Consider the following 57671-nt stretch of genomic DNA (forward strand, 5'->3'; position numbering starts at 1 on the left):
GAGTACCCCATTCGACCTTTTTATCTACCAGTTCTTTTACCTTATCTGATTTAGTTGATTCTAATAACTGAGTTTCCAAAGAAATACTTTCTTCCACACCAGATTCGAATTCTGTTCGATATTTTTCATCCTTCGACAACAAATACCCGTGTAAAAGGCTTGTTCTCTCGGCCATATTACCTGCGATTTTTTCATCTAAAATGAGTAAATTTAACTGCTCATCTACCGTATATTCTACTTTGTCATTTATACTTCCAAACGCTAAGTAACTGTAACCAGTTGATAAAATAACCATTACTACTACTAAAGAAAAGCCAATAGTTAGTTTAGTAGTCAAGCTCCATCCATTTGATAAAGATCTTAGAGATTTCATGTTGTTTTCCCCTTTTATACAATTTTTAAAAAAAATTTAATCATACTCTTAGTAATAAGAAAGTGTATGACACTTTCAGTCTCCAAAATAACAATTAACGTTCATTCTCAGTCTCATATAATAAGCTACTTCTGCTTTGATCATCCTTTAGTAAGGGTTAGATTCTTATTAACGGAAAGTGGCAATCTATCTAGTGCCATCATCATCTATCAGATGGTTGATTTATTAAAAGGTTAATTTTATAAATGGAAGGATCATAATTATGTTCTTTAACCTTCTTTCAAAACCATATAAAAGAGATCCACCTTGGCAAGTGACCACCTTTCTAATTTCTATTAGTCGTTTATCTATACCATTCACGAGTGCATAGGATTATTTATCTTACATAGCTTGCTAAGTACATCAATCAACAAAACTATATAGGCTTAATTAGATAATTCGCTCTACCTTTTCTTTTTTATTATGAAAAACATCCTATAAACCAAGAAAGCAATAGCTTTTCTTGAAATGATAATAAAAATAGAAATGAATCTAATAGAGTTTGTTCACTTGCCACTCGTAAGGTTAAAAATTTAATTGGTGAACGAAGTATTCATAAACTATATCGACAGAAATATTTTTGTTTATAGAGACTTTTGACACATTTATATAAATCCAAAAAGTTGTCTAGTATAAAACTGACCACCATTTCATCTAAAAATACACAAAAAGGTTGAAGTACGTTGGAAAACTAAGAGGCACTTATTCCTCTTAAATCCTTGGTACTTCAACCTTTTTCTTTATATTACATCCAGGAGAGATTCGAACTCAAAATCCTTAGAATGCCCGTTTCTCCTTCCAGCCTGTGGAGCTACCTTTTATTCTAGCAATGAAGGAAAATATATGTATATAATACTAGTATGTGAACGATTTTAAAGCTGCTTATTTATGTAATCGTTTTCAAAATATGAGGAGGTTTTTTATAGTGCAAAGATTATTAAATAAAGTAGCCATCATTACTGGAGGTACAGGAGGAATAGGGAAAGTAACTGCTAAACGCTTTCTGGAAGAAGGAGCAAAAGTTGTTTTAGTAGATTTACTCCAAGAAACTTTAGAAAACACAAAAAGAGAATTAGAAGCTTATGGTGAAGTGCTAGTCATTCAAGCTGACGTAACAAAAGAAGAAGATGTAAAAAACTATGTGAATAAAACGGTTGAACACCTTGGACGAATTGATGTTTTCTTTAATAATGCAGGTATTGAAGGTAAAGTAGCCCCAATAACTGAACAAAAGGTAGAAGACTTGGATAAAGTACTGGCTGTTAATGTTCGTGGCGTTTTCTTAGGACTAAAACACGTACTAGCTGTTATGAAAGAGCAAGGTTCTGGAAGTGTTATAAACATGTCTTCAGTTGCCGGATTACATGGAAGTCCAAATGTAACACCTTATATTACATCTAAACATGCAGTAGTTGGATTAACAAAAGCATGTGCAATAGAGGTAGCTCCTTATCAAATTCGTGTGAATTCTGTTCATCCATCTCCTGTGAATACCAGAATGATGCGTTCTCTAGAAGAAGGATTTGCACCCGGCCAAGCTGAAGCAACCAAAGCACAATTAGAAAAGTCTATTCCATTAGGAAGATATGGAGAATCAGAAGATATTTCAAATATTGTACTCTTCCTTGCTTCCGATGAAAGTGCATTTATCACTGGCGTTCAATATCGTGTAGACGGCGGTATGGGGGCTTTATAAGCTACATAGAAATTATAATAAAGCCAGTCCCTTTGTTCTGCTAACGAGGCTGGCTTTATTAGTTTTTATGTAATAACTCTCGCTTATTTTAAAGCTAAGATCGCTTACTCCCACAGCAGATACTTACTAGCTACAGGTTCATTCGTAATTAATGCAACAGTTATTTTGATCTCAACTTCTCTGGGTAATAATGATTCAATATCACTCCTCCCTCCCCACATTAAAATACCTCGCATCCGGATGCGAAAATACCATTGCCGAAACAGATGCTTCAGGATTCATCATGAACCCTTCCGTCAACTGAATTCCGATATCCTCTGGTTTCAGCAACCTGAATAGCTTACCCTGATCTTCAAGATTCGGGCAGGCTGGATAGCCAAATGAGTAGCGCTGGCCGGTATACTTGGCACTTAGTCGTTCTTTCATAGTCATGTCGATGGGATCATGGATTCCCCAAGCATCCCTCATAAGCTGGTGGACTCGTTCGGCTAGGCCTTCTGCACATTCAAGTGCGAGTGCTTGGATGATATGGCTCTTTAAATACTGTCCTTCTTTTTTCCACCTTTCTGCTATTTCTTTTATACCTTTACCAGCTGTGACAATCATTAATCCTACATGATCCTGTACACCTGACTCTTGGTCCTTTACATAATCAGATAAACATAAATACGGATTTTTGGATTGTCGCGGGAAATCAAATGTTTCCAGCACTTCATCTGGATCGGCTGGAGAACAGATTTTCAGGATATCTCCATCACTTTTCGCAGGGAAAAATTGATACATGGCTAACAATTTAATCTGATTGTTTTCGAGAATCTCATCAACTATGGCCGCAAGTTCCAATAATTTTGGATTCTCTTCCTCAAACAATCGATCCACTTTCCCCTTCATTCCGAGGTGATGGCCATATAACATTTGTTTATTTACATATGGGTACACCAGAGACAGTGGGTAATCCTGTAGAATATGCCGGTTTAAGTCCTCGGGGACTGGTATATTCTCTTGATCCTTCACTGTTTTTACACGTTTTTCTGCCCCTTGAATATCCCTATTTGTTTCAATCGAAATCACTTCTGCTTGCTTATTCGCTTCTGCCTCTAGTTGAGCGAGAAATGATGGCCTTTTCTCTTCATCATGGAGCTGATTGATTAAATCGAGTCCGTTCATGGCATCCTTTGCATAAAAGACCGGTCCATTATATTCAGGAGCGATTCGTCCCCTTGTAAATTTCCTCGTAAGGGCAGCACCTCCCACCACTATCGGTACATGTATTTCTGCTTCTCTTAAATCCTGAGCGGTAATGACCATCTGCTGGGCCGATTTTACCAACAAGCCAGACAAGCCAATAATAGTTGGGTTCTCCTTCCGGACGGATTCAATCAAGGTTTGCGGAGCTACCTTAATCCCTAGGTCAACGACTTCATACCCATTATTACTCATGATGATATCAACGAGATTCTTCCCGATATCATGCACGTCCCCTTTCACGGTTGCCAGCACCATTTTTCCTTTTGTTGACGTTGTGCCCGATATAGTCATCAATGGTTCAAGCTGAGAAACAGCTGCTTTCATAGCTTCTGCACTTTGCAATACTTCAGCTACGATTAACTGGTTATCATTAAATAGTTCCCCAACCTTCGACATACCGGCCATCAATGGTCCGTTAATGATATTAAGTGGCTCCATCCCTTGTGCAAGAGCTTCATCAATATCCTCCTTCAACCCGTCCTTTGTCCCTTCGATAATATATTCAGGCAGGCGCTCCAATAATGGCAGTTTATCTTTTGTTTCCTTTTGAACAGGCTTTTTCGTCCTATAAAAAGCAACAAATTCAGCTAGAGATTCTTCAGAGTTATGAAATAAAAGATTCTCTGATAAGCGAATTTCCTCTTCAGGGATTAAAGCAAACCGCGTTAATTTCTCGGTATTAACAATCGCGTAGTCTAAGCCAGCCTTTGTACAGTAGTATAAATAAACCGCATTCAGGACCTCTCTTCCCTCATTAGGCAGTCCAAACGATACATTACTGATGCCTAAAATCGTTAATGTTCTTGGAAGCTCTTTTTTAATCGCTTCCAGTCCCTTTACCGTTTCCGCAGCGCCTTCCCGGTATTGTTCATCACCAGTACCAACCGGAAAAACGAGCGGGTCAAAAATAATATCCTCCGGTACGATTCCGTATTTTTCTGTCAAAAGTTGATAGGATCTGCGTGCGACCTCGAGTTTTCGTTCTTCCGTTACGGCCATTCCTTTTTCATCAATTGTTCCCACAACTAAGGCAGCTCCATACCGTTTAGCCAATGGCACAATTTTCTCTAAACGTTCTTCCCCATCCTCTAAATTAATCGAATTAATGATAGCTTTCCCCTGAGAATGACGAAGTGCCTTTTCAATGACGAGTTCATCGGTTGAATCAATGACAAAAGGTACTTTAATTTTCTTAGCCGCCTCCTTCATGAAATCTTCCATATTGGAAACTTCATCGCTATCCGGGTCAGCAAGGCAAACATCTATTACATGAGCTCCCTTTTTAACTTGCTGTCTGGCAATCTCGGATGCTTCTTCGAACTTTTTGTCCTTAATCAGATTCTTAAATTTTCTGGACCCAATCACATTGGTCCGTTCCCCTACAAATAAAGGTCTCATGGAGTCGTCATATATCAAAGGTTCAATACCAGAGATCGCATGAATACCCTGTTTACCTATAATTCTCCTCGCCTCCATTCCATTAACCGCTTCTTTTATCGCTCGGATATGGTCGGGAGTCGTTCCGCAACAGCCGCCGACCAGATTGATCCAGCCTTTTTCAGCAAATTGCTTAATCTTCTTGCTTAGTGAGGATGGCGTTTCGTTATACTGGCCAGTTTCATCCGGTAATCCGGCATTTGGATAACAACTCACTGCGACAGTGCTTAATTCAGATAAACCTCTGATATGTTCAGCCATGAACTCTGGTCCGGTTGCACAATTAAGCCCGATCGCAAGAGGATTCATATGTTCGCACGATATATAAAACGCTTCAATCGTTTGACCGGAGAGAGTCGTACCCATTGGTTCAATCGTTCCTGAGATAATTAATGGCACTTCCCTGTCTAAAGACGAGAACGCTCTTTGCATTCCGATATAAGCTGCTTTCACATTTAATAAATCCTGCGACGTTTCCAAAAGAAGCAAATCAACTCCGCCATCAAGAAGCCCTTTCGTTTGTTCTTCATAGGAATCTGCCAATTGTTCAAACGTCGCTCCGCCTGTCACGGATAAGGTCTTGGTGGTGGGTCCCATCGAACCGGCAACAAAGCGAGGACTTTCAGGAGTTTCAAATTGACCAGCTGCTTTTCTCGCTAATTGGGCTGATTCTTTATTCAGCTGATAAGCCAGATGCCCAAGATGATATTCATCCAAGACAATTGGAGTCGCGCCAAACGTGTTTGTTTCAATAATATCAGCACCAGCTGCCAAATACTCTGCATGAATGGATTGGATGACATCTGGACGGGTAATCGATAAATATTCATTACACCCATCATACTGTTCCCCGCCAAAATCATCCTCTGTTAAGTGGTGTGCCTGAATCATGGTGCCCATTGCTCCATCTAGAATTACTATTCTTTCAGCCATTAAGTCTTTTAATTGTACTGCTCTCATGATAAATGCACTTCCCTGTTTACTACTGATTTTTGTTCTTTGATGTATCGCACCAATCGCCCGCTTAATTCATATTTCATAAAAGGTGTAATGATGTAGATTCCATTAAATAACTCACTTGCCGCGTCTACTAATTCTTTTGAAATGGCAAAGCTTTCGCGAGCACAGGCTTCCTTATCCGCTCCGGCTCTTTCCATCGCCGTTCTGATATCCTCAGGTAAGGAAATACCCGGTACTTCATTGTGTAAAAACTCTGCATTCCTGTGACTCGTTAAAGGCATGATGCCAATAAAAATCGGTTTCGTAATATGCCTTGTTGCTGCGTATATTTCTTCTAATTTTTCAATACTGAACACTGGCTGAGTCAGAAAATAATCCGCACCTGCCAGAATCTTCTTCTCCATTCTCTGAACAGCTTTATCTATGTACTTTACATGCGGGTTAAAGGCAGCAGCCACCTCAAAATTCGCCCGGCTTCCTAATGATTTCCCTGAATAAGACCGTCCCACATTCAATTGCTTAATTAATGAAATCAGATCGATGGAAGAAAGATCATATACGGAAGTAGCTCCCGGAAAGTCACCAATTTTTGAAGGATCACCGGTCACGACTAACACCTCTGACAATCCGAGAGAATGCATACCCATTAAATGAGATTGCAAGCCAATCAGATTATGATCCCGGCAAGTTAAATGGACAAGAGGCATGGTATTTAACTTTGATTGTAAAATAGAGGCTACCGCAAGATTTGATATTCTCGGAGATGCCAATGAATTATCCGCAAGTGTGATAGCATCCGCACCAGAGTCCAATAAGTAACGACTTCCTATCAAAAATTCCTCCAGGCCCAGCGTCTTTGGCGGGTCAAGTTCCACGATGACCGTCGTTCGTTTTTTTACCTTACCTGAAATCGTATCTGGCCCATTTCGTTTGTACTGAATGATCTCATGTGAAATAGACTGATGCTTCGGCTGTGCAACAAAATCTTTTTCCTTAACAGGAAAAAGGTCTTCGACTCCTTTACGTATGGCCTGAATATGTGCAGGCGTCGTACCGCAGCATCCACCTATCAGCCGTACCCCCTGCTTCACCAGTTGCCTGGAACTGTTGATGAAATAGTCCGCCTCTGTAGAGTAGACATATCTTCCATCAGATAAATCAGGTAAGCTTGCATTCGGGTATGCCGCATAATAAGTATCTTCTATAAGCGGTACTTCTTCATAAGACCGAATCATATGGTAAGGACCCATCCTACAATTAATCCCGACGACATCGGCTCCCTCTTTTTTCAATAGTGAAAATGCTTCACTGACATGCATCCCATTTTGCAATAGACCCGTTTCATGCAGGGATATATTCGCAATCAGAGGAAGACCACTGGTTCTTCTTGCTACTTCTAACACCATTAACAATTCCTCTAAATCATAATAGGTTTCTAGTAAAATCCCATCTGGTTCTTCCTTCAATAAGGCGAGCAGCTGCTCTTCAAAATATGCCTTAATTTCATTTAATGTTAATTCTGATTTTCTGAAGCTTCGTAAACCTCCGATTGTCCCAACAACAAAGGTATGCGGATCGGCAGCTCTTTTTGCCAGCTTTATTCCGGTCCGATTGATCCTGGATACTTCCCTTTCAAGACCATACCGCTTTAATTTATGGTAGTTTGCACCGAATGTATTGGATTGAATAATATCAGCACCTGCTGCAATATAACTCCTGTGCATCTTTTCAATTTGATTGGGATCAGTCAGATTTAGTTCTTCAAAACAGCTATCGATCCCAAATGAATATAAAAGTGTACCACTAGCCCCATCAGCAACCAGAATTTTTTCATTTAACGTCTCTAATAGATTCACTGTCTTTCCCCCTAATTTGTTAAATTGAAAAGTTGATGAGAAAAATAGACGATAAGAAAAGAGCTTTCGCCATGAAAGCCCTCCCTTCCGGTCTCTCATCTTTCAAGCTGCGCTTGCTGGATTTAGCACCTTGAATTACCATCCAGGTTGCTGAGATTTCAACGGGCCAGTCCCTCCATCTCTCTAGATAAGGATATAAAATTATATATTTACTAAATTTACTATAAATTATCAGTTTTTTCAATCTATTTTGATAATTAATACAGAGGAGTTAATGATTTATTATTTCGGGTATGTATCGTGTAGGAGTGATGTTAAATGAAAGAGATATTTACAAATCAATTTAAAAATCCAACAGGTGTACTTGGAAAACTCGCAGGTAAAATCATGGCCTATGAAAATGAAGAATTGTATGATTGGACATTTAATCAATTGTCTATTACACCGAATGATACGCTGCTTGAAGTAGGGTTTGGCCCTGGCGAAGGAATGCATATGCTTTTTGATAAGTACCCAACCATCCAGATTGATGGCGTCGATCCATCTGAAGAAATGGTGAAAAATGCGAGCAAGCGCAATCAGGAACAACTTGATCAGAATCAGCTGCGTTTATTTAATGGAACTGTTCTCGAGATACCTAATCCAATGGTGTACGATAATATTTTCAGTGTAAACAGTTATCCACTATGGGACAACCAGGAAGATTGTATTCAGAAAATACATTCCTTACTAAAAGAGAATGGGCAAGTGACCATAACGGTACAGCCAAGGCAGGAAGAAGCAACCGAAGAACAGGCTCATGAATATGCCGAAGAAATTAAAGAGGTTCTTACTAAGACAGGATTTAAATCAGTTAAAGTTCAAACGAAACCAATGAAACCGTGCTTATCCATCAATGTAACAGCCACCAAATAGCCCTTTTTTAGGGTATTATACACATATATTAAAAAACCAGAGAGCTGGTAACTCCCTGGTGCTACTACTAGCAAGTGGTAAGCAAATCGTTTAATTCTTAGATGAACCACCCTTATGCTTTGGTCGGCGCGGGGTGGTTTTTCGTTTGCCTCTTGAGCTTTATAGATTGGCGAAATTGCGTAGCGCTGCCGGCAGCAAGGGGCGTGAAAAAGATCATTGCTTCATCTTTTGCCAGAGCTTTAAGAAAATTCATAGTCTATCACCTCCCTTCTCTATATAAGGAAAAGAAGGTGCATACCACCCGAACCAAGTAGTTGTATGAAAACCATTCCATATCTGTTGTTTATGACTTAATTACCCTGGCTCTCTTTTTAAAGTATTTGCATTTCATCATAGATTGCTACTTTAATCTCCAGTATTTATAGGAAGTAGCAAAACCATAAAAAGAAAATGCTCAGTTAGTTAGTTATTCACAGAGGTTTACATAAAAAACAGGCGTCTATAAGCCGGCATAGCTTACAGACAGCCTAGTTATGATTTCAACCCTTTTGTTCTCCTATATTCCCCAAACTTAAACACAATCGCAATGATTGCCAGCCATGCACATCCCACAATATACCCTGCAATCACATCGCTAGGATAATGCACCCCCAGGTAAATACGGCTGTAGCCAATCGTTAAAATCATAAATATACAAATCGCATAAACAGCCCATCGAATCGGCCAATTCTTGGTGATTCTGGTTGTAATGATCATCAGTGCACCATAGAGGATGAAGGAGGACATTGAGTGGCCGCTCGGAAAGCTAAAGCCATTTTCTTGAACCAATGGATTTAAAGTTGGTCTCTCCCGCTGGAAAATCCATTTTAAATATTGGTTTACATAACCACCTGACCATGTCGTGATGATTAAAAAAAGCACACTGAGAAAACGTTTTTTAAACAGTAACAACGAAGAAAAAACGATAACCAGTAGGATATTGCCTTTTACTGATCCTAAATTCGTTATAAAAGTAAGCACTTTTGTACTCATTTCATTAATACTGCCCTGGATTGCCTGAATGATCGTCATATCAAACCGATATAGCTCATGTTCGTCTAGGTCATCAGCAATATCTACGAACAAGAGCGTACACACAATAAAGAGAGCAATCAGCACGAAAAAGGAAATAATATGAACATTTAAAAAGGTGTTTTCAGGCTTCTTCAATTTACGCCCTCCCCTATTGCGAACATATTGTTTAAAACGTCTTAAGTTCATCCTATTTTAGAGTCTAGATAGGTTTTGACATGTTGTTGGAATGATGAATAAGCCTCGGCCTCTTCTTTATAGACTTTCCTTTCCCCAAAGCTAACATGTAGTGTTTCTAAATTTAACTGAATAACCGTTTCGTATTCATACGTTGCATTCCCAATTAAATCAATCCAGGTTTTATCCTGCAAATCATGAACCTGGCATAGTACCATTCCACCTGGATTATAGACATGCAGTACGGCTTCATCATCGAGTTCGTCAACCCATTTCGTTACGAGACTGGAAGCTGACATTGCTGTTCCGCAGGCATTTGTAAAGCCTACGCCTCTCTCAAACGTGCGGACAAAAATAGCCCCCTCCTCCAGGCGGGAAACGAAGCTGACATTCACACCATCGGTAAACCAATCATTCTTACCATTCAGCATAGTGGCTATTTTTTCTTGCCTATCCGAGTGGATCAACTCTTTATCAACCAGACTGATCAGATGTGGATTTGGTACAGATAGGGTTGTGAATGTAAGGTCCTCATCAATAAAAGGCAGGCTTTTGTTGATGATTTCATCCATCTCCGTGTTCATAGGCAATGCACTGGTTGCTTTGATAACTGGAGATATTTCGACTCGGTATGTAGGGATATCCTTATACATGTCAGGTTCTTTCGTTACCTGCAGATTTGCTTTCATCGTTTCAATCATCAGATTATTTTTCTTCAGTTTTTCCTGAACATACCGCCCAACACAACGGAGCCCATTCCCACACATGGAGGCTTCCGAACCATCCGTATTAAAGACTCTCATTCTGGCATCTGCCTTCTCACTGTTCATCACAAAGAGAATCCCGTCTGCCCCCTCGGTACCGGTGCGCTCACACATACTTATGGCTAATTGGCTTCGTTCTTGATCTGATAATGGTAGCTTGGTATCCATTTCATCAATTAAATAAAAATCGTTATTGGAACCATGTACTTTAATTATATTAATATCCATTCTCCTGCTCCCTTCAAACAAACATGAATCTACCTATTTCACTATTATAAAACAAAACAGGACTGGATGAGTGGTTAATGATTTTGCTGCTGAAGGTAATCAATACAAAAACAATATCCTATTCTTTTTTCATCTTCTGTGGCGCCTTCCGTAAATATGAGGAAAGGCGTATTGGGATCAAGGAAATGCTGACTATAATAGGAGGGCATCCATCCACTTGAATAGTGAACAATACTTCGCTGATTATAGGTTTGTTTGACAATAAATTCTGAACCATGTCGGATTTCCCCACCATATTGCCGAATGCCGTAAGAATTGGTTATATGGCTTGTACTACTTTTTCCCAACTGTTTTGATTGCTTATATGTCCCTATTTTTTCTTGTTCACCCGTCAGAATATCAATGGTACCATTTAATCCAAAACGGCTTCGATATTCACATAAAACAGTACCATGACTGTCTGATAAAACATATCTTCTTGGTAAATAAATGAGTAGAAAGGATGGTACAATCCACATCCATATATTTTCTCGTTTATCTTTCAAAACGCCAACCATATTCCCTTCCGTTGAGAAAATGGGCATATGGAGAGTCGGCGCAGGTAAAAAACCAAGAAAATATTGGCCGTTTTTAAGTGGTGAGTCTCCTTCTCCTACCTCTTTTTCTTCCGGAAGTTTCTTCATCCTGTATTTCAAGCCGACAATTCGATTGAGAGAGAAAAAAAACAGCATATGGAATGGTAGCGTTATGATTGCGGCAAGAATCACATCAAATCCAATCAGCCAGGTAAGCAAAAAACAGAGGAGACCGACTACAAAGTATGCGACTAATTCTGCTGTATATATACGATAGATTTTTTGGTAATAATGCTTAGTAGTCAAAGAATATTCACCGCCAATTTTATAAGCCTTTACTCCATCTGTACATTCTATGACCGGCATGTCCAAAATAGTAACTGGATACAAAAAAGACCTCGGCAAAAAAGCCGAAGTCTTCTTAAGAATTTTATTTGATGATTCGAATAGTTAACGGGATCTGATAATAATGACCATAATAAGCCTTTACTGCCGCAACAATGGTAAATACCAGTACATAAATACCAATCAGCCATGCAAGGATAAAACCAATTCCGATAAACATCAATATAAATGCTATAAAGGTGTAAATCGTGTAACTGATTAAAAAGTTAAAATACTCCTTCCCGTGATAATCAATAAAATCAGAATCGTTCTTTTTAATTAACCATATAACCAGTGGGCCAATCAGAACAAAGAAAAAACTGCTGAGGTAAATTGTCATTGCCCATAATTTATCATTAGTATCTTGCACTTGTTTAAACCTCCTGTTGACTCTATATCATTTTATACGTTGTGATTTCATCTTAGGTTTCAAAACTTTCATGAATTCTTTCATTACCTCATACACTCTATACATATACATAGACAAGTCCATAATTGGAAATTGGAACCTGCAAGAGGGAGGCTGGTAAATTTGTTTGAAGAATGGAAAGCAATTGTACTTGGGATCATCCAGGGTTTGACTGAATTTCTCCCCATCTCCAGTACTGGTCATTTATATTTGGGAAGGCATTTATTCGGCTTAGACGAGGCTGGATTATTGTTGGATACATTGCTGCATACAGGTACACTTCTTGCTTTACTCGTCTTTTATTGGCATGAAATTGTCAAACTTATTAAAAAGCCATTTTCTAAACTGATGTTCCTTTTGCTGCTTGGAACAATCCCTGCAGTTTTGGCAGGTGTGCTCTTTAATGATTATTTTGAAAGCATTTCGAAATCTGGAATTACGGTGGGCTGGGAATTCCTTATAACAGGATTGGTTTTATGGTATGCAGATATTATGCCCAAACAAGATAAAAATTTAGAGAGTATGACATATAAACAAGCTTTATTTATTGGAAGTTTCCAAGCAGCCGCTATATTTCCTGCCATCTCCCGCTCCGGTTTTACCATAGCTGCTGGATTGTTTAGCGGACTGAATCGAGAAACTGCGGCTTACTTCTCCTTCCTCTTATCCATTCCCGTCATATTTGGAGGAATATTATTTAAAGGAAAGGATTTACTGACAGGACCTATTGAAGCCATATCGTTTCCAGGGTTATTACTTGGCACTATATTTTCTGCTTTTTTTGGGTATCTTGCTGTTGCCTGGATGATTAAATACATTAAAAATCACTCATTAAAACCATTTGCCATCTATGTTATTACCTTGGGTATTGTCATAATATTACTTCAGAAAATGAATATATTCTAATCATTTTACCAGTAACATGTTGAGGGAAAATTCCGAATAAAAATTATTCAAAAAATGACGAAAAAAAACTGTATCATTTTACTAAAAAATCTTGTATGATACTTTCAGAAATACTTATTTTTACTAATCGTATAAGCAAAAATTAGGGAAGGCAAATGGTGCGCCACCAGAAATGGTCCTAGTGGGTTCGATTCCCACCCCGAAATTTTTTGATATTACATTAAAAAATTTCGAGGGGAAATCGCAGTTAGCGGCTGCCCTCATACGGAGGGATCTGTATGTTGAAAAAACGTGATTTATCTGATTGTCCTGTATTGTTTGATTTAATGATTCACCCCGATGTCTTCCCTTATGTGCGCCATAAAACGCATCAATATGAAGAATATCTCTTTCTTACTAAACAAATGATCGAAGCTGAAGAGCGAGGCGAACTGATTTCACGCACCATTATCGATGAGTGGGGAAATCCGATTGGCACCATTACACTTTACGATGTATCCGATCAGGCTGGATTTTTAGGTACATGGTTAGGGAAACCTTATCATGGCAAGGGATATAATCAATTAGCCAAACAGCACTTCTTTGAAGAACTGTTTTTTGAGCTCGATATTGAAACTGTATTTCTCAGAATCAGAAAAGAAAACATCCGATCTCTGAAAGCAGCCCAAAAGATGCCTTATACAATGCTTGCAAATGAAAATCGAAAGGCTTTGTATGAAGAAATTAACGCTGGAGGGCACTTGTTTGATTTATTTGAGATAACAAAGGACCACTTTACTTTATCTCAAATGCGGCAACCAACAGAGGTTTCTGTATTTGATCTAAAAGAAGCTTAAAAAAGGTGTTATGCCCGTTTTTTATAGACTGGGCATACACCTTTTTTTCCTGCTTCAATTTATTTTTTTGACTGCACTTGTTGAACGTATAATTTCCTAAGGATATACGTTTTATATAATTCCAGCTTCTTCCTTTCTATTGGATGCGTTCGTATTCCCAGTTCTTTCAACTTGGCAACATACCAGCTCTTCGAACCTGTGTATGCCATTCTGTCCCTCCACTTCACTAATTTCTTAACCAAATATATGAGTGAATTTACTAATTATGACATAGCATAGGAACATTATAATACCTGTCTTATTTAGAATCACTTGTGGTATAATTTTTCTCATTGTCATACATACGAAGTGCGGAGGCATTCAAATGGATTTATCTATTTTTACAAAGAATAATTTTTCTAGAATTATCACGGTCTTCTTCCCGATTTTAATTACACAGCTGGGTCTGTTTGCTATCAGCTTTTTTGACACGTTTATGTCCGGGAAAGCCAGTCCTGAAGATTTAGCAGGAGTAGCGATAGGCACCTCTATATGGAGTCCATTCTATAATGGATTTGCCGGGATTTTATTAGGCGTTACACCAATCGTGGCCCATCTGATTGGTGCTAAAGAAAAAACCGATAAAATTCGCTACTCCGTTACGCAGGCTATTTATGTAGCTGCCGTGATGTCCTTTATTCTGATTGGTGCAGGTGCCTTGGTACTAAAACCGTTATTAACAAGTATGAACCTTGAGCCGGATGTATATAGAATTGCACATGGGTATTTAGTCGCTCTGGCATTTGGAATCTTACCAGTTATGATTTATAATGTCCTGCGGTCTTTTATAGACGCACTTGGCAAGACCCATGTTTCGATGTTAATTACCCTTATAGCCATCCCTGTCAATATCGTTCTTAACTATATGTTTATTTATGGAAAATTAGGTGTCCCGGCATTTGGCGGTATTGGTGCTGGGATTGCTGCTTCTATTACTTATTGGGTCATAGCCCTGGTTGCAGCAGTGATGATTATGAGGATACAGCCTTTTTCCGGTTTTGGTATTTTAAAATCTTGGCCAATCCCCGCTTTCATGGAATGGCTTGGTTTAATGAAAATCGGTTTTCCAATCGGTATGTCCATCTTTTTTGAAACCAGCATATTTGCAGCGGTTACGTTGGCTATGAGCTCCTATGATACCATCACCATAGCATCCCATCAGGCTGCCATGAACTTCTCATCCTTCTTGTATATGGTACCATTAAGCTTTGCGATGGCATTGACCATCATTGTCGGCCATGAGGCAGGTGCGAAAAACTATAAAGCAGCAAGAGAATATACGTTGCTCGGAGTTTTATGTGCGGTTGGTTTTGCGGGAATCAATGCGATATTCTTATTTATTTTCAGAGATTATATAGCCCTTCTTTACACGAACGACCCTGCGGTAGCATCATTAATAGCACATTTCTTGATTTATGCAATCTTTTTCCAGCTATCAGACGCTCTGCAAGCACCAATCCAGGGTGCTTTGAGAGGCTATAAAGATGTGAATATCACGTTCTTTATGTCTCTTATATCTTATTGGATTATTGGATTGCCGCTTGGGATTTTCCTGGCAAATAACACGAATTTAGACGCATTCGGTTACTGGATTGGATTAATTGCAGGCTTAGCAGTGGGCGCAACCGGTTTAACAATCCGGTTATTATATGTTCAAAAAAGAAAATTCGTACAAACCTTGAATTAGACTGTTAATCTAATATAACTAGAAAAAAGTTCGCTTTGGAAAATCCAAGCGAACTTTTTCTACTAGCTATTGCATTGATATTCATAGTCAGCAAAGGAACACAAAAAATAACACATCAGAAATATGTCATTCAATCTGTCTCTTATCTGCTTTTGGATAATACGTCCTGCCCACCCGTCACGGGAATAACCGTCCCTGTAATAAAGTCGGATTCTTCGGCACAAAGAAAGGAAATGACACGTGCTATGTCGCCACCAGTTCCCGGTCTACCAACCGGAACCTTATCAGAAACCACCCCATCCTCCACACGAAAGCTCTCCTTAAAGGGATCTACAATATCTCCCGGACAAACCATATTAGCCGTAATTCCATACTCCGCTTCTTCCAATGCCAAGGTCTTTGTTAATGAGGTCAATCCCGTTTTGGCTGCAGCAAAAGCCGAACGATATTTCCATCCTGGAGAATGATCTGATTGATCAAATCCCATTGTGATAATTCTGCCCCATTTATTTGCACGCATATATGGAATAGCCGCACTGGCTAAGTAAAACATACTCGATAGATTCCCGTTAATGAGATATTCCCATTCTTCATCCGTATACTCCAGCATTGGTTTTCGTTCCTGCATATATGGACCGGCATTATGTATAAGGATATCAATTCCATCACATAACTCATAACATTTATGGATGAGATCCCGATGGTTTTCACGAACCGTTACATCATATGGTAAAGCATATGCTTTCACTTTGTAGGTTTGAGCCAAATCCTTCATATCTTGAATGGCTTTGACTTGATTCTCTCGATAGGTCGTTATCACATTTATCCCATCTTTAGCTAATTGCTTTGCTGTAGCTTTGCCTAATCCTCTTGCTGAACCAGTAATTAAAGCTGTCTTTCGAGTCAACTTCTTCCCCCCTACAGGCAGTATTTCTTATATGTATTATACATGGAATACTTACAAGTTCGTTAATTAAAAGCTACAATGCATTAACGATTATCACCCTTATCGCATATAGTACCTTAACCTAATATGTCTGTAAAAGTTGAGGTGATTAATTGTTACCGTGGAATCTATTTTCTAAAAACCAGAATCAAATGCCGGATTGGATGAAGTTTATTAATCAGTCAGGTATGGAAAAGCAGATGGAACAATTATTCTCTATGCTTTCACCTGAACAATTAGGAGGATTTATCAACCACCAATTTAAGAATAATCAAGAGCCAGACGAACATTCAGTATCCAGTTCACAAAGACCACTTTCCGTTGCTATTTTGGAAACTCATGATTATCTTTTTATTAGAATCTCAATTAAAGAAGAACAATTACCAAACCTTAAGGTATACCATACGTCTACAAAATTACTACTATCCGGCCTGCCTCCGGATCCAAATGAGAAACAATCCTTTCAATTGCCGGCGCCAGTTAAGAAAAAGGGGTCTAAATCATCATATCGCGATGAAATACTGGAAGTCATTCTCTTCAAACTGAATGAATCACATTTGTCTGAAATTTCCATACCCGAATGGTAAAAAAACCGGCCTTTTATTAGCTGGCCAGTTTTTTTACTGTTATTCATTTTTCCCCCTGTAAAAATATGAGTGCTTTGTCCCCCGCTTTACCGGTGAGTTCAACCTTCATGTATTTCAGCCTGTTATGACAGTCCAATATTTCCAATTTCTCTGGATTAACTACTTGCTTTTCAATTAAGGAAGCATACATCACATTATCAGGGCTTACCAATAAGGATACATAAAGTGCTTTATCATTTGGGTTTGCCGCTGCTACCGTAAAATACCGAAGTTTATGCACATCAAAAATGATATATGCATCCCCGCTTGATTTAAAAAACAACTCTTTCTTAATATTTACAAATTCATAATCTGCCCTGCTTTGGAAAGAGCGACTGGTAAACTCTCCAACATCCAATCCAGTAATTTCTTTTAATTTAAATTCTGTTTGATTATTTGTTTCAACTGTATATTGCTTTTCTTCCTTATGTAACCTGTATACCTGTGATGGGTCGAGTATCTTTTTATCATTCTCCTGAATTGTCAAGATTGACCATTCCTTTCTATCGGTGCATAACTTAGTTAACTATATATGTATGCACCCATCGTCCGAAAAAGAAGATAGATAAAGCACTAATAAAGTGTTTTTATAAAAACTAGTTGTTTTCTTTACATTCTATTTAATGAATACATACTTCTTATATAAAAAAACTGACTAAGTGTCAGTTCTGATTTTTACAGTTACCTATGAACCTATTGAACCATTTGATTTAATTCCTAAATCCTCAATTGCAGACAATACTTCTAAACTTTTGTCTCTCTTTCCTAAAACCTCTTGAGTAAAGGATAAGATGATTTTACGGATTCTATTATCTCCAAACAGGTGGATTTAAACGAACTATTATTCGTTTAATCAGAAATTTTAAACTCTTTCTTTGGCATAGCATGCATTCCTCTTGCTGTTACATGCGGAATTAGGTAATAATCTCCAGGTTGACTGAATGCCTTTTCGAGACTATATATGCCGTTCTCTTGATGATTAACAGCAATTTTTTCTTTATCTGCCCCATCCTTCTTCCCAAATTCGAATTCCACAGATGAGGCGTCTGTAACTTTATGATCCCCCTGTGTTATGGTGACTTCGAAAAGCATATTTTCTTTAACCTTAGCATTTTCAGGGGAAATTTTTACATGCACATCAATCATGGCAGGAACTTCTTCATCGGCTTTCTTCGATTGGCATCCAAACAGCGTGCTTATCACAGTTATACATATTAAAATAAACCATACATTCTTCTTATACACTTCAATTCCATCCCCTTATTGATTCACCATTTCATTTCTAATCATACTCCATAACTGGAATTGTAAACCAGTATAATTGATGAAAAATGATGAATTATCATACATAATTGTTGTACCAATTAGATTTAACTAAAACGTCCTGATTATTTCTTCTTCCTCTATCTGTATATTTCAAGTATAGGTAACAAAACCTATAGTAAAAGGAGGTTAGGTATGTGAGTCATCCATATTGTTGTCCAAATTGTAAAACGAACCGATCTCGATTTAATGTAATTGAACAAACTCCCATTTATGTAAAACTTGATCCCCAATCAGGCACCATTATCCAAATGTACGCAGATGATGAATTAGATGCTTTCCATTTGCCTTATAATGGGCCTGTCAGAAGAATTCAATGTGCAGCCTGCGGATTAATAGAAGACGAAAAGACATTTATCGCATTTGGTGAACGCTCATTTAATTAATATCGTCTATATCATGGCAAGTTAGCCTTCCATCGTGTTTTAAAGCCGTTAATATACCCACCCACATAGATATGAACAAATGAAGAAAAATGGAATCCAGCCATACTGAGTCGGAATCCAGCCCAAAAAAAATCGCCTCTCCAATGTGGAGAGAGCGATTTTTTATTTTATTTCTTCAGCCACTTTTTTCTTAGCTGCTTCAATTTGTGGGTCTTCTTTTGTGATTTTATTCCTTAATTCAGTCATTAATTTATTTGTGGTATCTCCCTGAATCATACCTGTTTCTTTTAAATCATGTTCCTTCTGGAATTTTTTAACCGCTGCAGCTGTGTCTTCATCAAAATATCCATCTGCTTTACCTGGATCGTATCCGATTGCCTCAAGCATTTTCTCCGCACTCTCCACTCCTGGTGACATCGTGGAGATTGTAAGTTTTTCTTCTGGATTAATGAACGACAAATTAGCATAATCAGGCATTTTGACATTGATGTCAGGCTTGATTCCTTTTTTATGAATCCAATTACCATCCGGAGTCAGCCATTTCGCATACGTAAATTTCAAATTAGATTTATCCGTGAAGTCTATGGCAGATTGAGCAGTTCCCTTACCATATGATTTAACGCCTACCAACGGAATATCAGCAGATTCATTTAACGCAGCTGCCACTATTTCGGAGGCACTTGCACTTCCTTCATCAATTAAAACAACAGTCGATAAATCAAACTTATAACCTGTGTCTGTTGCTTTTGATACTTGTCTGTTACCACTTCTATCCTCAACCTGGAAGAGGGTTTTACCAGCAGGAACAAACATATTCGCTATGATTTCAGCCTGATCTAATAAACCACCCGGATTTTGCCTTAAGTCAAGGACAATCCCCTTCATTCCTTGCTCTTCTACCTCACGAAGCGCTTTTTCAAGCTCTTCGGCGGTATTTTCAGAAAAACTTGTTAGTTGAATGCTGGCTATTTCGTCAGTCAGGTTTTCTTTATAGACTGTATTAACCGGAATGGTATCTCTTACAAGATTAACTTCCATTGTTTTACTTGCTCCGGGACGTTGAATCAATAAATTAACCTTTGTTCCTTTTTTTCCGCGGATTTGCAGCACAGCATCACTCGATGACATTCCCTGCAGGCTTTTATCATTTACTTTTAAAATAATGTCGCCTGCTTTTAATCCAGCTTTTTCAGCAGGTGCTCCCTTAATCGGTGAAACAATTACAATTTGATCATTTTCCGACATTATTTCTGCCCCTATACCTTCAAAGGAAGATGAAATGCTTTCATGAAAGCTCGCTGCTTCTTCTTGTGTCATAAAATCTGAATAGGGATCATCAAGTGATTCCACCATTCCGTTTATAGCACCATCAATTAATTTATCTCGGTCTACTTCTTCAAAATAATTATTTTCAAGTGTTTCCAGGGCACTCTTGATTTTATCCATATCGCTTTCAGATCCACTGAAAGTAGTCTTAATTCCTGATGTCGATTGTTGTGAACTATTTACTATGTATCGTGTTGCAATAACACTAAGAATAATTAATAAAGCCGCTCCTAAAATAAGATAGACCCATCTTATCTTTAGATAACCCTTAGGCTCATTTGCTTGTCCTTGCTCTGAATCCAACTGGTTCACCACTTTCACTGAACTATACTGCCATAAGATTTATCTATATTATAACAGAACCACAAATTATATCCTACTCAGTTGCCAACTGGATATACTCTTCGAAGGTCAAGTCCCTGTTCTTCATATCTGTAGCATATTCTTTTCTCACATATCTAATATGCCAAGGTTCGTGCATATAGCCCGTTATTTTTTCTCCATTTTCTGGATAACGAATAATAAAGCCATATTCTGCCGAATTTTCCGCAAGCCATTGACCTGCTGCCGTTGAACCAAAGGCTTTATTCAATTGGTAATTATTTTCCGCACTTGAAACATCCATCGTCAGGCCCGTCTGATGCTCACTCTTTCCAGGCTCCGCAACCGATTGCTGAGCATGTTCGATACCGGATACTGCAATTTCTGCATTGTATAGTTGAACCTGTCTATCATAGGAACGGAAACCGGAGACCGCAGCGATTTCAACTCCATCTTCACTTGCTGCAGCAAACATTTTTTCAAGAGCCTCAGCAGCTTCTTTCCTCATAAACTGTTTTTCATGTTCTCCTGAGAAGGAAAACGTCACATCTGGTTTTACTAAATCACCTGCTCGATAACCAACTGGTAGGCTATATTCTTTGTTAACCAACACAAGTATATTATCTGGATTTTGGATGTAGTTAACACCATCCTCTACCTTAATATCGTTCAATAGATCAGCACCTAACTCAACACTGTTATCCTGTTCCTCCTGACCATTCGTTTCCTGTGCTTCGTTCTCATTCTCTTGATTAGATGAATTAACCGAATCAGTAGGTAATCCATCACATGCTGTGAGTAATAAAGCTGTTGCCATCATCATCTTTAGAAGTATTGTTCTCATTTCTCTTCCCTCACAATTTCTTTGCTCTAACTGCCACCAAGCTATTTCGTCTAGAATTATTCGTAGCTATTATTCTATTGGACCATTCAACTTAATCTGTTTATATGTATGTATGAATCCATTCTCTTAGGCGCGAATCCCATTTATCCTTTTATCTTTTTCAAGTATATATGAAACGATTGCTGTATGCTCTATTTTTTATAAAATCAATTTATTATACCTACCACCATTCATCCTATAATTCACCAATAGCACTATTATATAAAAAAAGCCCTGGTTTTCACCAGAGCTTACTTGATTTTTTAATATTAGGCTTTAATTGCTGTGTCTAATGCTACTTCAATCATGTCATTAAATGTTGTTTGTCTTTCTTCAGCTGTTGTTTCTTCACCCGTAATAATATGGTCACTTACGGTCAAAATGGATAATGCCTGTCTGCCATATTTAGCAGCTAATGTATATAGTGCAGTTGTTTCCATTTCAATCGCCAAAATACCATATTGCGCCCATTTTTGATGATCGGCTTTATCATTATAGAATTGGTCTGCTGTAAATACATTACCGACTTTAAGATGTAATCCTTTATCAACACCAGTATCATAGGCAGTTTTTAATAAATTAAAATCAGCTGTTGGCGCAAAATCTATTCCATCAAAAAGTAATTTATTCATATTGGAATCAGTAGATGATGTCATGGCTAAAATAACGTCTCTTACTTTAACATCTTTTTGAATCGCACCGCATGTACCGACACGAATTAATTTTTGTACATTGTAGCTTTGCATTAGTTCATTAACATAAATAGAGATGGACGGAACACCCATACCTGTTCCTTGAACAGACACTTTTTTACCTTTATATGTTCCTGTATAACCAAACATGTTTCTGACTTCATTATAACAAACTGGGTTGTCTAAAAATGTTTCAGCTATATATTTTGCTCTCAATGGATCTCCCGGTAATAAAACTGCTTCCGCGATTTCGTTTTCTTTAGCTCCTATATGTATACTCATGTTTGAATATTTCCTCCTTTATGTAACGACAATACTGTCTCTATTCAAATATAACTATACCACAAGCCATTAAGAAATAGAAAATGACGGATTATTCAGATTTTAACAGACGTAAAGACGGTTCACTATAGCCCAGCCACCTGATTGAAGCTGATAATAACTCTTTTTCTCATAATTATCACCAATCATAATGATATCCCCGCTTGATATGGTTCTCCCTTGATAATTCTCAGGTATCATATCTCTTATATTAAATTTCTTAAACAATTTATTAATAACATCCGTATGGTTATCTCCATCGATTTGCCCTTGATACACAAGTTTATAACCTTTTTTCTCCCGAGGGTGTTCGGTCTGAAATATGGCGATTTCATATTCTCTTCTTCTCAAAGTCGACCACTGTAAAATTCTTTGTTTTAGCATACTTTCCCTCCTAATGTGTTTCTTATTAAATTTACACCTTCCCTTAAGAAATTCCTGCAATGAAAAACTTCTATTTTTGTCGAAAGAAAATTTTCGTAGTCAGATGAGCTTTTTTAATACATTTTTTTGCTTTTTTTCAATGTTCTGTCGATTGGCTGGATTCTGCCGGAGTTTGGCTGAATAATCGGGGGGTTGGCTGGATTCTCACGAAGTTTGGCTGAACTATAGACGAAATTGTCTCATTTATTCTCAAATTCAGCATAAATAAATCTATATATGAAAAAACAGACCACTCTTGGTTTGAGAAGTCTGTTTTTTGATTAATGAGGTTCTTTTTTTTCCTTTGTGGTTTGATCCTCTACTAGTTTTTTCAGTTTTTTTACAGCTGTATTCATCACTTTACCATAGGTATCGTCGCCAAACATATCAAGCAATATTCGATAATCATTATAAATGTCGAGAAGATGATTAATCATGTCATCTTGTTCCATATCCTGGTTATTCTTTCTCTTTGAACTTAGCATGGGTGATATCTCTGTTGTCTTCTTGTAATGATTGACGTTCATTTTTTGATTAAGAGCATGTTTTTTTAAAAACTGTTCGGCATCCTTGGCATATGCCAGAAAAGTCAAATCATCTTCATTGCATTCCAGCCACTCATTATCATTAATCCTTGATAATTCATATATAATATCTTCCCAAGATTCTTCTTTGTATCTCCAAATCTCGGTCCGAAACCCCATGACTTTAAAGATTTCCTTTCCGTACCCTTTCACTTGCACCAGATCACCAAAAAAGAACTTATAATCAATGTTTACTTGTTCAGCTTCAAATAATAATCCTTCAAATTCTTCTACAAGTATTAAAGAAGATTCCGTAAATACACCATCAGCACCTTGAACCTCATATACATAGGTTTGATTAAATTCTTGAACAGATTTTACTACACCGACGATTCCATTAACCAGTATGACTACAGAATTTCCAATCGCAAACTTTGGTTTATTATGCTTGCCCATTGCTGCCACCCCTTGAAGTTCGGGTAATTTTTTATCAGTATATGCAGTTCATATATGGAGGGGGAGCCTATAATTCTATTGTCTGAATTTTCTTAATGGCAGTTCTGTAAATTTAAATTATTAATCTGCTAATTCCAAATTCCTCAATGCCTTGCTGAACCTACTTTGTAACCATAATTTTTTTACATTATATTGACATTGGAGGCATTACTCGTTAAATATCCTTCAATATTGGTTAAGTTTCAGCAAAAAAAGAATCCGCTTATTCTATGTAATAAGAATAAGCGGATTTTCAGATCGGGTGTTCACACTATTTATAAAAAGATGCTTTCATCAGATGGTATCGTTAGAGTAATACTTGTGCCTTCACCTTCAACACTTGTTATTTCAAATGAGCCTTTTAACTCTTCCATGATTTTCATGCTTGTAGTCAGTCCAAGTCCAGTACCGTTTTCTTTTGTAGTAAAAAAGGGAGTGCCAAGCTTTGTTAAAATAACTTCACTAATGCCGGGTCCATTATCCCGTATTGTCAATTTCACTTTACCTTCCGCACAATCCGTTAAGATACTGATTGTACCACCCCCTGCCATTGCATCGCAGGAATTCTGAATAATATTCAAGATAACTTGATAGAGTCGATTTCGATCTGTATAAATCGTCCCTTCACATTGTATATCTTTTAAAATTGTAATATTTTTTTTATTCAGTTCTGCTCTTTGCAGCAGAATGATTTCTTCAATCAACTCATTAACCGAATACTTTTTTAAAATTAATTGATACGGTTTGGAGAGATTCAACAATTCACCAACGATTTTATTCATACGGTTAAGCTCTTCTATAATAATATCAATATAATTCTTAAATACTTTTTCATCGTATGGATGATCTCTCAATAATTGGAAAAGTCCCCGAATTGTTGTAATGGGATTCCTGATTTCATGGGCTACACCGGCTGCCAGTTGTCCGACATATTTAAGTTTTTCTGTCCTGAGAAGCTCCTTTTCCCGTTGCTCAAGTGTTTCAGTCATCGATATAAACATTTTATTAAGAACCATTAGCTCATAGTATGTGTTTTCAATCTGAGTATATTTCTCTCCATTTGTATATCTTTCTACACCTTCAGCCATGCTTTCAACAGGTTTAACCACTGTTCTGGTTATGTAATAGACAAATCCCAAAATAGCAAGCAGCATTAACAATCCAATAAATATATATCCATTTATCAGTTTCAATAGCGGTGCATATACAATCTTTTTATTGGCTGCTGTAATGACATACCACTGCTCCTGTGCATCGGCTCTTGTCTTGATTGACTTAACTGCAAATAGCTGCTTCCCATCTTCAGATTGAATTAATTCATTGTTTTCATCAGATACAATCAAATCATTAATAGATAAATGATTATCCTTAAGAAAATTTGATTTCAAAATATTTTCTTCATTTTGCTCTGATACAATCCAGCCCTCATGATTTATCATAAATGCCTTATAAGGAAATTTTTGACGTTCAAGCGTTAAATTGGATTCAATGGTTTTCCACAAATAAAACAAATCAAATGTAGGAGCAAATACTCCATTCATTTCGTTATTATTCGTATACACAGGAGTACTAATCCAAAAAAAAGGTTTTTGATGGTCAAATTTATATACTTTTGATAAATATTGTATACCTGCACTTGATTTTTTAAAGGATTCACTTGTAATGAAATTAGCAGACAAATCACTATGCTCTTCTGAAGGGTATACCTCACCATTCTTATTCACATAAATATACCCCGAGTAAATCGATTTTGACTCAACGTACTCTTTCAAAAACTGTAAGGAATCTGCTTTATGATTCGACTGTATACCCGAATGCTTACTTAAGTAGGCAAGGTCACTAATTCTCTCATCTATAAATCGATCCGTTGTATCTGCCGCATGATAGGATGCTGTTCTTAACGTCATTCTAACCTGATTTTCAATTAACCCTTTCTGGGTAGAATAAGAAATAAGCCCAAGGCATACTAAAGGCACGGATGAGATAATAAGCGAATACCATAATAAACGCGTTTGTAATCGAACTGGCATAGTAACACCTGTTTCTTTCTGATAAAATTCATTGGCTAAAAACTCATTTTATACTATTAAAATTGATTATACATTTTAATTAGATAGGGTTACTATGATTTTAATGTAATCGTACCCTATACTTACTGACCAATATGCTGAAGGTATAAATTCCAGGCATCATCAAATAAGCTCATGTCCAATATATATTCACCATTCATTTCTAAATAAAGGCTTATTTCATGATAGTCAGATGAATTTCTAGGAAAACCTGGATCATGAAAGACATTTTCAGCAAAAATGGACATTTCACTTTTCTCCAGGGCATGCCTATATGTGTTTAAAAATTGATAAAAAGATTTCACTTGCTTCCGCTCCACTCATTTAACATTAATCAGGCAATATACATATTACCTAAAAAAACTCCATAATGCTATTATTTACCCAAATACTTGGCGGTTATGTGAAAGCTGTCTAAATCTTATTTTACCTTTAATCTAACATGTATAAATGTTAACAATATGGATAATTTTTAGCTAAATATGTATTGAAAGGATAATTTTTCGTTTCATCCAGTAATAAGTATACATGAAAACAAACTTTTTCGTATTATATTTAATAAAATTTTATAGATTAACAATATTTTTTGTATAAAAAAGACTTCGGCTAAGCCGAAGTTCATCATTTTATACTAAAGCTGGTTCCACCTTGACTTCCGTAACTTTACGGATAATATCACGTGCTACCCAAACACCGCAAGCACTTGCTTGTGCTAGCCCTCTTGTAATACCGCCTCCGTCTCCACCCACATATAAATTTACTATATCAGTTTGGAAGTGCTCATCCAGATTTGGACGTGCGGAGTAAAATTTCGCTTCTACTCCATAGAACAGAGTGTGCTCAGAGGCTAAGCCAGGCGTAACTTTATTTAATGCTTCTGTCATTTCAATTAAACTCTTCATTGTATTGTACGGTAGGACTAATCCTAAATCTCCTGGGACCGCCTCTTTCATTGTAGGTTCTATAAAGCCTTCTTTTATTCTTTTTAAAGTAGACCGTCTACCCCTTAAGATATCACCATACTTTTGAACAATTAAACCGCCATTTGAAAGAGCATTCGCCAGTCTTGATATATCTTGTGCATATTCGGTAGGTTTATCAAATGGCTCGGAAAATTTATGTGATACCAATAATGCAAAATTTGTATTATTACTCCCAAGCTTAGGATCTTTGTAGGCATGTCCGTTGGCAAGCATAATTCCGGAATGATTCTCGACCACCACATGTCCGGATGGATTGGAACAAAATGTTCGAACTTTTGTACCAACAGACGTATTATAAATAAACTTACCTTCATACAAATACTTATTAATTTCTTCCATTACGATATCAGACGTTTCAACCCTTACTCCTACATCCACCTGATTGCTTGTCATCTTAAAACGGCGTTTTTTCAAAATTTCTGTCAACCATATTGATCCATCTCTTCCCGGTGCAACAATGACGTAATCCGAGAAAATTTGTTCACCATTTTTAAGCAAAATTCCTTTTGTAACGATTTGGTGATCCTGTTTTTCCGTGATTACATCCTCTACTTCTGTTTTGAATACCATATCAATTCTATCTTTTAAATATTCATAAATACTTTTTAATATTTCCAGATTTTGCTCTGTACCCAAATGGCGCACTTTTGCTCGCAAAAGTTTTAAACCAGCGGAGTATCCACGCTTTTCAATTTGACGGACTTCCTCACTCATCGGATCTGTAATTGTATCAGTTGCTCCATGTTTTAAGTTAATTGCATCCACATACTTAATTAGTTCAACAACTTGATTATTTGGCAAATAATCCGTCATCCATCCGCCAAATTCACTGGTGATATTAAATTTCCCATCTGAATATGCCCCTGCACCACCAAAACCGTTCGTAATTGAACAGGCAGGTAAGCATCCAGCAAAGCTCTTACGATTAGTTGGTGGTGGACATTTTACAATTTTCTTTTGCAATATAGGACAATTTCTTCTATATATATCATGACCTTTATCAATTAAGAGTATCTTCGCTTCCGGTAACTTTAATGTAAATTCGTAGGCAGCGAATATACCAGCAGGTCCAGCGCCCACGATAATCACATCATAATTCGTTTTCATATGAGGATCTCCTCCGTAAAAATGGCATTTCTTCCAATGAAAACTATATCAAAATGAATATGTAACGTCAACTAATAACACGAACATTAATAAATTTATAATGAATTTCATTCGTTTATAAAGGTATTTTATATAGTATTTTAATCAAAATAGGTTAATTTTTTCGCAAATTACAACAAAAAAAGGGACGGGTGACCGTCCCGTTCTTATCAATTAGTACAATCAGCAGAAAGAAGCACCAATAATGATAAGAAGGATAAATAAAACAACAATCAGCGCAAATCCGGAACCAAAACCGCCTCCGCCTCCGCAGCCGCTTCCATATCCGTAACCTCCAGAACCATATCCACCATATCCATATCCTCCACCGTAACAACCATCTTGACCGTAAAACATTTGCTTCACTCCTTCAGAAGTTCATCCTTACATTTTCACTATATGTGTTAAACGCCCTTTGGGTATGTGCATATGCCTAATTCTGTTGTAAATTTCAGGAGAACGTTGTAACATCAAACTAGAATAGAGAGAAGTATAATGGGGGTTAGTTTAATTTTAAAGCGTAAACAAGCAATATTTCTCGGTATGATCTTAGTCGTGGGCATACTCATATTTTTTAACATCAACATCTTCTATAGTAAAAGCCAAACACAGGACTTATTTAATAAACTACAGAACGCCCAAAGAATTCATTATGTAGTAATTGGAGATAGTATTGGTCGAGGCTCGGGCGCAGAAACACCTGAACTTACCTGGTTTTCACAATTAGAAGACAGGGTGGAAGAAAGCTATGGCAGCAGAATGAGCGGACAATATATCGTTCAAAGTGGGTCTACATCATTTGAAGGAATCTATAAATTACAAAACACGAAAATTTCCCCTTACGCAGATTTGATTTTTATCGTATTTGGGGAAAATGACCGAAAATACATGCTGAAAGACGATTTCGCCGAATTGTATGAAAACCTAATTCGACAAACTAAGATGAGAGCACCGCAAGCAACCGTAATAACCGTCATTGAGAGTAGCTTACCAGATGAAGGATTTGCTCAAACAATTCAGGAAATCAGTCACTACTATGGAGCCATGACGGTGGATATGCGGACAGTTTTTAAAGAATCCCCCTTTTCCATAGCAGAATTAACAAAAGACTCCATCCATCCAAATGGTAAAGGATATGAATTATATTCGACTGAAACCTTTGAAACTCTTAGTGCATTAAAACAAACTCCAAAAACAGAAATTCTTCCTCCAGCTAAGTGGATTAAAGATGATTTCCAGTTAAAAATGAAAGAACAATATAAGCATAATAAGGGATTTATAAAGAAAGCCGCATTCCTGTACTCAAATAAAGAAAACCATCACCTAATATACCAATTTAACGGGCCAATGGTTGGAATCACTTTATTGCGTGGTCCGGATGGAGGAATGGCCGATATCTACATAGATAATCAATTTCATAGCACCATCAGTACATGGTGGCCATTTCAAAAAGAAAGATATATTTACCTGGAAAATAACGTAAGTGAAGGCACACATGAACTGAAAATTATTCCTGCTGGCATTCAAAGTAAAAATAATGTAACGAATGAATCCTATATTCGGATTTACGGAATCATTGAAAAAGAGTAAATCTTTTATTGGAGCTGTCTTTAAATGGACACTCCTTTTTCCAATATATAATCTTCACAATAACAACAACCAGCAGATCACGCATTTAAGACCGCTTCTTTACTATTATTCAGCCAACCGATTGATTTTTGCTTAGAACTCCATATTCAAAATAACGAAGAGCATTGCAGAAGATTTCGGTAAGCTATTTTAAACATAAATATACTCTCATTTTATGGTGAAATAATGTGTCCGTTTATGAACTAAAAAAAGATTATTCATTATATAAATTCAAGAATAATAAAAAAACAGCTGGCGTGAGACCGGTAAAAACCCATCTTCACACCAGCTATTTATCTGTTTTATTTGAAACTCTGACCTTTCGGCTTCACGCCACAAAACACTCACAGAATCGGTTCTTCTCGTTTTTCATCACTTAAATAATTTCTTATATTGTCCGTATCCTTGAGTTTCCAAATCTTCTTTTGGAATAAACTTCATTGCTGCAGAATTGATACAGTATCTTAATCCAGCTGGTCCTGGTCCATCTGGAAAAACATGCCCCAGATGAGAATCCGCTTCATTACTCCTGACTTCTATCCTATGTGCGCTCAATGAATAATCGTCTTTCTCAATTATTTCAGATTCATCAATTGGCTTTGTAAAACTTGGCCATCCACATCCGGCATCATACTTATCCAATGAACTGAATAGTGGCTTTCCGGAAATAACATCTACGTAGATTCCGTCTTCCTGATGATCCCAGTATTCGTTACGAAATGGCGGTTCAGTGCCGTTTCGTTGTGTAACATCATATTGAATCGGCGATAATTTTTTCAGACGCTCAGAATAATTAGTCATTTTTTTCACTCCAGTGCTCGTTTATAAATCCGGCACGACCAGAACCTACTTGATAGGATTCATAATGTGCCTTGTTTTTCTTATAAAAATCTTGATGATATTCCTCAGCTGCATAAAATGGCTTGGCAGGCAGAATCGGTGTCACAATGTCTTTTGTGAATTTTCCGCTATTCCCCAAATCTTGTTTTGACTGTTCCGCAACTTCCTTCTGTTCCTTAGTTGTATAAAAAATGGCTGTCTTATAAGATTCCCCGCGATCACAAAATTGCCCACCATCATCCGTTGGATCAATTTGCTGCCAAAATAACTCGACAATCGATTTATATTTTATAATATCTGGGTCAAATGTAATTTCAACTGCTTCGACATGCCCAGTTGTTCCTGCACAAACTTCTTCGTAAGTAGGATATTCTTTATGTCCGCCTGTATAGCCAGCTATGACGCTTTGTACTCCCGGGAATGTATCAAAAGGTTTTACCATGCACCAAAAACACCCACCGGCAAATATTGCTTTTTCCATTATCCTACCTCCATTTTATTTCATTTTATTAATGTATTAGTTATTTTACTCTTTATCTGCCCATTAAGAAAATGGTTTGCTTATGACTTTTAACATATATAGACACTTGCCTAAGCTCTATTGCATATAGCTAAAGTAAAATTAGGATGTTCGAGGAGTGATAGCAATGTCCTCTATCAGTACAGAAGAGTATAATCAAAAGGCTCAAAAGTACGATTTACTATCTCAATATTATAAATACTCCAATCCTGGACTATTTATAGACTATTACTTTCAACACTTATCTTATATGAATCAGCTCAGGCATCAACTTCCTGTTCAAAGAGTAAGTACAGATCGCTCCACGATTGGAAAGGTTAGATTTTTTCATGCTCTATCATCTGTTAAGAATATAGATATGTATCTAAACGGAACAAGAATTTTCCGTCGTGTTCCCTTTAAGTCGGTAAGTCATTATTTATCACTTCCGGAGGGGAAGTATCAAATTAACCTTTATCCAAGTGATCAGTTACAAACCGTTTTATTGAGCACAAAAATGGAAATTAAAGAGGGTTCTCCTTACACCGTCATTGCTACAGGAGATAATCTATTTTCCATAAAGGACGATCTTTTCCTACCCAGCAAAGAGACAAAATTAAATTGTCTGAATCTCAATCCTGATTCGGGCGGAATTGATATAGCCGTTACAGACGGAGATACCATTTTTTCTAATTTAGCCTTTAAAAAGCCCAGCTCCTATCTTGGATTAACCCCCATGACAATAGAATTTTTAATAAAATGTTCAAAATCAAAAAAAATGATACTCGATCCTTTTTCCGTCACCCTTCATCCGAATCAAATATATACAATGACAATCTTAAGTAGGGGAACTGATCATCGAGACGCTGAAATACAGTTTATTTATAACTAATAAAAAGAGGAATTGAGCCTATGGATTCCATAGTACACAATTCCTCTTTTTTAATTATTCTACCGGTACTAATAAATTTAATTCAATATCATCATTTTTCAAATCAAAAGATTTTGATTTAACCGTTATACCACTTTTTAAATCCATTTTACTTAATGCCAAATAAATCGTCTTATCACTCGGTCTGATTATCACCCAATCAGGCATCTTATATTTTTCATCAATATAATTCAGGACAAATGTTGCCGGCAAACTCATCCCGCCAATTTGTATAGATTCATGCTTTAAAAGCAAGTCACCATTCTCTAATGTAACTGGGTCAAATAACACCTTTAGCTCGACATTCCTTCCAAACGCTGCTAATGTTCCGTACAATTCCAGATTATCCTTTAAAAGTACCTCATATTGGATAGGGCTATCTGAACTTTCTTCCTCAATATAATGATTAATAATCCGATTAAGGTCTTCCTTGTTTGAAGTAAACGGAATTTCAACTGTTTCTTTGTTTTTGGCTAGCTTATTTAATGATTCATCATCTTTTACTGGACGAGTTGTCCAGTAGATCAGAATACATGCTGCGATTAAATTTATGGTTAATAGTCCAAAAAAAAGTAACTTCCACTTATTATTTTTATTGAAGATTTCCCCCATTATTCTCCCCCTCATTGACCATCCTCATATTATTTATATTATCAACGGTACGCTCTTTCATTTCGTCATATATTCGCTTTGCAATGATTTCATAACCCCTGTCATTCGGATGAAAATAATCTTCCTTGTATAAAAGATTTTCATCCGAATCTGAGAATGCATCATCTATCTCTATGAAAAATGCATTTGAATCCTTGTTAACAATTTCTCGACTGATGCTATTCCAATCATCCATAATCTTATCCAGTTCCTGAAAAGTAGAGATCCATTTACCGAAAGGGTTATACAATCCGACAAAATAAATTTCTGCATCCTTATTATACTGTCTAATTACACTAAAAATCTCTTTTAATCGCTCCTCATAATGCTCGGCCTCGAGGTAAAAATCTTGCATTGTTAAATTTGTAAATTGATCTTTTACAACTTTCATGATATCATTCCCGCCAATGGTGATCACAATGACATCTGCCTGTTGAATATCAGAAATTAATTGTGGTGTTTGCAGTTTTTTCAAGAGATCTGTGGTTCTATTACCGCGAACACCATGATTGGCAAATTCAGCTTCTTTAATCCCTTTATTTTGTTCTAAATAAGATACTAAATAAGGAATATATCCACCACTTTCACTGCTGTCCCCGACCCCCTGTGTCAAGGAATCTCCTAAGGATACAATATTTATATCAGTTGGAAAGAAATCATCGGGTATTTCTTGTTTTACTGCTTTTGTTAGATAAGAGGTTGAGTGTTCTTCCACTTGCTTGCCTAATAATGTTTGGACAATATTACACCCAGAAAGCATAAAAGACAGCATCACAGTTATCGAAATTTTCCAAAACATAAGATGTCACCTGCCTTAATAATACTCTTATTATACTCATTATATTTACAACAATTATCAATATGATATAAAAAAGGACAGGTTTCCCTGCCCTCCCCTATTTGGATTGTAGTATTTTTATATGCTTCATAATATCATCGATGGGTATATCTTCAAGTCCGGAATATTGCTGAACCACTATTCCATCTTGATTCACCAATGAAAAACTGGTTCCATGAATGACCTGATCTCCTTCAGCGGGCTTCGAGACCATTAATTTAAAGCTATCTTTTGCCAAGCTTTCAATTGTTTCCTGGTCATATCCCGTCAAAAAACTCCAATTATCGAAATCCGCCTGAAAACTTTCCCCATATTTTTTTAAAACAGAAGGTTTATCAAACGCTGGATCCACACTAAAGGATACAATATGTACATCTTCAAGACCTTCTTCAGATATCTTATTCTGAAGCTTTTTCATATTAGATGTCATCGGCAAACATACCGTATTACAATTTGTAAAAATGAAGTCAGCAATCCAAACTTTTCCTTTTAAATCAGCTTTTGATAAGGTATTGCCACTTTGGTCAGTAAAGGTAAATTCATTTACCTTCCAATTCTTAGCATTAGGTATTTCTTGTTCGGAACATGCATTTACAATCATAACCAGAAACAAAATCATTGCTATTTTGCCAAAATATTTCATGGATAACCACCCTGTGATCAATCTCTATTAATGCTAATTTTATCAAAATCTGTATTTTCACAAAAGTATTTTGCCTATATTTCATGTATTTTCTTTTAAGATGAGGTTACATGATAATCAAACAAATTGGTCATCTATTCCAAAAATTATGAATAGCTTTGGCATTCTTCAAAATCTATAAAAGGCTTAAACATGTAGTAATAGCGATTATTCTATCCATTTCCTACTCAAACTGGATTTCAATTGATACAATTTCAGAGCGTGTACCGATTCTAATAGGTGGTCCCCAAAAACCATAACCAGAGGTCACGATTGTGTGCATCTGTTCCTGTTGTAAATAACCCCAATCATTTTCATAAATCGCATCAGTGATTAAGTTACCAGGGAAAATTTGCCCGCGATGAGTATGACCGGACACCATTAGGTCAATACCTTCCTGTTGTGCAATGTTAAGTTCATAAGGCTGATGTTCCAATAAAATAGCAGGTTTTTCAAGATCCACTCCGCTCATTATTTTTTCTAATGGCAATCTGTCCTCTTCGGTTCGATCTTTACGCCCAATGAGTGTGAATTCATTTTCAACTTTTACCGTTTCATCGTACAATACATTGATACCACTGCGTTCCAAGGCTAGAATTAATTCCTGCATGGTACCATCATGCTTATCATGATTGCCAAGCGATGCATAGACTCCATATGGTGCATGAAGCTTGGATAATATTTGATCAATTTTTTGATCAAGGAATGGTTGAACATCATCATCAAAAAGATCGCCGGGAAGCAGGATTAGATCTGGGTTGAGTTTGTTGATTTGATCCACTAAACGCTCTGCATGATCTTTGCCTGACAGCAGACCAAAGTGTGTATCAGCCGCCATTACAATATCTAGGGTATCAAGGGAAGATGATCCTTTATCCATCTTAATTTCATAGCTGCGAACGACAGGGCTGTATGCATTATATGTGCCGTATAATAGAAAGAACACAAGCAACCCCATAGCGACGATGCCTGTCCATTTTTGTGTTCCATGTCGCGGCAGGCGGGTTAGGCGTAAGATTATAACCATAAGATGGGCAAGAGGAACTAACAATAACAGCAAATAAAAGCATGCCATCCAGTAAGCACCAATAATATTTAAAAATGTAATCCCGGAAATGCGGCCGACAATAAACGAACTCCCTGCAAACACGAAGATAAGGATGTAAAGGATCTTAAAACGACGACTTGATGATTCTGGTCGGAGCAAAACATACCCCCGCCAGCCAATATAGTAAACAAGTCCGCCATAGAGTAATAGTGCGATAACTATAGTGAGAATGAACATATGTATTCTGTAAACTCCTTTTCGTATAAATTGTGTCTTTATTTCAATAAAGCAACGACAGGCGGGATCTTGTTTCTGTCCACGAGATGTTGCACTAATTTTTTTAATCACTTTAATCATAATAACCTTTTATCGCCGATTTAAGAATAAATTTGCAAGATTGGAATACATCCAACCTAATAGATAAGCCATCATTCCAGAGGAAGCACTGATTGACACTTTCCTTATAAATCTATTCCTGTTCAGTTATGGTACTTAGCTATGATAAAACTTTTTTCACCTAGGTGGGATATACACTCTAAATGTTGTACCACTTTCCACTTCAACTTCCTTTTCATTCTCTCGATGATTGTTAGCACAGCATGAAACCATTACTAGTCTCTTTATCTTTTAACGGATAAAAAGCCGTTCCCAATTATTGAGAAGATAAAAAGGACTATTCCCATAAAAATAGCTGTTAACATGAGAATTTTACGTTATTATGTTAATCAGCTTTTTATATTTATCAGAGGACCTTGAAAAATCTCGTAGTATCTATGTATAGACAAAATTAGGCAGGTTACCTGTAAAAAATAAAAAATATTATTAAAATCATAAAAAATACACTATCCCCCATGTAATAGTGTATTTTTACATTTATATAATTTATTCTGCATAATACATAAAACCTATTGCCCCTATACCTGTATGTGTACTGATAATAGGCGTTGTATCATAGATTGGTACATCATCTATTCCAAGTTCTTTTATAATCATTTCTTTAAGTTTCGTTGCAAGTTCTATTGCATCGGCATGAGTAATGCCAATCCCTTTCAGGACTTTCCCCTCCGTATCCTGCACAAGCTGCTTAACCAAATACTTGACAATTTGGCTTTGACTTCTTACTTTTGCTACGGGAGTATATTCACCTGTATCCAGTGAAGCAATCGGCTTAATATTTAAGAGTGAGCTTAACATAGCCTTTCCTTTTCCGATTCGGCCACCCTTCACTAAATTCTCCAGAGTATCTACCACTACAAAAAGACGCGTATTTTCCCTAATATGATCAATTCGTTCAACAATCTCATCCATTGTTTTGCCTTCATTTGCCAATTTAGCTGCTTCTAATACCTGAAAGGCTAATGCATTGGATATATATTTTGAATTAACGACAGTAACTTTCCCGTCGGCCATCCTGGCGGCGGTCTGAGCCGACTGAACAGTTCCGCTCATTTGAGCAGTCATATGGATAGATAACACTTCACTTCCGTCTTCCGACAGTTTATTATAAACCTCTAAGAATTCACCTGCCGGCGGCTGTGAGCTTTTTGGAAGTTCTTCCGATTGCTGCATTTTTGTTATAAACTCGTTTGGTGAAATGTCAACGCCATCAATGTATGTTTCGCCATCTATTGTAATTGAGAGGGGTACAACCGTTATGTTATTCTCTTTGATGATCTCTTTTGGCAGATCAAGAGTTGAGTCAGTAACAATTTTAACATTTGGCATATTTTCACATCCTATATGTATGACTATTCATATTATACACGGTAGAAATTAAATTTTAAATGCATTTTATTATTACCTTTATAATTTAGATAGGGATTGCCGATACGGGGTAAACTCTCTTTTCTATCTATTGTTTACACAAATAGCACGCAATCACTTGTCCTGTTATTGAAACTTGTACGTAATTGAGTTGTTTCAATATTTCCTATATTTTAAAAATACAACCTACCTCGATAAACCATTTTGAATTTAGATAGAGAAAGAGTGCAAATCGTCGTCGATTCACACTCATCTGTTCAAATAAGTCTTTTTAAGATTAGCTAGTTGCTTTAAAAAATAAAAATACTCTCGGTCCAATCTGCGTAACTCACCTACCTCACTCCAGCACTAATTCAGAATGCTCCGCTTTCTTTAGCTTTCGTTTATATACATATTTTGATAGTGATATACTAATTTCATACAGCAGCAGTAAAGGAACTGAGACAATAAAATCAGACAGAAATTCAGGCGGAGTAATCAGGATTGCGATCACAATTAATACAAAATAAGCATATTTTCTATACTTTGCCATTATGTAGGGATTGATAATCCCAAGAGACGTCAAAAACATCATGACAACGGGCAGTTCAAACAGAAATGCAAATGGCAATGACATATTAATGATAAATTTAAAATATTTTTCTGCCGTATAGGCTGTCGTCATCACATCATTCCCCAGATCTGTTAAGAAGCTTATAACAATTGGGAAAATGACAAAATATCCAAAAGATAATCCGGCAATGAATAAAATAAACAAAGCAGGTATATAGGATAATGCAATCTTTTGTTCATGTTTCAAAAGCGCAGGTTTTACAAACAACCAAAGCTGAATTGCAAGAACAGGTATCGTGCAGGCAATAGCCACAATTGAAGCTATTGTAAAGTAAATCCACATAACATCACTAGGTCCAAGTACAATAAGCTTCTCTTCGACATTACGAGTAAAAAATTTATATATATCTTTTACAAAGAAGAAGGATACACATAAAAATAGTACAAAAGCAGTTACCGTGATGATTAACCTTGTTCTCAATTCATCAAGGTGCTCTATGATATTTAATTCTTTCTCTTCCAAACTAGAGTCACGCCTTTCTGAATCCCTTTAAAGAGGTGTAAGAATTTATTCTCACACCTCTCTTAAATTGAAACTATTCAATTATTTGTTGGCTTCTTTTTTAACATCCCTTATATCATCCATTACATCACTGGTTAAATCTTTTGTGGAATTTTTAAATTCTCGTAACGTTTGACCAAACGCCCTGCCGATTTCAGGTAGCTTCTTAGGTCCAAAGATAATCAGTACTAGTAATAGGATTAATATTAATCCCGGCACCCCTATATTTGAGAACATGCTTTTCTCCCCTCCCAAGCTGATATGAATCTACTACTATTATAATTGTTTTAAGAGTAATGAAAAGAAATTATTTCATATAAAAACAGTTTATTTCAACTTTTACTTATTTAGGAATCAATTTTCATGGGTTAAACACGATTTAAATTCTTATATCAAAAACTGATAAAGACTGCTCCCTTTCTTTACTTCAAAAAATTGGAATCCTTTTTTCTCCATGCGCTGCATCAGTTCGTTATAATCCTCTCTTTTCTGTAATTCTATTCCAACGAGAGCAGGACCATTATCTTTATTATTTTTTTTCGTATATTCAAATCTGGTTATATCATCGTTCGGACCAAGCACTTCATCAAGGAATTCTCGCAGAGCACCTGCACGCTGTGGGAAGTGCACAATAAAATGATGTAAAAGACCTTCATATTGAAGAGAGCGATCTTTGATATCCTGCATTCTGCCAATATCATTATTTCCCCCGCTGATGATGCACACGACTGTTTTTCCTGCCAATTTATCTTTATATAAATCCAGTGCTGACACGGACAATGCCCCGGCTGGTTCTGCCACTATGGCATGCTCATTATATAATTCAAGAATCGTACTGCATACTTTTCCTTCTGGGACGGTCACAACATCTTTTAACAGTTCACAACATATAGTAAAGGTTTGCTGTCCAACCTCTTTTACGGCAGCTCCATCCACAAAGGACTCAATTTGTGATAATTTAACTACATGACCTTCCTTTATTGCTGTTTGCATAGAGGGTGCACCAACCGGTTCAACACCAATGCAGGCTGTGTTTGGGGATACACTTGAACTGTATGAAGCAACCCCTGACATTAATCCTCCGCCCCCCACACTGCCAAAAATATAGTCTATAGGCACATCAATATCATGAAAGATCTCAACGGCTACAGTACCTTGTCCGGCAATTACAAATTGATCATCAAATGGATGAATAAATGATCGTTTCTCTTCCTCCTCGCATATCCTGGCTTCCGCAAAAGCATCATCAAACGTATCACCAATCAGAATTATTTCCACATATTCTTTTCCAAACAACTCAACTTGGTTAATTTTTTGTCTCGGAGTAGTTGTTGGCATGTAAATTTTCCCATTTACCTTTAGTTCATTGCATGCATATGCCATACCCTGAGCATGATTACCGGCACTTGCACATACTATGCCATTTTCCAATTCTGCTTCCGATAAGTTCATCATTGCATAAAACGCCCCGCGCAGCTTAAAAGAACGCACATATTGAAGGTCTTCTCTTTTGAGATAAACATTGCAATTAAACTTCTCGGACAACCGTTTGTTTTTTTGTAAGGGAGTATGAGCCACTTTGTCTTTTAACTGTTGGTAGGCAATAATAATTTGTTCAAGCGGTACTCCTTGATTCGTATTCACCTGATGATTCATTTGCTCTCCTCCATTACTTTTATTAATCCATAAATTATAGCAGGTGCGGACAATAAATCAACTGAATTTTCAGAATAATGGTTTTTTAGGTGTGCAAAATATGAATTCGATAAATGAACTTAAGGCAAATTATCATGTTTGCTTTTATAGTTATCAACTATTATCGTAATTCTAAAAAAAACGACAAAACAGGTGAATAAAATCCCACCTGCTTTATCGCTTAAGCATAATTATCGTAAGTACCTTGGCAAGCAATCTATTTATGCTCCCTTTAACAGATTGCTCCGTTCTTCATTTATTTTTGTGTGGATCTGTTCAGCCACTGCAGCCATTCCCTCTGCGTCGTAACGTTCAGAAAAAATCGCAGGTAAAATAATAAGCTTAACCTTCCCCGGCTTAATCCTATTATGATTATTTTCGAAAATATCTGCTGAACCTTGGATCACAAAAGGTACAATCGGAACTTTTGAATCTTTTGCAAGACGTAAAGAACCAGCCTTAAATTCACCAATCTCCTTGCCTCTATTACGTGTACCTTCTGGAAAAATGAGCATGGAGTGACCATCCTTTAACTTTTGTACACCTTGTCTAATCGCCTGTACAGAGGCTCGGCGGTCTTTACGATCCATAAACACGCAGCCCATTACCTCCATCCAGTCTGCAACGATTGGAATTTTTTTCACTTCAATTTTAGCAATAAAGCCAAAAGGCTTGGGAATTCCATCCAGTAAAACCGGTATATCAAAGTCTCCTTCATGATTTCCAACAAATAACACTGGACCTTCCGGGATATTTTCGATTCCTTCCACTTCCAGCTCACAGCCTGATTTCTTTAAAAACCCTTTTGCCCATTTTTTCGGGACTTGTTGAATAACCACATCGTCACGAGCATCATTGTGCGCGTAGACCTTTTTCATTTTCTTTAATTCCGGTAAGCTATACAGTAAAAAACCGCATAAATTGAAAAACATATAAATTAAACGTAACAATGAAACTCAACTCCTATATTTAATCCTTCTTACGTATGTACTCTTTAAAATAATAATCATATGGATTTTTTTCGTCTTTAGGCCCTTTTTCAGAGGAGATCAAAATCCAGTCTTTGTCATAATTTTGGATAGGGAAGAATGTATCTCCTTCAAAATCATGATCAATGTATGTCAAATAGATTTTTGAGACATATGGAAGAAGCTGTTCAAATAAAACTTGACCGCCAAATATGATACATTCAGTATCCGTATTTTTTTCAATTTGATGAATTTCATCCACGGAATGCACAACTTTAATCCCATCAAAGACCCAAGATGTATCTTTTGTTAAAACTACATTTGTCCTGCCTGGAAGAGGCTTTCCTATAGAATCAAACGTTTTCCGCCCCATAATGAGGATTTTCCCCATCGTTGTTTGTTTCACATGGGCCATATCAGCAGGAATACGCCATGGAAGATTATTATTTACGCCAATAACCTGATTACGATCATGTGCTACGACAATTGAAAACATAAAGTACCCTCCGAACAAACTTTTACCTCTATTATATCAAATTTCGAACCGACATGTTATTTTGGAAAAACAATATCCCCCTGTAAAAGGGGGGATTCAGATTGCAGACAAAAGGAATTCAGAATGGCTCTATAGGAGCCCAATTCTGAATTCCTTCTTTATTTTTTTTGCTTTTTCACGATGGATAGAACGATCCTTCTCAATTATTTAGGCCATTTTTGGACTTTCCTACGTCCAATTGGCCATCTTCTTCAAGTTCATGGCGGCGAAAGTAAGCATCCGCAAAGACACGTTCAATCGTTTCTTTGCGGATGGCATATATCATTTTATTCTCACAAAAAACACAGAGAATTTCTGTCTTATACCGTGGAAACTCATATATGAAGCAGTATCCTATTTTCTGCAGAATGGGAGAGACTCCTGCGGGAAAAACAAGCGTACCCTAGACCCCGCAGCGCAGAGCGCGAGGAGGCTTGATGCTTGTCCGCGGAAAGCGAGCCCATTCTGTAGAAAATAGCGTTAACATAATAGCCAAAACAAAAAAAGCTGTAGACAAGGTCCCTAAAAAATTAAGGGATTTGTCTACAGTCTGTATCCCCCTGTAAAAAGGGCGGGTATTACCGATCTATATAGCGTTTCTATAATAGTCTAATATATCAGTAAGACTTTCCTTCAATTTATAATTTTGCTGACAGGACACTCTTACCACTTTTTCTCCCAGTATATGATGATTTCTCTCCTCATCCTGTTTACTTGGTGGTTCATTCAGATCTATAGATTCTTTTTCTATCGAGCAGGAACTTAAAGATTCAAAGTGCTCTACTATCTCCATCAATGTGTATCTATCTAATCGATCCAATTCATAAATATTTCCCGATTCACCATGCTCTAATAAATGAGCATAAATCATTGCTGCGTCTCTGACATCCAAAAAGGCTCTTTTAATCCCTGAGTTATTAACCTTCAAAGTGACATTCGGTTTATTATCCTTTTCACTTTTTACAATTCTTTTAGCAAATTGCGAGCAAACACCGGTTGAATTGCCTGGTCCTATTAAATTTGGTGGCCTGACCACTGATATAGGTAGTTGATACAAATAATGCCATGCCATAGCAACCGTCGATTGTATAGTTTTACTTAAACCATAGGGATGATTTGGTTTATCATCAGCAAGAGCTGTTTCCAGCATAGATCCAGTCACTAAAATTTTCGTGTCTGGCTTGTATTTTCTTACTGCTTCCAAAATATTAACTGTTCCTATCACATTGGTATCTACATATAACCCAGGGACATGCCATGATTCCCCTGCATGATTTTTTCCTGCTAGGTGGAGAATAAAATCAGGACTTGTGTCTGTAATTACCTTTTCTACATCTGACAAATGAGTTAAATCGCAATACACAAAAGTTGACGTTCCACCAGTTTGCTTATCTCGAGCTACTGGAATCACATGGTAACCCTGTTCATGAAAATACTTGCAGGCATGCTGGCCAGTAAATCCCTGAGCACCTGTTATGAGGATTTTCTTATTCATAAAGTGACATCCAATCACGCAATTCTTCGAGCATCTTAGGATAATCTTTTGCCTCATACAAACAATCATTGCGAGAATTAATTAATGTTTTATTAGAACACACTTCACTATCTGGAAGTATATCTACATCTTCTTTTAAAAAATAATTTTTAAAGTGAACCAATAAATCGTACTTGTTAATGGGCTCCAGTGCACTTAAATGATACAATCCCCCAATCTTCTGATCTATGGCATATCGAATGAACTTTGCTAATTCAAGCGTTGTCACTCCATTCCACCAAACTTGCTTATACCCTTTTATCGTACCAGTTTGTTTTAGAAACCACTGCAGCAAACCAATCCCATTATTTTTAATCTCAGGGCCTATGATGGAAGTCCTGATCGTTAGATGGGAGTCTAAATCCACTTCTCCAAGCGCTTTCGTTTTTGCATAGGACGTTTGGCCATCCTTCATATCGGTTTCAAGATAATTTCCTTTTTGGCCGCTGAATACACAGTCTGTACTAATATGAACAAGCTTACCACCATATCGGTCAAGCTGTCTGACAAGATGATGAGGTAATAAACTGTTCACAATAATAGCATCATAGATATTTTCATCGACCGCTTTATTCAAGATTCCTATACAATTGATAACGAAATCTGGTTTAGTTTGTTCAATGATATGATCCATATGTTTGAAATCTGTGGCATTCCATTTAATACTCTCATTATCTTCTTTACGAGTTGTAAAGTGAACTTGTAAGGTTGGATCAGCTTTTAAATAGTCAACCACCATATGGCCTGCCATTCCATGACCGCCTAATACAAGTACCTTCATAATAAAAATCCGCCTTTTGCCAACATTTTCTTCAATTCTTCTTTACTCAACAAGTCAAATTGAGAACTGTAGCTCCCATGCTCGACGGGTTTAAACTGATTGTAATGTTCTTTTAACCCCTTAATATCCAAGCTCGGTAATACTACATAATAGTCTTCATTATAATGGACTGTTTGATCACTCTCATGCTCCGAAAAAAGGATTTCATGAATCTTTTCTCCAGGGCGTATTCCCAGTTGTTTTATCTTCACATCTTTTATACCAGAGTCTTCAATCAATACTTCAGCCAGATCCTTTATCAGGCATGTAGGCATCTTCATCACAAAAATTTCCCCACCGATACTTTCATTAGAAGCCATAAATAGTAGTTCTATAGCATCTTCAATTGTTAAAAAAAAGCGAGTCATCCGAAAATCTGTAATCCCTACTTCACCTTTTTCTCGCATATGCTTCTTAAAAACATGAATGACACTGCCAGTTGTACCTAGTACATTTCCGCCCCTTACCGTTACAAAACTGGTTTCAGTATTTAGGGTATTTGCATGAATAATTAACCGCTCACCCATTGCTTTCGATAGACCATAAAAATTGGATGGGTTAGCTGCCTTGTCCGTAGAGATATAAATGACTTTCTTGATATGATTGATAATAGCTGCTTCTATTACATTTTGCGTACCAAGTACATTCGTTTTCATAGCCTCTAATGGCTGATCTTCACATACCGGAACATGTTTCAAGGCGGCCAAATGAAACAGATAATCTATATGCTGACAAGCTTGTATTAAACTTTCACGTTCTTTAATATCACCAATAACAAACTTTAATCGTTTGTCAGAATAATGCCTCATCATCTCTACTTGCTTTGATTCATTCCTTGAGTAGATTCTGATCTCTTCTGGATCCTGTTCTAACAGCTTTTTTACTAGCTCATATCCCCACGAACCAGTTGCGCCAGTTACTAAAATTTTTTTATTTTTAAACAAACCCCTTCACTCCCATTAGGTAATTGACAACTTTTTGAGATACATTCTTATCTCCATATCCATCCGGAATCTCCCAATCTGTAGACTGATTAAGCATAATTTCCACACTATTTACGATTCTGTCTGCCTCTGTGCCAGAGATGATATTACTTCCACATTCGACTGTTTCGGGTCTTTCAGTTGTGTTTCTGATCGTAACCGCTGGAATCTTAAGAATGCAGCTTTCTTCCTGGACTGTACCGCTGTCAGTTAAAACACAATAGGCATATTTTTGTAGTTTAATAAAATCAAATAATCCAAACGGTTCATGGAATTCAACCAGCGGTTCTGCCGTTAAATCTGTTATAGCTTTAAGTTTTGATTTGGTTCGTGGATGTATGCTGCAGATAATACGTTTATTATAGAACCTGGCGAGTTTATTTAACCCTGTAAAAATATCTTTTAAAACATCAGGTGCATCAACATTTTCCGAGCGATGAATGGTTACTAGAAAGTAGTTTTTCTCTCCTAATGAAAGATTTTCAAGTATTCGGCTCTGAGCAATTTGATCTGTGTAATGAGTGATTACCTCAAATATTGGGTTGCCAGTTAAAAATATCCGATTAACTGGCATGTTTTCCTTTAAAAGATTTTCGCGGCTTTTCTTTGTATAAGGAAGATTAAATGTACTGATTGAATCAATGATTCTTCTGTTTTTCTCTTCAGGAACCCGCAGGTCAAAACATCTGTTTCCTGCTTCCATATGATAGACAGGTATGCCATGACGCTCCATTAATATTGCACTCAATGCACTATTGGTATCGCCCAAAAGAAGGACTCGGTCTGGTTTTTCAATACTTATTATTTCTTCAAGAGAACGGAACATCGATCCAAGTTGTTCACCTAATAAATAGGAGTTCATCTTTAAATAGTAATCTGGTTTTCTAATTTTTAATTCTTCAAAAAAGACGTCACTTAATGAACGTGTGAAATTTTGCCCGGTATGGACCAGTGTATGTTTATCGGCGTATTGATCAAGTTTTTTTATAATGAGGCTTAACCTGATGATTTCCGGCCTTGTGCCTAAAATCGTCATAATATGCATAAAAAGTAGCTCCTCCGCTTCATTATCCGTGCTTTTAACAAACTATGTTCATATGCTTGTGTTTGCATAGACGGATCCACTAGATTTCCAAAAACATGTTAGCGTGTAACCCCAGTCACCTCACGAATCGTATTCAAAAGGTCTGTTACTCTTTTCTCAGTTGAATGTCGTTTTACCATTACTTGATAGCCATTTCGAATGATTCTTTATCTAAGTCACCATCCTGATTCCGAATAATCAAATTCACATGGTTAATTAATTCATCTATCAAATAATCCGTACTTTTCTCTATACCGTTATGAAAACGTTTCGTAAAAAACAAAATGGTCATACTCTCTTCTAAAAATGCTTCATGTCAGAAACATGAAGTAAAATAATCAACTGGTTTCTATCGCTATAACATCAGCCAGTCTTCCGGTAATCAGGCTACCACCGTAGCTTACTGTTGGGGCAAATGTAACGGAGTAAAAAATATCAGCCTGTATGGAAGACCTAATTACCGATAAAAAATAGACATTATTACACAATGTCTAAATAAAAAGGGTGTTTATTTCTTCTTCAAATTTTTCAGTGCTTTTTTCCCAAGTCCATTTTGCCGCCTCTATTTCACCTTGGGCAGAGATTCTTTGGCGAAGATTTTGATCCATTATTAACCTGGCTATATGATCATATAAGTTTTTCTCATAAGCATAAGAGATAAGAGCTGTTGATTCATGTTTACAGTAATCTATATTTCCACCGGAATAGTATGAGACAAGTGCCGCACCACAACTCATAGCCTCAAGCGGCGGTAAGAGAGCTGCTTCAAACATAGAAGCAGAAACATATATATCCGATTGGTTATACAATAGGTTTAACTGTTCATCATTCTGAGGCAGTTCAAAATTAAATGGACCTAAAAGCTTAATAGTTTGTAACTTTATGGAAGAATTAAACTCATCCGGAGGACATATTAAGTTAATGGAGACATCAGGAAAATTGGCTTTAATCTTTAGAAGGACCTCTATTAATTCATCCTGGTTACGTTGCCAGGCATAGCCGCCCTCCGTCATTCTCATAATAGCTGAAATAGTTAATGTTCCATTTTGCTGCCTTATACCTAAATTCCGAAAAGAATCACTGACTCCGACCGGGATGATACTGCCTTTAATTCCATGAGAAAGTTCAATTATTTTTTGCTGATACTCAGATAAAACAAATAAGTTCTTTGTGATATTATACGAAGGAAATGTACGTTGCTGATCTGGCAGAAACATAGGTTCATAGCACATACTGAGTCTAACATGTTTACCTTTCCCTTTTTGGCTGGCTTGCTCAGCAGAAGGCACTGTTAAATGGAAATTTGATACGATACAGTCAGCATACGGGTAATCCGCTTCCTCCAAAAATGTATTTGGCGTTCGAATGAGTGCAGCCATGATGGGATAGTCTACCACTCCAGACGAAGGCATAATGATTTTCACTTCATGGCCTTTAAGGACCAATCCATTTGTTATTTCGGCAAGCATCCGCTGAGCTCCACCTTTACAAAGGGTAAAGATTGGAAAGACAAATTTCACACCCAACCACTTCTTTCTAATTTTTCAAGAATAGGTTTATATTTAACACGAAGTTCGAGGACCTCTGCGATTTGATAGCGGTAATGCTTTTTACTACCCATTTCTGGATGCACCCTGTATAAAGTTAATGGTTCATTTAGAAAATGGAAAGGATAGCTTTGGATAACCCTTAACCAATACTCATAATCCTGTGTGTATTTATACTTCGGGTTAAACTCTCCTATCTTCTGGTATACTTCCTTTCTAAACATAACGGTACATCCATTAATATGACATCCCTGTTGGAAATGTCTGATAAATTCAGATGGTACTTCATAATGGATACCGACTCTTTCATATGTGATGTTGCTTTTTTCATCAATATAGGAATAATTCGTATAACTGATTGCGGATTGGCTCTCTTCCATAAACCGTACCTGATTCTCGATTTTTGTGGGCATAAAAATATCATCAGAACTTAACCATGCGAAATATTCGCCTGAAGCTACGCGCATTCCGGCATTTAAAGCGCTTCCTGTACCGCCATTTTCTTTCACAATATACCTTATGTCTTTCATATAGGGAACGACTTTTTCTTTAAAGGAAGTAGATCCATCATCCACAACGATTACTTCAATATTCTTATACGTTTGGTTTAAAGCACTTTCTATGGCTTGATTTATATAGGCACAATTATAAAAAGGTATAATAATAGAAACCTTAGCGCTCATATACCTCACTCCCTCACTATTTAATAAAAACTTCACATATGAACAGTTGTTTTATCCTATGCTTTCACCAAAAATTATGTGTTATGAATAATTCATTATCTTAATGAGAGAGAGCTACATATAAATAAGAAGAGTCAAAAAATATATGGAGTGATGATCATTTTGAGGAAAATGCTATTTATCTTCAACTATCCGAGTGGCGGAGTTGAAACATTAGCCAGACAGCGGAGCCAAGCTTTAAAGCCTTTCGATATTCACTTTGAGTTTTTATATTTAATGGAAGGACCTGGTTTGCAAAACATCAAAGATATCACCACATTTATTATTCCTAATGATGAGGGTATTAAAAAATTAATTCTCGAGGAAAACTACGAGGCTATAATCGTATGTTCAGATTATTTAATGTTAGAAAAAATTCGTCGGTTTGGATACAGTGGAATCTTAATTTATGAAATACAGGGACTAGGCAGTATGGATACAGCTAAAATTTGGCTTTCCGCTTATTCTAAACACTATCTCGATCAGTTTGCCAATGCCATATTGACTCCTGTTACTCCTCACCTTGTTAAATTTACGAAAGATTATTATCCTGATAAACCGAGTTTTCACTTTCATAATGGATTGGATCTCAACCAATTCAAGCTGAATATACATGTACCTGTAGAACCATCACCAATTATCGCTTGGGTTGGACGGATTGAGAAAAATAAGAATTGGAATGAGTTCATACTAATTGCTTCAACTTTAATCCACCTTCATCCTACGCTCCGTATTTGGTTTTTCTTAGATAGTAAACAGTATGATCCAAATGAAATGATCCTATTTCGCAACCTAATAAGTAAGGACCCACTATCTGATAAAATTACGCTGCACTATGATATCCCACATGCCGAAATGGCAAATTATTATTCAAAGATTGCAAAATCATCTGGTTTCTTGTGCTCTACCTCAATCACAGAAGGATTCGGTTATGCCTTGCTTGAAGCGATGAGCTGCGAATGTGCAGTATTAACAACCAATTCAGACGGAATTTCCAGTTTTATCCACCATGATCAAACTGGAAAAGTCTATCATCTAGGACAGATTGGCGAAGCATTGGTTCATGCCAAAGATCTATTGGAAAACCATGTATTAAGAACACAATTAACTGCCAATGCTGTCCATTATGTACGTGCCAATTTTTCTCTGGAACAATATGGTCATAACTTTGTTCAAATGATAGACCAATTAAAAAAACAACCCTGATTGATTTTTCAAACACCTGTAAGAACTTACTCTATCCATTTTTGAACCAATGTCTCGATTATACTGCCAACTGCGGATATGCTTAAAATAAGGATAAGGATATAAGCTACTGATGGGACGAATAAATATAAACAAACTAAAAATGTACTTATCCAAATTCCAGTACACCAGTGACAACTAATTAGTTCACCAACAAAATGCCGAAATCCCTTCTCCCGGGGAATTAAATAGGTGATTTCTTGACCGGTTTCATCTATTTCTATCTTTTCCTCAAAAAATGGATTCCTAATAAATTCAGTAATTTTATCGAACACAAATAATCGTGTTAATCGAAAGGCTGCTAATCCAATAATAAGTATTTTAATAATATCCAGCTCCATCATTGACTACCATCCTCTTCATTTTTATAAATACATGCAAAAATAGGCTAAATACTCATACAACAATACTCTTGTTTTCATAATCTGTTAGGGAATATATCATCAAGGAGGAGAAGATATGAGTTGCGGTTCTAATTATGAAACATCTAGTTGTGTATGCGATACTTTACTTGCTATTGCAGAAGCACAGGATTTAATAAACCCAGAAGAAGAAATTCTCTGTAAAGGTTGCGATAGGGCTATTAACGAATTAAACAAAGGCCAACTAGCTGTAGGACACAAATATAACACGATTCCAGTTCTGCTTACTGTATTTAACACCGGAGAGCTATTTGAAGGTCATGGATCAACCAGAAAGAAGGATAAATGTTATTTTATTGAATCCAAACTTTTCCGAGTCGATAATGTTGACCCCGATACTTGTTGTGCAACATTAGAATTATTAAGAAAAAAGGATCATTATTCAAAGGGTACAGACAAAGATGACCAGCATATAGAAGACCATAGTTATGATGAACTCGAAGGTACTAAAGCTTATATTACTGTTGATCTAAATATGTTCGGTGCAGTTAGTTGTCTATGTCCTGTATCTATCCATCATGATTGTAAATAAACTGGCAGGTTATTATTTACTTTCATATACTACAGCCTGGGGAAACCTCCTCAGGTTTTCTTTTTGTACGTCTTAGGGCTTTAATCATTTTCAATTTAAGATTTTTATCTACCTTTAGGCTTATCCTTAACTTCTTATACATCTTATGAAACTCCTCTTTTTTTGTTTAGGCAAAAGTAATTATATTCATAAAAAAGAGGACCCTATTTTTCAAATTTTGAAAGATAAGGTCATTATTATTTTTTTTACAGAGTAGAAAGTTCATCAATTTCATCTATCGCTAATAATCTTATTTCTTCACCTACTTTAATCTTTAAAATTTCTCCACGTTTACTCTCTATTTGCCCAATAATTGATTCTCCTCCAATTTTTATTTCACAGAATGGCTTTTGAACTACAGCTGGATACCTTGCTAACCTTATTAATTTTATGCGGAGATTATTTTTTAGCATTTCTCTTTCAGCTTGAACTATCTTATTTTCTTCCAAATTCAAGTTTTCTTCACTCAAATGATCATCTATGATCATAGAGGTATTTTCTTCGAATGTTTCTTCAATTTGTAAATCCTCTTTATATTCTTTTCTTACTGCTTTAACTTTTTCTAATTTTTTTTCCTCTTCCTCTTTAATACTTCCCTTACTATGGTAAATTTCTTGCATATTCTGAACACTTAACTTACTATTGTTCACTGGTTGAGTAATATAAAATAAAGGCATGGAAGAATTTATACTTTTATTGTCATTCATTTTCTTCCCTCCGTTTCATAAAAGTTAGTCATTAATATATGTATGCAATAGGCCTTTGTCCTTTGACAAATTACTTGCAACTAACTGAGCCTAATAGATGGGAGTGTTTTTTGTTAAACGTAATTCTCTCTGCAGGAACAAAGTAAAGCCGATTGCATATAGAATCGCAATCGGCTCACTTATCTCTTATCCTTTTACTTCTTTCCAGACAACCGTCTGTTTTTCATTCCTTCAAGCAATTTCTGTTGAAGACGCAAGTATTCATGCAATTCGTCTCTGGAAAGTCCTTCGAACAGTTTCAGAAAAATAGATTCCCCAATTTTTTGTGCCTCGGTTAAAGCAATGATTCCCTTATCCGTAATGCCTAAATAAACCGTACGACGGTCTCCTTCATCATACAGGCGCTCAGCCAACCCATAGTTAACGAGTTTCGTGGCAATATGAGTGATAGCACCCTTCGTATAGCTAAGCATATCAGCGAGATCACTTTGCCTGATAGCCCCGTTTTCTCTCAACTCAGCCAACACGAGAACAGCTGATACACCAATTGGATAGGAGTAACGTGACGTAAATTCCACGATATGTTCATTGGATAGCTGTTCAATAGAATGAATTAAGTCAAACAGATTTTTTTGGTTCATCATAATCCCTACTTATCTGAGCATAGTTGCTCCGCCATCGACCATGATGGTTTGTCCCGTAATATATTGAGAATCAGCGCTTGCAAGGAAGACTGCTACACGGCCGATATCATCTTCCACATCACCGAAACGTCCAAGCGGAATCTTATTCACGACAGCTTGGTGATATTCTGGCTGTGCTTTTGCCCAAGCCCTTACACCTTCAGAATTAGCAATTGGACTAATCAGATTGACATTGATGCCATAGACTCCCCACTCATTAGCAGCTACACGAGTGATACCACGAATAGCCTCTTTCGCAGCAGCATAGGCTGCTTGCGTTTTGTCTCCATTTATTCCTGCTCCTGAGGCAAAGTTAATGATATTCCCTTGGGTTTCCTTTAGATATGGAAGGGCTGCCTGCATTAGATAGAATGTAGGATAAAAACCTGTTCCAAAGGATAGATCAAGATCTGCCTGTGTAGTTTCTTCAATCAATTTCTGTTTGGAAGCATGTGCATTGTTAACAAGTACATCCAATTTTCCATATTTATCGACAACTGTTTTAATAATATTCGGTAAATTTTCACGGTCCATTAAGTCTGCTTTTAAGAACATAGAATTCGGAGATATTTCCTGTACTACTTTCTCTGCAGCTCTTCCTGTTTCTTCATTCACATCAACAAGCACTAGGACCGCATCTTCTTTAGCCATTGCTTTCGCCATTCCTAGTCCGATTCCACCTGCACCACCTGTAATAACGACAACTTTTTCTTGAAGTTTCCCCATTTAAATCTCCCCTTTATTTTCTTATCTAACTATATTTTAACAGTAAATTGTTTAATGTTAAACTAATATGCTCACATATTCTTAAAGTTCAGACTAATCTACTTTTTTTCAGACAGAAGAATTAGGTCCTAATTTAACTAAATCAGTCTAGGAAATACAAACAATTCACACGAACTCACACTATCATCGCATACTTTTAATGACGGTTTAGAAAATCTGAACTGTTTTAATAGGTATCATCTTTAATAATTTTGGCTACCCTATACATAAATTTACTTAATTTTATTAAGGAGTAAGATATGTACAGAGGTATTATATTATTGGATGAAAGCTCCCCTTCCATCCAGGAACCAAATTTCGCAAAAAATTGTCCGATAAAATCAATTAACGATTTTATCTTTCAAAATGATATAGAAATAGCGATTTTAAATCCTTTCCAGATTACCAATTATTACACCCGTCCATTTGCCTTATATTTTGATTTGAGAAATAACAAAAAAAATCGTAGTGCCTCTTATGATTTTTTAATCATAAATTTCCATCAAGCTTTTCTCAAATTCACGGATACCTATCCGGAGTATTGGCATGAAATCCAGCGTTCATTTCAAATGATTCAATTCATTAAATGAACTCATTTTTTCTTAATTTTTACATAAACTCAGAAAAAAGCCTACAGAGTAGATATTCTGCAGGCCGTTCACACCACTCTTAGGTGGTATTATTTGATTATGATATTGTTAAAAACTAAACAGCGATTGGTGCTTTTATGGTTGGATGGGGGTCATATCCCTCTATTTTTATTTGCTCCAGATTCATATCAAAAATACTTTCAAACGAGGAATCAATGAACAGTTCAGGAAGTTCTCTTGGCTGTCTTTCCAATTGCGTCTTCACTTGTTCAACATGGTTTAGGTAAATATGTGCATCGCCAAGAGTATGAACAAATTCACCAACTTCAAGACCGCATTCAGCAGCAATTAAATGAGTAAGCAAGGCATAACTAGCGATATTAAAAGGCACGCCAAGAAAGATATCAGCACTTCTTTGATACAATTGACAGGAAAGCTTGCCATCTGCCACATGAAATTGGAATAGACTGTGGCACGGCGGCAAAGCCATAGTTGGTACATCTTCAGGATTCCATGCGGAAACAATCAACCTTCTGGATGAGGGGTTGCTTTTAATTTGTTCGACAACATCTTTAAGCTGGTCGATTGTTTCACCCGTTGATGTCTTCCATTCCCTCCACTGTTTCCCATATACATTTCCAAGCTCTCCATATTTTGCAGCAAAGGCATCATCACTTAAGATTTTCTCTTTGAACAATTCCATTTGTTCTCCATATGATTGATTAAATTCTTCATCCCGCAAAGAACGAATGCCAAAATCAGTCATATCAGGACCTGTATACTCGGAACTTTCAACCCATTTCTTAAATGCCCACTCATTCCAAATATTATTGTTATGCTGAAGCAGATATTTAATATTTGTATCTCCCTTTATAAACCAAAGTAATTCGCTGGCAATCAGGCGAAATGGCACCCTTTTGGTCGTTAATAAGGGAAAGCCCTCTTGCAAATTAAACCTCATTTGATGGCCGAAAATAGAGATTGTCCCTGTCCCTGTACGATCCGCTTTTTTTATTCCATTATCTAGCACATGCTGGCAAAGGTTTAAATAGGCCTGTTCATTTTTCACCACTAGTTCATCCTCCTACATCATTGTTGCTCTTTTAAAGTATAATCATTCTTTTCAATACTTTCTAGAAAATTATAGGTGAGGGGAGCTTTTAACAACAAATTGGTCCTGGTTTTTTCATTGTAATAAAGCATCGCAAAACATTCTGCAAAATACTCCTCCGGGTAATCGATAAAGTATGCTTGATTTGGAAAGAGATTCTGCACCTCTTTTGACCAAATTGCCTGAAAACCACTTGTTTTACTACTATCATTCAATATAATTTGATCGACCGAATGGCCAAGCTCATGCAGTTCTAGATTGACTGAATCATGATCCATTCCTTTTTCACTATAGCCGATTTTAACTAAGACGGTCTTGCCTCCTCCCATCCCCGGGACTTCATCCCAATTTTTCAAGGAATATCCCCTTGGCTGGATACCTTTTAGATGAGAAGCCTCTCGTTGATCAGTTAATGATCCGGTAAATAACTTTATTTTTATTTTATTAACTTCTAATGTTTTCAGTAAACTCTCAGGTAACTCACTTAACCTTTCTATAATACCGGTAGCCTCATCCCATTGATTGCGGTCATCAGGCAAAACCACTATTTTTGAAAGCAATGCTTCATTTTCAACTGAAGCTAAATTTTTTATATAGACAGACTGCGCATAGTTATCCTCTAAAGGAAATAGAATAAAAATAGTCATCAGTACGCAAATAAAATATAAGGCTGTTAATCTTTTAGTTTTTATCATCTGTTACAACTCCAGGAGAAGGGTAATTAGGGTTCTTCAAGATTTAGAGCACAAACCCCAAGCTCACCAACCAAATACGGTTCGTATAAAAATAGGTTTTTAAGGGGTATGTAAATAATCTCTTGGAGAGAACAGACGGACATATATGTAGGTTCATAAGAATTACCGCTAATGGACGTGATTGTCCAGTTAGCCAAATCATTAAAAATTATACCATAGGATGAGAGTTTACCAGTATGCAAAAAAAAGGAAATCTATGCTAACCGTTTGAACCTAAAAATCAACTTTGAGGCCTGATTAGCATTCTAGAATTTAGGGAGAGGTGGTTAATATCCGGTTCCATCCAGATAAATATAATCTTGATGAAGAAATAATGGAAGATCTGTACTCAGCTATGACCGATTGGAGATTAATTATGATAGACAGCCTAATTGCTCTTGGCTTCTGTATCGTTTTTGTCTTTATCCATTTATAAGAAAATCCCTGATCGAATCGATCAGGGATTTTCTTACATATTCAATGTTTGCTGATTTTTTTTCTTTTTGTAAAAGTGCAATAAAATAGTTACGCCAAAGATTAAAACAATTACGAAAAAGAACATGGCATGATCGATATGAAGGCCAAAATTAGAACCAACCATCTTAACAGCGATAAAAACAATCAAGATATAAGCGGCACTTTCAAGCTCTGGTATTTTATCAATAAGCCGTAGAAATATGCCTGCCACACCTCTCATCATTAATACACCCAAAATGCCCCCTACAAATAAAACCCAAACTTGTTGGCTCACACCAAAGGCCGCCAGGATACTATCTACAGAGAAAGCAATATCCATTAATTCTACTGATACAACTGTCCCCCAGAAGGTACCGAACAATCGTATAAGTAAGCCGGACTTTTTCACGTTTGGGACATCAGGAGTCGTTTCAAAATGTTTGTACTTTTTGTAAAAATACTGAATGGATAACCATGCAAGATAGGCTCCACCAATCAATTTCACCCACAGTATTTCAATCAGATAGACACCTACTCCAATAGCAAGGAAACGGAATAAATAGGCACCGATTAATCCGTAAAATAAAGCTTTTCTGCGTTGCTTTTCCGGCAAATCTTTAACCATTACCGCAAGGACAAGGGCATTATCGGATGATAGCAATCCTTCCATCAGCACTAACGTACCAATTAATCCCCAGCTGACAGGATCAGACAATACCTCAATCCACATTTGCCAATCAAAAAACATAGCGTATGTTTCCAGTAGCTGTGAAGTAAACTCATTCATGTTGTATTCATCTCCCATTTTTACTTTAACACAAAAAAGAAAATACGTTGATTGCAACGTATTAATCTGAGAATTTCAACCTATCAAATTTCTTTTCTTGCTCAGCTAATCCACTTTGGCGGTGTATTTTGGCTCCAATAAATTCTTGCCATAGAGTTATGTGAATCAAAATTATCTTTATATGTATGGTAATGAAATTCAAACCAATGACCTTCTCCAGGCGGGTTTTCTCTTCTGACGTGGAATCTGATTAAATCCTTATTTGTTTTCCGATCATACAAGTGAAATATTTTTTCGCTTAAGCCCCCGCTGGGCTTCTCTGATATCGCAATATTCAGCAATTTCTCTTCCGGAAACTCGGATGAGAATTGCTCCAGAATATATTCCATTTGTGGTAATACATTCGTATAAAATTCATCTTTTATATAGGGACCGATTCGATCTCCAAATTTTTCAAAGGATTGTTCCTCAGCACGAAGCATAGCATATGACAAAAAATCGCTTTGACTAAATAATGAAATGGATTCACTGTCATCGTAATGATTCTGGCCAATAAATGGATTGGTTTTGTTCTCTTTTACACTGTTCCCTTCATACCAATCTTGATATTGAGACGGAGATATTAATCCAAAGCTTAAAACAGAAAGTCCAACTACCAATGATTTCTTTAAGATGCTTGACCAATTTTTCACATTTAATCACCTGCCTATCTATCAAAATAAGCTGTATCATCAACCTCTTTACTCAATATCGAAAATTAAATTTTAATTTTTTCACTATTCTAATTCTATCACACCAAAATGAAATTTTGCAGTTTTTCTTTTTTCAACAGTAAAACCATACTTAGCAAACCGTTCACTTTTATAATGGTCTTTTAGTATAATCCGTTTTTTGGCAACTCTCATGGCCTGTTGAATGGCCTCTTTCGTCAAGTCCTCATATGAAGCAAATATTCCCAGTGATTGGATCCCCGTACTTTCAATCACTCTTTCAGTAAACATTGGATCAAAATAAACCACATCATAAGACCGATCGCTGGATCCTTCAAGAAAGCTTACATAATCCATATTGACCGTTTCGATCCTCTTTGCAGCCTCCCTCAGTTGTTCATTCTTAAATGGGTATCTTTGTAATCCATCATTGATAATAAAATAAATAAATGGATTTACCTCTAAAGCCGTAATTTTACCGCCATTTCCAATCATATAAGAAGCAATCAGCGCATCTGCCCCCATACCAAGTGTACAATCCAGGATTGACATCCCTTCGCATAAACCGGCAGCTCTGACAAAAGGATCCTCTTCCCCTTTATCAATCCTCTTCATACGGATGGCGGCCATATTGGGATGAAAGAATAGCGGATCTGTGGCATTTCTATCATACAATTCTGTCTTCATCTTCCCGACTACAAGACAAGACTCCTTATAATGGGCTTGCAATTGCTTAATCGTTTTTTTATTGCGTTCAATATAAGGAATTCCTAACTGATTTGCTGTATTTATTGCTTTTTGGATAAGTAAATCATTCGTTTTTTCAACCGTCGTGACAAACAAATTAATAGCTCCTTTAAATTCAATTAAAAAAGGAACACTCAAATGAGCATTCCTCTATACTTATTTGCAATACTCGGTAAAAGCGTTCAATAAATTCTC

The 57671-nt window shown here is 36.7% G+C and carries 64 protein-coding genes and 1 riboswitch (2 of these 65 running past the window's edge); of the genes, 13 read left to right on the top strand and 51 right to left on the bottom strand.

The features are described from left to right. Positions 1-373 carry the 5' end (the start) of a methyl-accepting chemotaxis protein gene (locus AC4G3K_RS00715; protein ID WP_491132131.1) on the bottom strand. It extends 1331 nt beyond the left edge of the window, so 373 of the gene's 1704 nt are visible here — the first part of the coding sequence; its start codon is at positions 371-373; the stop codon falls past the left edge of the window. 964 nt (positions 374-1337) lie between these two features. On the opposite strand from AC4G3K_RS00715, the gene AC4G3K_RS00720 reads away from it, so the two are divergent. Then, positions 1338-2108, top strand: coding sequence for an SDR family NAD(P)-dependent oxidoreductase (locus AC4G3K_RS00720; RefSeq protein WP_491132133.1), 771 nt, complete (start codon positions 1338-1340; stop codon positions 2106-2108). A gap of 201 nt (positions 2109-2309) precedes the next feature. Here AC4G3K_RS00720 and metH read toward each other — a convergent pair whose 3' ends face one another. Both metH and AC4G3K_RS00730 read right to left on the bottom strand, forming a co-directional pair. Beyond that, positions 2310-5753 (bottom strand): methionine synthase, encoded by a 3444-nt coding sequence (gene metH, locus AC4G3K_RS00725; protein ID WP_491132134.1) that lies wholly within the window; start codon positions 5751-5753, stop codon positions 2310-2312. Continuing rightward, entirely contained in the window at positions 5750-7609 is a 1860-nt protein-coding gene (locus AC4G3K_RS00730) for a bifunctional homocysteine S-methyltransferase/methylenetetrahydrofolate reductase (RefSeq protein WP_491132135.1), read from the bottom strand. The genes metH and AC4G3K_RS00730 overlap by 4 nt, the downstream gene beginning before the upstream one ends. A 92-nt stretch (positions 7610-7701) precedes the next feature. Further along, a riboswitch (SAM riboswitch) is annotated at positions 7702-7803 on the bottom strand. Between the two features lie 124 nt (positions 7804-7927). On the opposite strand from AC4G3K_RS00730, the gene AC4G3K_RS00735 reads away from it, so the two are divergent. Beyond that, entirely contained in the window at positions 7928-8524 is a 597-nt protein-coding gene (locus AC4G3K_RS00735) for a class I SAM-dependent methyltransferase (RefSeq protein ID WP_491132136.1), read from the top strand. 112 nt (positions 8525-8636) lie between these two features. Here AC4G3K_RS00735 and AC4G3K_RS00740 read toward each other — a convergent pair whose 3' ends face one another. From AC4G3K_RS00740 to AC4G3K_RS00760, 5 genes are all read right to left on the bottom strand, one after another. Next, on the bottom strand, positions 8637-8777 hold the full coding sequence (locus AC4G3K_RS00740) for a hypothetical protein (RefSeq protein WP_491132138.1): 141 nt from the start codon (positions 8775-8777) through the stop codon (positions 8637-8639). 278 nt (positions 8778-9055) lie between these two features. Beyond that, a complete protein-coding gene (locus AC4G3K_RS00745) occupies positions 9056-9733 on the bottom strand; it encodes a phosphatase PAP2 family protein (protein WP_491132139.1) in 678 nt (225 codons plus the stop codon). A 47-nt stretch (positions 9734-9780) separates the two neighbouring features. Next, positions 9781-10764, bottom strand: coding sequence for a diaminopimelate epimerase (gene dapF, locus AC4G3K_RS00750; RefSeq protein ID WP_491132140.1), 984 nt, complete (start codon positions 10762-10764; stop codon positions 9781-9783). 74 nt (positions 10765-10838) lie between these two features. Continuing rightward, positions 10839-11729, bottom strand: coding sequence for a hypothetical protein (locus tag AC4G3K_RS00755; protein WP_491132141.1), 891 nt, complete (start codon positions 11727-11729; stop codon positions 10839-10841). A 40-nt stretch (positions 11730-11769) separates the two neighbouring features. After that, a complete protein-coding gene (locus AC4G3K_RS00760) occupies positions 11770-12093 on the bottom strand; it encodes a DUF4870 domain-containing protein (protein ID WP_491075374.1) in 324 nt (107 codons plus the stop codon). Positions 12094-12255: 162 nt separating this feature from the next. On the opposite strand from AC4G3K_RS00760, the gene AC4G3K_RS00765 reads away from it, so the two are divergent. Continuing rightward, complete coding sequence (locus tag AC4G3K_RS00765) at positions 12256-13038, top strand: undecaprenyl-diphosphate phosphatase (RefSeq protein WP_491075375.1); 783 nt, start codon at positions 12256-12258, stop codon at positions 13036-13038. 278 nt (positions 13039-13316) lie between these two features. Further along, on the top strand, positions 13317-13874 hold the full coding sequence (locus AC4G3K_RS00770; RefSeq protein WP_491075376.1) for a GNAT family N-acetyltransferase: 558 nt from the start codon (positions 13317-13319) through the stop codon (positions 13872-13874). Positions 13875-13933: 59 nt separating this feature from the next. Here the strand turns inward: AC4G3K_RS00770 and AC4G3K_RS00775 are convergent, their stop codons facing one another. Then, complete coding sequence (locus tag AC4G3K_RS00775) at positions 13934-14083, bottom strand: DUF2639 domain-containing protein (protein ID WP_491132142.1); 150 nt, start codon at positions 14081-14083, stop codon at positions 13934-13936. A gap of 155 nt (positions 14084-14238) precedes the next feature. Between AC4G3K_RS00775 and AC4G3K_RS00780 the strand changes: the two genes are divergently transcribed. Continuing rightward, complete coding sequence (locus AC4G3K_RS00780) at positions 14239-15600, top strand: MATE family efflux transporter (protein ID WP_491132143.1); 1362 nt, start codon at positions 14239-14241, stop codon at positions 15598-15600. Between the two features lie 142 nt (positions 15601-15742). Here the strand turns inward: AC4G3K_RS00780 and AC4G3K_RS00785 are convergent, their stop codons facing one another. Then, a complete protein-coding gene (locus tag AC4G3K_RS00785; RefSeq protein WP_491075379.1) occupies positions 15743-16507 on the bottom strand; it encodes an SDR family oxidoreductase in 765 nt (254 codons plus the stop codon). Positions 16508-16659: 152 nt separating this feature from the next. On the opposite strand from AC4G3K_RS00785, the gene AC4G3K_RS00790 reads away from it, so the two are divergent. Then, positions 16660-17133, top strand: a complete 474-nt coding sequence (locus AC4G3K_RS00790; protein WP_491132144.1) for an Hsp20/alpha crystallin family protein — start codon at positions 16660-16662, stop codon at positions 17131-17133. A gap of 43 nt (positions 17134-17176) precedes the next feature. Here AC4G3K_RS00790 and AC4G3K_RS00795 read toward each other — a convergent pair whose 3' ends face one another. Further along, on the bottom strand, positions 17177-17659 hold the full coding sequence (locus AC4G3K_RS00795) for a DUF6385 domain-containing protein (protein ID WP_491132145.1): 483 nt from the start codon (positions 17657-17659) through the stop codon (positions 17177-17179). Between the two features lie 362 nt (positions 17660-18021). Beyond that, positions 18022-18417: a FixH family protein gene (locus AC4G3K_RS00800; RefSeq protein WP_491075382.1), complete on the bottom strand. Its 396-nt coding sequence runs from the start codon at positions 18415-18417 to the stop codon at positions 18022-18024. 215 nt (positions 18418-18632) lie between these two features. Here AC4G3K_RS00800 and AC4G3K_RS00805 point away from each other — a divergent pair, with 215 nt between their 5' ends. Further along, positions 18633-18881, top strand: coding sequence for a DNA alkylation repair protein (locus AC4G3K_RS00805; RefSeq protein ID WP_491075383.1), 249 nt, complete (start codon positions 18633-18635; stop codon positions 18879-18881). A 162-nt stretch (positions 18882-19043) separates the two neighbouring features. On the opposite strand, the gene AC4G3K_RS00810 is transcribed toward AC4G3K_RS00805, so the two are convergent. The 9 genes from AC4G3K_RS00810 to AC4G3K_RS00850 form a co-directional block, all read right to left on the bottom strand. Continuing rightward, positions 19044-20519 carry a S41 family peptidase gene (locus AC4G3K_RS00810; RefSeq protein WP_491132644.1) on the bottom strand — a complete coding sequence of 492 codons (1476 nt, stop codon included), beginning with the start codon at positions 20517-20519 and terminating at the stop codon, positions 19044-19046. A 64-nt stretch (positions 20520-20583) separates the two neighbouring features. After that, complete coding sequence (locus tag AC4G3K_RS00815; RefSeq protein ID WP_491075385.1) at positions 20584-21372, bottom strand: M15 family metallopeptidase; 789 nt, start codon at positions 21370-21372, stop codon at positions 20584-20586. Between the two features lie 308 nt (positions 21373-21680). Next, positions 21681-22385: a purine-nucleoside phosphorylase gene (gene deoD, locus AC4G3K_RS00820; protein WP_491075386.1), complete on the bottom strand. Its 705-nt coding sequence runs from the start codon at positions 22383-22385 to the stop codon at positions 21681-21683. Positions 22386-22487: 102 nt separating this feature from the next. Then, positions 22488-22808 (bottom strand): YodL domain-containing protein, encoded by a 321-nt coding sequence (locus AC4G3K_RS00825; RefSeq protein ID WP_491075387.1) that lies wholly within the window; start codon positions 22806-22808, stop codon positions 22488-22490. 320 nt (positions 22809-23128) lie between these two features. Beyond that, positions 23129-23827, bottom strand: a complete 699-nt coding sequence (gene yodN, locus AC4G3K_RS00830; protein WP_491132146.1) for a germination protein YodN — start codon at positions 23825-23827, stop codon at positions 23129-23131. Between the two features lie 314 nt (positions 23828-24141). After that, a complete protein-coding gene (locus AC4G3K_RS00835) occupies positions 24142-25896 on the bottom strand; it encodes a sensor histidine kinase (RefSeq protein ID WP_491132147.1) in 1755 nt (584 codons plus the stop codon). 122 nt (positions 25897-26018) lie between these two features. Beyond that, complete coding sequence (locus AC4G3K_RS00840) at positions 26019-26240, bottom strand: YozE family protein (RefSeq protein ID WP_491075390.1); 222 nt, start codon at positions 26238-26240, stop codon at positions 26019-26021. 321 nt (positions 26241-26561) lie between these two features. Next, the gene (locus tag AC4G3K_RS00845) at positions 26562-28025 is read right to left on the bottom strand and encodes an NAD(P)/FAD-dependent oxidoreductase (protein ID WP_491075391.1); all 1464 of its coding nucleotides are present in this window, start codon (positions 28023-28025) and stop codon (positions 26562-26564) included. 222 nt (positions 28026-28247) lie between these two features. Then, positions 28248-28421 (bottom strand): YjcZ family sporulation protein, encoded by a 174-nt coding sequence (locus tag AC4G3K_RS00850; protein ID WP_491132148.1) that lies wholly within the window; start codon positions 28419-28421, stop codon positions 28248-28250. 138 nt (positions 28422-28559) lie between these two features. On the opposite strand from AC4G3K_RS00850, the gene AC4G3K_RS00855 reads away from it, so the two are divergent. Beyond that, positions 28560-29654 carry an SGNH/GDSL hydrolase family protein gene (locus AC4G3K_RS00855; RefSeq protein WP_491132149.1) on the top strand — a complete coding sequence of 365 codons (1095 nt, stop codon included), beginning with the start codon at positions 28560-28562 and terminating at the stop codon, positions 29652-29654. A 411-nt stretch (positions 29655-30065) separates the two neighbouring features. On the opposite strand, the gene msrB is transcribed toward AC4G3K_RS00855, so the two are convergent. Together msrB and msrA are read right to left on the bottom strand one after the other, a co-directional pair. Further along, positions 30066-30494: a peptide-methionine (R)-S-oxide reductase MsrB gene (gene msrB, locus AC4G3K_RS00860; RefSeq protein ID WP_491075394.1), complete on the bottom strand. Its 429-nt coding sequence runs from the start codon at positions 30492-30494 to the stop codon at positions 30066-30068. Then, positions 30487-31014 (bottom strand): peptide-methionine (S)-S-oxide reductase MsrA, encoded by a 528-nt coding sequence (msrA, locus tag AC4G3K_RS00865; protein ID WP_491075395.1) that lies wholly within the window; start codon positions 31012-31014, stop codon positions 30487-30489. The genes msrB and msrA overlap by 8 nt, the downstream gene beginning before the upstream one ends. Before the next feature lie 166 nt (positions 31015-31180). On the opposite strand from msrA, the gene AC4G3K_RS00870 reads away from it, so the two are divergent. After that, complete coding sequence (locus AC4G3K_RS00870; protein WP_491132150.1) at positions 31181-31924, top strand: DUF4397 domain-containing protein; 744 nt, start codon at positions 31181-31183, stop codon at positions 31922-31924. A 54-nt stretch (positions 31925-31978) separates the two neighbouring features. Here the strand turns inward: AC4G3K_RS00870 and AC4G3K_RS00875 are convergent, their stop codons facing one another. The 18 genes from AC4G3K_RS00875 to AC4G3K_RS00960 all read right to left on the bottom strand — a co-directional run bounded on the left by AC4G3K_RS00875 (position 31979) and on the right by AC4G3K_RS00960 (position 47909). Beyond that, positions 31979-32575: a YpmS family protein gene (locus AC4G3K_RS00875; RefSeq protein WP_491075397.1), complete on the bottom strand. Its 597-nt coding sequence runs from the start codon at positions 32573-32575 to the stop codon at positions 31979-31981. Continuing rightward, positions 32556-33413, bottom strand: a complete 858-nt coding sequence (locus AC4G3K_RS00880) for an SGNH/GDSL hydrolase family protein (protein WP_491075398.1) — start codon at positions 33411-33413, stop codon at positions 32556-32558. Before AC4G3K_RS00880 ends, AC4G3K_RS00875 begins: the two co-directional genes overlap by 20 nt. A 97-nt stretch (positions 33414-33510) precedes the next feature. Beyond that, positions 33511-34095, bottom strand: coding sequence for an SCO family protein (locus tag AC4G3K_RS00885; protein ID WP_491075399.1), 585 nt, complete (start codon positions 34093-34095; stop codon positions 33511-33513). Between the two features lie 223 nt (positions 34096-34318). Further along, entirely contained in the window at positions 34319-35419 is a 1101-nt protein-coding gene (locus tag AC4G3K_RS00890) for a metallophosphoesterase (RefSeq protein ID WP_491075400.1), read from the bottom strand. A gap of 645 nt (positions 35420-36064) precedes the next feature. Continuing rightward, positions 36065-36907, bottom strand: a complete 843-nt coding sequence (locus AC4G3K_RS00895; protein ID WP_491075401.1) for a DegV family protein — start codon at positions 36905-36907, stop codon at positions 36065-36067. A gap of 376 nt (positions 36908-37283) precedes the next feature. After that, complete coding sequence (tatC, locus tag AC4G3K_RS00900; protein WP_491075402.1) at positions 37284-38021, bottom strand: twin-arginine translocase subunit TatC; 738 nt, start codon at positions 38019-38021, stop codon at positions 37284-37286. Between the two features lie 81 nt (positions 38022-38102). Further along, on the bottom strand, positions 38103-38297 hold the full coding sequence (locus tag AC4G3K_RS00905; RefSeq protein WP_491075403.1) for a twin-arginine translocase TatA/TatE family subunit: 195 nt from the start codon (positions 38295-38297) through the stop codon (positions 38103-38105). Between the two features lie 150 nt (positions 38298-38447). After that, entirely contained in the window at positions 38448-39716 is a 1269-nt protein-coding gene (ilvA, locus tag AC4G3K_RS00910; protein ID WP_491132151.1) for a threonine ammonia-lyase IlvA, read from the bottom strand. Positions 39717-39976: 260 nt separating this feature from the next. After that, positions 39977-40705, bottom strand: coding sequence for a lysophospholipid acyltransferase family protein (locus tag AC4G3K_RS00915; RefSeq protein ID WP_491075405.1), 729 nt, complete (start codon positions 40703-40705; stop codon positions 39977-39979). A gap of 19 nt (positions 40706-40724) precedes the next feature. Further along, complete coding sequence (locus AC4G3K_RS00920; protein WP_491132152.1) at positions 40725-41219, bottom strand: dihydrofolate reductase; 495 nt, start codon at positions 41217-41219, stop codon at positions 40725-40727. Positions 41220-41418: 199 nt separating this feature from the next. Continuing rightward, positions 41419-41544: a hypothetical protein gene (locus AC4G3K_RS00925; protein ID WP_491132663.1), complete on the bottom strand. Its 126-nt coding sequence runs from the start codon at positions 41542-41544 to the stop codon at positions 41419-41421. Between the two features lie 300 nt (positions 41545-41844). Further along, positions 41845-42753, bottom strand: coding sequence for an NAD-dependent epimerase/dehydratase family protein (locus AC4G3K_RS00930; RefSeq protein ID WP_491132153.1), 909 nt, complete (start codon positions 42751-42753; stop codon positions 41845-41847). Beyond that, positions 42746-43573, bottom strand: coding sequence for a dTDP-4-dehydrorhamnose reductase family protein (locus AC4G3K_RS00935; protein WP_491132154.1), 828 nt, complete (start codon positions 43571-43573; stop codon positions 42746-42748). Before AC4G3K_RS00935 ends, AC4G3K_RS00930 begins: the two co-directional genes overlap by 8 nt. Beyond that, entirely contained in the window at positions 43570-44556 is a 987-nt protein-coding gene (locus AC4G3K_RS00940) for an SDR family NAD(P)-dependent oxidoreductase (RefSeq protein WP_491075409.1), read from the bottom strand. The genes AC4G3K_RS00935 and AC4G3K_RS00940 overlap by 4 nt, the downstream gene beginning before the upstream one ends. After that, entirely contained in the window at positions 44549-45640 is a 1092-nt protein-coding gene (gene wecB / locus AC4G3K_RS00945; RefSeq protein WP_491132155.1) for a non-hydrolyzing UDP-N-acetylglucosamine 2-epimerase, read from the bottom strand. Before wecB ends, AC4G3K_RS00940 begins: the two co-directional genes overlap by 8 nt. Positions 45641-45818: 178 nt before the next feature. Continuing rightward, the gene (locus AC4G3K_RS00950; RefSeq protein WP_491132156.1) at positions 45819-45971 is read right to left on the bottom strand and encodes a hypothetical protein; all 153 of its coding nucleotides are present in this window, start codon (positions 45969-45971) and stop codon (positions 45819-45821) included. A gap of 199 nt (positions 45972-46170) precedes the next feature. Next, positions 46171-47148 carry a glycosyltransferase family 4 protein gene (locus tag AC4G3K_RS00955; protein WP_491132157.1) on the bottom strand — a complete coding sequence of 326 codons (978 nt, stop codon included), beginning with the start codon at positions 47146-47148 and terminating at the stop codon, positions 46171-46173. 47 nt (positions 47149-47195) lie between these two features. Next, a complete protein-coding gene (locus tag AC4G3K_RS00960; RefSeq protein WP_491132158.1) occupies positions 47196-47909 on the bottom strand; it encodes a glycosyltransferase in 714 nt (237 codons plus the stop codon). Positions 47910-48080: 171 nt separating this feature from the next. Here AC4G3K_RS00960 and AC4G3K_RS00965 point away from each other — a divergent pair, with 171 nt between their 5' ends. Next, positions 48081-49154 (top strand): glycosyltransferase family 4 protein, encoded by a 1074-nt coding sequence (locus AC4G3K_RS00965; RefSeq protein WP_491132645.1) that lies wholly within the window; start codon positions 48081-48083, stop codon positions 49152-49154. A gap of 26 nt (positions 49155-49180) precedes the next feature. Here the strand turns inward: AC4G3K_RS00965 and AC4G3K_RS00970 are convergent, their stop codons facing one another. Then, positions 49181-49537, bottom strand: coding sequence for a DUF1360 domain-containing protein (locus tag AC4G3K_RS00970; protein ID WP_491132159.1), 357 nt, complete (start codon positions 49535-49537; stop codon positions 49181-49183). A gap of 115 nt (positions 49538-49652) precedes the next feature. On the opposite strand from AC4G3K_RS00970, the gene AC4G3K_RS00975 reads away from it, so the two are divergent. Next, positions 49653-50147 carry a CotY/CotZ family spore coat protein gene (locus AC4G3K_RS00975; RefSeq protein WP_491132160.1) on the top strand — a complete coding sequence of 165 codons (495 nt, stop codon included), beginning with the start codon at positions 49653-49655 and terminating at the stop codon, positions 50145-50147. A 245-nt stretch (positions 50148-50392) separates the two neighbouring features. On the opposite strand, the gene AC4G3K_RS00980 is transcribed toward AC4G3K_RS00975, so the two are convergent. The 3 genes from AC4G3K_RS00980 to AC4G3K_RS00990 form a co-directional block, all read right to left on the bottom strand. Further along, complete coding sequence (locus AC4G3K_RS00980) at positions 50393-50893, bottom strand: hypothetical protein (RefSeq protein WP_491132162.1); 501 nt, start codon at positions 50891-50893, stop codon at positions 50393-50395. Positions 50894-51087: 194 nt separating this feature from the next. Next, positions 51088-51534, bottom strand: a complete 447-nt coding sequence (locus tag AC4G3K_RS00985) for a MarR family winged helix-turn-helix transcriptional regulator (RefSeq protein ID WP_491075417.1) — start codon at positions 51532-51534, stop codon at positions 51088-51090. A gap of 12 nt (positions 51535-51546) precedes the next feature. Continuing rightward, positions 51547-52302, bottom strand: coding sequence for an SDR family NAD(P)-dependent oxidoreductase (locus AC4G3K_RS00990; protein ID WP_491075418.1), 756 nt, complete (start codon positions 52300-52302; stop codon positions 51547-51549). 299 nt (positions 52303-52601) lie between these two features. On the opposite strand from AC4G3K_RS00990, the gene AC4G3K_RS00995 reads away from it, so the two are divergent. Then, a complete protein-coding gene (locus tag AC4G3K_RS00995; protein ID WP_491132163.1) occupies positions 52602-52931 on the top strand; it encodes a hypothetical protein in 330 nt (109 codons plus the stop codon). Between the two features lie 115 nt (positions 52932-53046). Here AC4G3K_RS00995 and AC4G3K_RS01000 read toward each other — a convergent pair whose 3' ends face one another. After that, complete coding sequence (locus tag AC4G3K_RS01000; RefSeq protein ID WP_491132164.1) at positions 53047-54003, bottom strand: thymidylate synthase; 957 nt, start codon at positions 54001-54003, stop codon at positions 53047-53049. Positions 54004-54020: 17 nt separating this feature from the next. Then, complete coding sequence (locus AC4G3K_RS01005; protein WP_491132165.1) at positions 54021-54737, bottom strand: anthrax toxin lethal factor-related metalloendopeptidase; 717 nt, start codon at positions 54735-54737, stop codon at positions 54021-54023. 322 nt (positions 54738-55059) lie between these two features. Between AC4G3K_RS01005 and AC4G3K_RS01010 the strand changes: the two genes are divergently transcribed. Continuing rightward, positions 55060-55212, top strand: a complete 153-nt coding sequence (locus AC4G3K_RS01010) for a hypothetical protein (RefSeq protein ID WP_491075421.1) — start codon at positions 55060-55062, stop codon at positions 55210-55212. A 33-nt stretch (positions 55213-55245) separates the two neighbouring features. On the opposite strand, the gene AC4G3K_RS01015 is transcribed toward AC4G3K_RS01010, so the two are convergent. The 4 genes from AC4G3K_RS01015 to AC4G3K_RS01030 all read right to left on the bottom strand — a co-directional run. After that, entirely contained in the window at positions 55246-56019 is a 774-nt protein-coding gene (locus AC4G3K_RS01015) for a TerC family protein (protein WP_491075422.1), read from the bottom strand. Between the two features lie 101 nt (positions 56020-56120). After that, positions 56121-56711 carry a YpjP family protein gene (locus AC4G3K_RS01020; protein ID WP_491075423.1) on the bottom strand — a complete coding sequence of 197 codons (591 nt, stop codon included), beginning with the start codon at positions 56709-56711 and terminating at the stop codon, positions 56121-56123. Positions 56712-56795: 84 nt separating this feature from the next. After that, positions 56796-57572 carry a class I SAM-dependent methyltransferase gene (locus AC4G3K_RS01025; protein ID WP_491132166.1) on the bottom strand — a complete coding sequence of 259 codons (777 nt, stop codon included), beginning with the start codon at positions 57570-57572 and terminating at the stop codon, positions 56796-56798. Positions 57573-57632: 60 nt separating this feature from the next. Beyond that, positions 57633-57671, bottom strand: partial view of a BrxA/BrxB family bacilliredoxin gene (locus tag AC4G3K_RS01030; protein WP_491132167.1) — the 3' portion only. 393 nt of this gene lie beyond the right edge of the window; the window shows 39 of its 432 coding nt (coding positions 394-432); its start codon lies off the right edge, out of view; the stop codon is at positions 57633-57635.

It is taken from the genome of Bacillus sp. z26, from assembly GCF_058313635.1.

Excerpts from the sequence above, each read along its gene's own strand:
- AC4G3K_RS00925 (WP_491132663.1), bottom strand. The coding sequence starts at position 41,544 with ATGATATATGCCATCCGCAAAGAAACGATTGAACGTGTCTTTGCGGAT.
- AC4G3K_RS00905 (WP_491075403.1), bottom strand. The coding sequence starts at position 38,297 with ATGTTCTCAAATATAGGGGTGCCGGGATTAATATTAATCCTATTACTA.
- AC4G3K_RS00935 (WP_491132154.1), bottom strand. The coding sequence starts at position 43,573 with ATGAAGGTACTTGTATTAGGCGGTCATGGAATGGCAGGCCATATGGTG.
- metH (WP_491132134.1), bottom strand. The coding sequence starts at position 5,753 with ATGAGAGCAGTACAATTAAAAGACTTAATGGCTGAAAGAATAGTAATT.
- AC4G3K_RS00885 (WP_491075399.1), bottom strand. The coding sequence starts at position 34,095 with ATGAAATATTTTGGCAAAATAGCAATGATTTTGTTTCTGGTTATGATT.
- AC4G3K_RS00825 (WP_491075387.1), bottom strand. The coding sequence starts at position 22,808 with ATGCTAAAACAAAGAATTTTACAGTGGTCGACTTTGAGAAGAAGAGAA.
- wecB (WP_491132155.1), bottom strand. The coding sequence starts at position 45,640 with ATGCATATTATGACGATTTTAGGCACAAGGCCGGAAATCATCAGGTTA.
- AC4G3K_RS00835 (WP_491132147.1), bottom strand. The coding sequence starts at position 25,896 with ATGCCAGTTCGATTACAAACGCGTTTATTATGGTATTCGCTTATTATC.
- AC4G3K_RS00740 (WP_491132138.1), bottom strand. The coding sequence starts at position 8,777 with ATGAATTTTCTTAAAGCTCTGGCAAAAGATGAAGCAATGATCTTTTTC.
- AC4G3K_RS00975 (WP_491132160.1), top strand. The coding sequence starts at position 49,653 with ATGAGTTGCGGTTCTAATTATGAAACATCTAGTTGTGTATGCGATACT.
- AC4G3K_RS00855 (WP_491132149.1), top strand. The coding sequence starts at position 28,560 with ATGGGGGTTAGTTTAATTTTAAAGCGTAAACAAGCAATATTTCTCGGT.
- deoD (WP_491075386.1), bottom strand. The coding sequence starts at position 22,385 with ATGAGTATACATATAGGAGCTAAAGAAAACGAAATCGCGGAAGCAGTT.
- AC4G3K_RS00775 (WP_491132142.1), bottom strand. The coding sequence starts at position 14,083 with ATGGCATACACAGGTTCGAAGAGCTGGTATGTTGCCAAGTTGAAAGAA.
- AC4G3K_RS00970 (WP_491132159.1), bottom strand. The coding sequence starts at position 49,537 with ATGATGGAGCTGGATATTATTAAAATACTTATTATTGGATTAGCAGCC.
- dapF (WP_491132140.1), bottom strand. The coding sequence starts at position 10,764 with ATGGATATTAATATAATTAAAGTACATGGTTCCAATAACGATTTTTAT.
- AC4G3K_RS00950 (WP_491132156.1), bottom strand. The coding sequence starts at position 45,971 with ATGACCATTTTGTTTTTTACGAAACGTTTTCATAACGGTATAGAGAAA.
- AC4G3K_RS00875 (WP_491075397.1), bottom strand. The coding sequence starts at position 32,575 with ATGGGGGAAATCTTCAATAAAAATAATAAGTGGAAGTTACTTTTTTTT.
- AC4G3K_RS00870 (WP_491132150.1), top strand. The coding sequence starts at position 31,181 with ATGTCCTCTATCAGTACAGAAGAGTATAATCAAAAGGCTCAAAAGTAC.
- AC4G3K_RS00890 (WP_491075400.1), bottom strand. The coding sequence starts at position 35,419 with ATGTTCATTCTCACTATAGTTATCGCACTATTACTCTATGGCGGACTT.
- AC4G3K_RS00965 (WP_491132645.1), top strand. The coding sequence starts at position 48,081 with ATGCTATTTATCTTCAACTATCCGAGTGGCGGAGTTGAAACATTAGCC.
- AC4G3K_RS00920 (WP_491132152.1), bottom strand. The coding sequence starts at position 41,219 with ATGTTTTCAATTGTCGTAGCACATGATCGTAATCAGGTTATTGGCGTA.
- msrB (WP_491075394.1), bottom strand. The coding sequence starts at position 30,494 with ATGACTAATTATTCTGAGCGTCTGAAAAAATTATCGCCGATTCAATAT.
- AC4G3K_RS00895 (WP_491075401.1), bottom strand. The coding sequence starts at position 36,907 with ATGCCAAATGTTAAAATTGTTACTGACTCAACTCTTGATCTGCCAAAA.
- msrA (WP_491075395.1), bottom strand. The coding sequence starts at position 31,014 with ATGGAAAAAGCAATATTTGCCGGTGGGTGTTTTTGGTGCATGGTAAAA.
- AC4G3K_RS00995 (WP_491132163.1), top strand. The coding sequence starts at position 52,602 with ATGTACAGAGGTATTATATTATTGGATGAAAGCTCCCCTTCCATCCAG.
- ilvA (WP_491132151.1), bottom strand. The coding sequence starts at position 39,716 with ATGAATCATCAGGTGAATACGAATCAAGGAGTACCGCTTGAACAAATT.
- AC4G3K_RS00930 (WP_491132153.1), bottom strand. The coding sequence starts at position 42,753 with ATGAATAAGAAAATCCTCATAACAGGTGCTCAGGGATTTACTGGCCAG.
- AC4G3K_RS00770 (WP_491075376.1), top strand. The coding sequence starts at position 13,317 with ATGTTGAAAAAACGTGATTTATCTGATTGTCCTGTATTGTTTGATTTA.
- AC4G3K_RS00880 (WP_491075398.1), bottom strand. The coding sequence starts at position 33,413 with ATGTTTTGGAAAATTTCGATAACTGTGATGCTGTCTTTTATGCTTTCT.
- AC4G3K_RS00780 (WP_491132143.1), top strand. The coding sequence starts at position 14,239 with ATGGATTTATCTATTTTTACAAAGAATAATTTTTCTAGAATTATCACG.
- AC4G3K_RS00955 (WP_491132157.1), bottom strand. The coding sequence starts at position 47,148 with ATGCTTGCCGAAATAACAAATGGATTGGTCCTTAAAGGCCATGAAGTG.
- AC4G3K_RS00815 (WP_491075385.1), bottom strand. The coding sequence starts at position 21,372 with ATGAGAACAATACTTCTAAAGATGATGATGGCAACAGCTTTATTACTC.
- AC4G3K_RS00850 (WP_491132148.1), bottom strand. The coding sequence starts at position 28,421 with ATGTTTTACGGTCAAGATGGTTGTTACGGTGGAGGATATGGATATGGT.
- AC4G3K_RS00985 (WP_491075417.1), bottom strand. The coding sequence starts at position 51,534 with ATGAACCAAAAAAATCTGTTTGACTTAATTCATTCTATTGAACAGCTA.
- AC4G3K_RS00980 (WP_491132162.1), bottom strand. The coding sequence starts at position 50,893 with ATGAATGACAATAAAAGTATAAATTCTTCCATGCCTTTATTTTATATT.
- AC4G3K_RS00845 (WP_491075391.1), bottom strand. The coding sequence starts at position 28,025 with ATGAAAACGAATTATGATGTGATTATCGTGGGCGCTGGACCTGCTGGT.
- AC4G3K_RS01005 (WP_491132165.1), bottom strand. The coding sequence starts at position 54,737 with ATGATAAAAACTAAAAGATTAACAGCCTTATATTTTATTTGCGTACTG.
- yodN (WP_491132146.1), bottom strand. The coding sequence starts at position 23,827 with ATGGGCAAGCATAATAAACCAAAGTTTGCGATTGGAAATTCTGTAGTC.
- AC4G3K_RS00990 (WP_491075418.1), bottom strand. The coding sequence starts at position 52,302 with ATGGGGAAACTTCAAGAAAAAGTTGTCGTTATTACAGGTGGTGCAGGT.
- AC4G3K_RS00960 (WP_491132158.1), bottom strand. The coding sequence starts at position 47,909 with ATGAGCGCTAAGGTTTCTATTATTATACCTTTTTATAATTGTGCCTAT.
- AC4G3K_RS00735 (WP_491132136.1), top strand. The coding sequence starts at position 7,928 with ATGAAAGAGATATTTACAAATCAATTTAAAAATCCAACAGGTGTACTT.
- AC4G3K_RS01015 (WP_491075422.1), bottom strand. The coding sequence starts at position 56,019 with ATGAATGAGTTTACTTCACAGCTACTGGAAACATACGCTATGTTTTTT.